The following is a 57,671-nucleotide window of genomic DNA, read 5'->3' as shown; positions in this document are numbered from 1 at the left end:
TTTGAGCTGCAGTCGCGCCAGCGAGTCCAGGTCGACGTCGCTCAGCGTGGCACTCGGATCGTCGGTCACTGCGGATCGGGGAAGCCCGGCCTTGACAACCAGGATCTCCATCAGCTCGTCAATTGTGAATGTCGACACGGCCATTCCCTTCGTATTCACGCGGCGAACCCGTCTCAGACTACGCAGGAATTCAGTGGCTCTTCTTCGGCTAAGAGAACTAAATCAACTCATTCTCGAGGATAGGGCCGACTCATCCCCGCGAATGACCGATGACCGTCCTGAGGAATCGATTGACGTCATTCCGGACACACGCTTCACTTATTCAATTGATTTCCCCGGTGTGAGGATGAGGAGATGAAAATGGATACGTCAGCAGCCCCGACAAAGGCGCCGGCCGACGTCGGGATCACCGCGGTCGCGGTGGCGATGGCCAGGGCGAGGGAATCGGGCCGCGTGGACGGCATGTTCCACGATCCGTACGCCCAGTCGTTCGTCGACGCGGCCAACGCGGTGCTCGGCGCGGACGAGTGGTCGTCGCTGGTCTCGTGGGTCGACCTGTTCTACTCCCGCGGAGTGGTGCGCACCCGGTTCATCGACGACTTCGTGTGCGACGCGGCGACCCGCGGCTGCACACAGGTGGTGCTGCTCGGGGCCGGTCTCGACGCGCGCGCCTATCGGCTGCCGGTGCCGGACGCGGACGTGTTCGAGGTGGATACGCCGTCGGTGTTCGCGTTCAAGGACCAGGTGCTCGGCAACGCCGGTGCGCGGCCGACCAGTCGCTCGCGCACCGCCGTCCACGCCGACCTGCGGGAGGACTTCGCCGCGCGCCTCGCCGGCACCTCGTTCGACCCGAGCAGGCCGACCGCGTGGGTCGCCGAGGGTGTGCTGCCCTATCTGACCGCCGACCAGGCGCGGCACGTGGTCACCGACGTCGCACGGCTTTCCGCGCCGGGCAGCAGGTTGGTGTTCGAGCACGCCGACAAGTCAGGCCCTGACCCGAGGGCCGCGGCCGCCGCGCTGACCACGCCCGGCGCGGACCGGATCAGCACCATGGTCCGTGGTGGCCTCGGACCCGAAGGCCGGGACTGGGTGGCCGGCCAGGGCTGGAGCATCCAGATCACCGAGCGCGACGAGTTGGGCCCGCGGTACGGACGCCCTGACGACCGCCTTGCCGGTGGCCAGTTCATCACCGCGACCCGCGACTGACCGGGACGAAGGACATGGAATCCAATCACGCGCACACCGAGCGTGCGGAGCCGACCGAGGCGCGCATTCAGACCGCCGCCGCGTTCTATCGGCGTCCGATGCTCGCCGTATACGACATCTTCGTCCTCGGCATGATGAGCCGATTCATGTGGCGCTGCCCGCGTGGCCGCATGCTGGCGCATTACAACAAGCAGGTCAGCGCGTCGCATCTGGACATCGGATCGGGCACCGGCTGGTTTCTCGACAACTGCCGGTTTCCGGCGGAGTCACCCTCGATCACCCTGCTCGACTTCAGCGAGGTGGCGCTGAACACCGCGGCGCACCGAGTCCGGCGGTATCGCCCCGAGACCCTGGTCGGTGACGCGTTCAAGCCCCTCCCCCTCGGCGATGCGCGGTTCGACTCGGTCGGCATGAACTTCCTTCTGCACTGCCTGCCCGGGTCGATGCGGCAGAAGTCGGCGGTGTTCGACCACGTGGTGCCGTTCCTGCGGCCCGGCGCGCGGGTGTTCGGCAGCACGGTGCTCGGCGAAGGACCGCACCACACGCAGCGCTCCGCGAAGCTGCTTGCCAAGCTCAACCGCAGTGAGGTGTTCAGCAACCTCGACGATCGCCTGGAGGATCTGGACGAGCAGCTGCGTGCCCGGTTCACCGACGTCGAGACGGTCCGGACCGGTGCGGTCTGCCTGTTCTCCGCACGCCTTCCGGGGGAACGATGAGCAGCGCGCCGCCCACGCTGGCCCAGCAACTGCACGACGGCGTCCTGCAGTCCATGGCCATCGCCCGCATCCGGCTCGACCGGGCGCTCGCCCAGGACGGCCCGCTCCCCCGCGAGCTGGGCACGGAGCTGAAGCTGTTACTGGACCAAGAGATCGCCGGCCTGCGCCGCCTGATCAGCGGTTCGGCCGCGCCCGCCCCGCCGCAACCGGACCTGCCCAGCGCGCTGGCGGCCACCGCCGAACACCTCGAGTCGCTCACGGGCATCTCCATCCTCGTCGAGAACCGCACCGCGCCGACGGGCCGGTGGGCGGAGAACGACCTGATCGCCTACCGGATCGTGCGCGAGGCACTGCACAACACCGTCAAGCACAGTGACGCCAAGCATGCCCGGGTGGGCGTGGCCACGCGGGAGGACCGGCTGGTCTGTGTGGTGTCCGACGACGGCCGCGGCTTCGAACCGAGCACCGACCGCCCGCACTTCGGGCTGGCCGACATGCACGCGCAGGCTCGGGACGCGGGCGGATACCTGGCCGTCCAGCCCTGTCGCACCGGCACGTCCGTCACTCTCATCCTGCCCAGAAACCCGGTACTGGAGGGAAGCGTCCCGCAATGATGCCGCCCGACTCCACGTACCGCCCGACCATCCTGATCTGCGACGACCATCCGGTCGTACGCTGCGGCATCCGCACACTGCTCGCCGACGACGACCGCTACCGGATCGTGGGCGAGGCAGGGGAGCTTGCCGAGACGGTCGCACAGGTGGAGCGGCACCGGCCCACCGTGCTGCTGCTCGACCTGAGCTTCCGGGGCACCCTCAGTCTCGGTGTCCTGCCCACCGTGCGGGCGTTGTCGCCGGCCACCCGGGTGCTGATCCTGACCATGCACAACGACCTTGAATCGGCGCGGACTTCGCTCGCCGCCGGCGCGCACGGGTTTCTGCCCAAGGAAGCCGCCGCCGAGGAACTCGTCGCCGCGATCGACGCGCTCGCCGAAGGCGGCCGGTATCTCCATCCGGCGCTCGGTGCGGCCCTGTTCGACCAGCACACCGATCCCGACGGCGCACTGAGCGGCCGGGAACGCGAGGTGCTCGGGCTGATCGCCGACGGCCTGACCCATCAACAGATCGCCGACGAGCTCGGCCTGTCGGTACGCACCATCGAGGCACAACGGGCGTCGATCAAGGTCAAGCTCGGAGTCAACAGGCGGTCGGAATTGATCAGCCACGCCCGTCAGCTGCGGCTGACGACCACAGGAAGCGACAGATGATGCAGACGGGCCAGCCAAGCCGTACCGCGTTGAGCTCGGCGCGCGCCCGCGCCGTGCACCAAGTGGCGGACTCACCACGCGTGTTCGCCGACCCCTTGGCGGCACGCATCATCGACGGTGTCGACAACGACCCGAGACCGGCCGACGCACCCGGCATGCCTGCCGAGGTCCGGCTGTTCATGGCACTGCGCCACCGGGTGGCCGAGGACGCTCTGCGCGCCGCCGTACACACCCGGCAGGTCGTCATCCTCGGCGCCGGCCTGGACACCTTCGCCTACCGGAACGGGAATCGGGCGCTTCGGGTCTTCGAGGTCGACCATCCGGCCACCCAGGCGTGGAAACGCCGACGCCTGGCCGAGACCGGCATCGAGATTCCGGACACGGTCGTGTTCTGCCCCGTCGACTTCGCCGAGCAGACCGCGGAGGCCGGCCTCGCCGCGGCCGGATTCGACCGGCACGCACCGGCGTTCTTCCTGCTGCTCGGCGTAGCCCCCTATCTGACCAGGGACGCACTGCTTGACACAGCACGCTTCGTGGCGCACCTGCCCGCGCCGGCCGACCTGGTCTTCGACTACAACCAGCCACCCGCCACCCTGCCGCCGCAACGCAGGCCGGCGCTCGCGGCACAGGCCGAGGCCATGGCCAAGATGGGCGAGCCATGGCGGTCGTTCTTCACCCCGGCCGAGCTCGCCGGCGAACTGACCGACGCCGGGTTCGACAGCGTCACCGACGTCGGCTGGCAGGAGTGCCTGACGCGCTACGAGCTCGACCCGTCACTGCGCGACCTGTTCGGCGGACGGATCGCACATGCCCGCACCACCGGACGAGAGACGAGGTAACCCCGGCCATGCACGCCTTGGTCATCGGTGGCGGAGTGGCCGGTCCGGCCACCGCCGTCGCACTGCGCTCGATCGGCGTCGAGGTCACCATCTGTGAAGCCCGCCCACGCGAGGACAAGGACGTCGGGCTGTGGGTGATGGTCGCCCCGAACGGCCTCGCCGCGCTGGACGCGCTGGGGCTCAAGCAGACCGCGCTGCGCGAGTCGCTCACGGGCGCGGTCGGGCCGACCGGCTTCGCGCCGATACGCCGCGCCGGTCTTTACCGGCTGCTGCGCGAAGCCGCCGTGGCTCGCGGCACGCGGATCGAGCACGACCGGAAGCTGGTCGACGCCGACACCAGCGCCGACGGGGTGGTCGCGCGGTTCGCCGACGGTTCGTCCCTCACCGGGGACCTGCTCATCGGCTGCGACGGCATCCACTCACGGACCAGGTCGATCATCGATCCGGCCGCGCCGGTCGCGCGCTACATCCCGCTGCTGAACCTCGGCGGCTTCGCGTCGGGGGTCGACGTTCCCGGGGAGCCGGCACAGCTTCAGTTCATCCGGAGCCCCAAAGGCTTCTTCGGTTACACCACCTCGGGCAAGGGCGAGGTGTGGTGGTTCGCCAATCTGCCCTGGGGCGCGGAGCCGAGCCGGGCCGAACTGGCGGCGATGGACCGCGACATACTCACTGAACGGCTCCTCGACACGTTCGCCGATTCCCCCGCGTTCGTCGCCGACGTGATCCGCGCGACGTACAGCTCGCTGTACGCGCAGCCCACCCACGACCTGCCCGGCGTGCCGACCTGGCGGCGGGACCGTCTTGTCATTCTCGGCGACGCGGCACACGCCACCACGCCGACGTCCGGCCAAGGATCGTCGATGGCGCTCGAAGACGCGGTGGTGCTGGCCAAGTGCCTGCGTGAGCTGCCCGGGCCGCAGGCCTGGGCCCGTTACGAACAACTGCGCAGGGAGCGGGTCGAGGGCGTCGTCGCGCTCGGCGCCCGCGCGTCGGCCGCCAAGCTGGACGGCGCACTGCCCGCTGATTCGCTCGACTGGGTTCTTGACTACCGGATCGACTGGGCATCCCCCGTCTGACCGGGCTCCGCTTCACGAACGCGTAGGGCCGCGGCGAACTCGCCGCGGCCCTACGCGTTCGCGGCCGACGCCACCAGCCGGGCCCGCAGCGCCACGATCGTCTCGGGCGTCACCCCGGCGGTCCCTGTCAGGTAGTTCTCCACCGATCCGTACCGCCCGCGCAGCGCGTCCAGGGTGGTCGACATCGCACGCCGAGGCGCGCCGAACATCTCCTGGTAGCGCTCCAGATCCAGGCCGAACTCGGCGAGCTTGGGCAGCAGCCGAGCCATCCGGCGTTCGCTGAAATAGATCCTGCTCAGCGCGTAGTCGTCCAGCACCGCCGCGTCGTCCACACCGAGCACGGACAGCAAGAGCGCGGCCGCCAAACCGGTGCGGTCCTTGCCCGCGGTGCAGTGGATCACCGCCGCTACACCGTCCGGCGTGGCGAGCGCGGTGAGGACCCGGCCCAAGGCAGTCGCGTCATGCTCGACCATGTCGAGGTAGACCCGGTGCAGAAAGTCGTCCGGGATGGCGTCGGTTCGGCCGCTGCGGAAGAGCTCGCCGAGCGGGGTCGCGCGCGCGGCCTCGCCACCGATGCCGAACACCTCGCGCCGTACCGCCGTGGGCAGCGTGGAGGGCGCCTTCGCGCGTTCGCCGTCGGTGCGCAGGTCGTACGCGACCTGAAGGCCGAGCCGGTCGATCACGGCGAGGTCGGCGGTGGTGAGCCGGTCGAGCGCGTCCGCGCGGAAGACCAGGCCCCACCGGGTACGGCCGCCGTCCTTCGTGCGATAGCCGCCCAGGTCCCGGAAGTTGCTCGCGCCCTCCAGCGGCACCACGCGCTCGGCGGCGAGTACGGCGGCGCCTCCGTCGACGGGAGCCACGGACACGTAGTGCCGGCCGGGTGCGAGCCCGGGCAACGACACCCGCGTCGCACGCTCGACGCGGGCGACCGGACGGTCGTGGTCGATCGAATCGGGTGTCGGGCCGACGGCCAGTGCCACCGGCCCCGCGCCGGCCAACTCCCAGGACACGTCGAGGACACCGGTGCCGTCGCGGACCACGTCGACCGCCAACACGACTGTTCCCATTGCGATTTCTCCCATCGTACGTACGGCTGCGGGGGACACATCTGGCTGCCCAGGTCATCGTCGGTGGGGGTGGAGCAGTACCTTGTCGAGTTCTTCTGTGGTGAGGGATCGTGCGGGCAGCAGCGATGCCGCGGGGCGGGTGCGCAGGCCGTCGAGGAGCAGGGTGAGCGGGCGGTGCCAGGCGCCGGGGGCGGTCGTGGTGAGTGCGGGGAGGGCCCGGCCGAGCACCGCCAAGGCCAAGAGCAGGTCCTCCGTGGTGACATCGGGGCGGATCGTGCCTTGCTTCTGGCCCTGGTCCAGCAGGGCGCCGACGATCTGACGATGCCGTACGTGGACCAGCTCCAGGCTTGTCACGCCGTCAGGGCAGGGTGCGTCGAGGCAGCCGGCGCCGCCCTCGGTGGGCAGCGCCATGACCACCGCGCAGAGGTAGTCCGTAAGGCCCGTCCACGCGTCCTGGGCGGCCATGGCCCGCTCACCGGCCGTGACGATCTCGGTGAGCGTGCCGGAGAAGACCTCGTCGACCAGCGCGTCGCGCTGGGGGAAGTGGCGGTAGAGCGTTGCGTTGGCCACGCCCGCCCGCCGGGAGATCCCGTCCAGCGGGGCCTGCAGCCCCTCCTCGGCGAACGCCTCGCGGGCCGCCTCCACCAGCAGCTTTCGGTTGCGCAGTGCATCACGTCGTTGGGTGGGCAGCGGACCCGGCCCGTCGGCAGCGCTCAACTTGACGTGCCTTTGCCGGTCTCGTCGCGGTTCACTTCGGTCAGTTCGAGGATTCCGCTCGCGACGCGGACGCCGGCCTGTTCGATGCCGACCGACGCGGTCACCACTCCCGGTCCCCCGGTCAGCGAGACCACGCATGCGGCGGGCACGTCGGTCTCCACGTACATACCGAAGTCCAGTTCGGCTCCGGTCAGCGCCGCCTCGCCCGTGCGCAGGCCGGCCTCCGCCGCGCTGCGCAACGCGGACTGCCGCATGGCTTCGATGAGCAGGGTCGCGGGAACGTGGTCGTAGGCCCGGTCGAAGAACGACGGATGGGACCGGTCCACCACCAGGGGATACCGGTGGCGCCGTAGGGCGGGCCCGATCACCACGTTGCTCTGATCGTGCCGCCCGACCAGCTCGGGCGCGATCGGCTGCGCCTCGGGCTCGCCGCCCGATGCGGCCGCGGCCCGCCGGGACCGCTGGTATTCCCGGAGCTCGTGGTAGGAGTCCCGGGGCAACAGGATGCTCCCGAACGAGAGCGTCATGGCCCGCACCGATCCGACGACGAACTCGCCCTCCATGTCGAGCTTGTCGTCGGCCTGCTCGGCGCGGACCTTGATGACGCCTCGCAGCGGCTTGGTTCCGTCGCCGCGGAACGCGTGCAGCTCCGGCACCGCGAGCGTCAGCTGTTGCACGGCTGTCGGTGTGCCTCGTGGGACGCCGAGATATTCGTGCCGGACCACGACGAATACCTGCCGGAACGCCTCGATCACGGCTGCCGGGTCGTGCCCGCCCGCCCGCTGGTCGGACCAGAGGGGGTGGTCGGGCGCCACCCGGATGGCGATCGCGAATTCGTCCCCGCCGACCCGCGCATGGTCGGTGACGAACACCTCACGGACCGACCGCCGGTTCACCATCGCGGGCGGCACCAACTGGTCGAAGCCGAGGGTGGCAACGGGATCGGTCATCACAGCCTCCCGGCCTTGCAGCGCTCGTCCAGGACCTTGGCGAGCGAGCGGATCGTCGGATTGTCGATGATGTCGGCCATGCTGACCTGTACGTCGGTCAGCGCCTGCAGCCGGCCACGCAGTTCCACGGCAGCCAGCGAGTTCAGCCCCAGTTCGACGATGTCGTCGTCGGGGCCGGCCGTGCCGTGTTCGCCGAGCGCCTCGCCGAGCACCTCACCGACGGCGCTGCGCACCGCGGTGATGATGTCGCCCGCGTGCTCGGTGGTGGCGGCGCCTGCCGTGGCATACGCCGTGGCCGGTGCCGCCCAGAAGCGTTGCCGGACAAAGGGATAGGTGGGCAGGTCGACCCGTCGCGCACCGGACCCGGCGAACACGGTCGCCCAGTCGACCGCGGCACCGGCCACGAACCGGTCGGCCGGTTCACGCAGCGCGGTCCGCCCGGTCACGGTTCCCGGTTCCGGGGCGTCGGCGAACGTTCGTAGACCCGCGAGCAGTTCGTCCCGGTCCGCGCCGAGCACGACGGCGCGGTGGGCGAACCGCGCCCGGGACAACAGGGTGAACCCGACGTCCGCCGGGTCGATGTCCGTTCCCTCCAGGTACGCGAGCAACCGCGTGGCCTGTGCGGCCAACGCGCCCGGTGTCTTCGCCGAGAGCACCCAGGGCACCGCCCCCATGGGTCGCCGGGGTGAACTGGGCGCAGGCGACGGTTGTTCGAGGATGACGTGTGCGTTGGTGCCGGAGATCCCGAAGGACGAGATCCCGGCCCGGCGCGGGCGTCCGGTGTCCGGCCAGTCCTGGGTGCCGGTGACCAGCCGTACCGCACCGGACGCCCAGGCGACGTGGGGGCTCGGCTCGTCGACGTGCAGGGTGGCGGGCACGATCCCGCCGCGCATGGCGGCGACCATTTTGATCATTCCCGCGACGCCCGCGGCCGCCTGGGTGTGCCCGATGTTCGACTTCAACGATCCAAGGAGCACCGGCCGGTCCGCGGGCCGCTCCTGCCCGTACGTGGCGAGCACCGCGTGCGCCTCGATCGGATCCCCCAGCACCGTGCCGGTGCCGTGGGCCTCGACCACATCGACGTCCGCGGCGGCCAGTCCGGCGTCGGCGAGCGCCGCTCGGATCACCCGCTGCTGCGAGGGGCCGTTGGGTGCCGTCAGCCCGTTGGAGGCGCCGTCCTGGTTCACCGCGCTGCCCCGCACCAGCGCCAGCACCTCATGCCCGTGGCGACGCGCGTCCGACAGACGTTCAAGGACCACGACCCCGACACCCTCGGCCCAGCCCGTGCCGTCCGCGGCGGCGGCGAAGGACTTGCACCGCCCGTCCGGTGACAAGCCACGCTGCCGGGCGAATTCAAGGAATCCGCGCGGTGTCGCCATCACGGTGGCACCCCCGGCAAGGACCAGGTCCGACTCCCCCGACCGCAACGACTGGCACGCCAGATGCAGCGCGACCAACGACGAGGAACACGCCGTGTCGATGGTCACGGCGGGACCCTGAAGGCCCAGCGTGTACGCCACCCGGCCGGAGATCAGGCTGCCCGCCGTGCCGGTGGACCGGTAGCCCTCCGTACCGGCTTCCGCGAGATCGCGCCCGTACTCGTCCTGCGCCATGTGGCCGACGAACACCCCGGTCGAGCTGCCGGCCAGCGCGTGCGGGTCGATGCCCGCGCTCTCCAGTGCCTCCCAGGTGACTTCGAGCACCAGCCGCTGCTGCGGATCCATCGCCAGGGCCTCGGCCGGACCGATCCCGAAGAATCCCGCGTCGAAATCCGTGGCGCCCTCCAGGAATCCGCCCTCGCGCACATAGGTCGTCCCTGGATGGTCCGGATCAGGGTCATAGAGGCCGGCGAGGTCCCAGCCCCGGTCGGAGGGGAAGGCCGAGACGGCGTCACGGCCCTCGGCGACCACGTCGCACAGGTCGGCCGCCGAGGAGATGCCGCCGGGCAGCCGGCAGCCGGTGCCCACGATCGCGACCGGATCGTCGCTGCCGCGGCCGTTCTGGCGCAGTCGCTCGATTTCCTTGAGCGCCTCACGCAGTGCCTCCACCAGCCTGGCTTCGGTGTCCTTGCTCATCGCGTGTCACGCCCTCCGAAGTCCTGCGGGTGGTCGTCGAGCGGCACCGGTGGTGGCATCCATACGTCGCCCAGCGCGGCCAGTGCCTGCCAGAGTGCGGTCGCCACAACCGCGTACCACGGCAAGGTCCGATCGGTCATCGCGGGCCGTCCTCGCCCAACGCGACCGCGATCAGTTCCTCGGTGTCCATCGCGTCGATCAGCTCCTTCCGGCTCGGCCGCTCATCGGGCGACGGCGGGACGAGGGTTCGATGTATGTGGTCGGTGAGCGCCGCGGGAGTCGGGTGGTCGAACACCGCCGTGGCCTGCAGCGGCGTATCGGTCAGCGGTGCGAGGGCGTTGCGCAGATCGATCGCGGTGAGCGAGTCGACGCCCAGATCGCGGAAGGTGCGGTTCGCGTCGAGCGGCTGCCCTTCGCTGTGGCCGAGCAACGCCGCGAGCTGTTGGCTCAACAGGTCAAGCACGCGTTGCCGCTGTTCGTCGTGGTCGAGGCCTGCCATTTCCTGGCGCAGGCGCAGCGCGTCGTCCTGACGGCTCTGCCGGGCAGGCGCGCGCAGCGTCACCGCGGTCACCTGCGCGCGCGGCGCGGTCACGGCGGCGTCGAACATCGCCAGGCCGTCGGACTCGGAGATCGCCGCGAGCCCTCGGTCGCGCAGCCGGGCCAGATCCGCGTCGCTCAGGTGCTCGGTCATGCCGCGCTGTCCCGCCCACAGCCCCCAGGCGATGGACACCGCGGGCAGCCCATGGGCCCGGCGATGCGCTGCGAGACCGTCCAGGAACGCGTTCGCCGCGGCGTAGTTGGCCTGTCCCGCCGACCCGAGCGTGCCGGCCACGGAGGAGAACAGCACGAACGCGGTCAGGTCCAACCCGCGCGTCGCCTCGTGCAGGTTCCACGCGGCGTCCGCCTTGGCCGCGAGCACCGAGGCCAACCGCTGCGGCGTCAGCGACTCCAGTACGCCGTCGTCGAGTACGCCGGCCGTGTGCACCACCGCGGTAAGACCGGGCGTCACCAGTTCGGCCACCGCCGCCGGGTCGGCGACATCACAGGCCACGATCTCGACGGCCGCGCCAAGCTCGGTCAGCTCCGCCCGCAGCGCGGACGCTTCCGGCGCGGCAGGACCGCGCCTGCCGGCCAGCACAAGCCGCCGTACCCCGTGTGTGACCACCAGGTGCCGGGCGAACAGCGCGCCGAGACCGCCGGTACCACCGGTGATCAGCACCGTGCTCTCGGCATCGAACGGAGGCACCTCACTCGAGGGCTCCCGCAGCGGGGCCAGGCGGGCCGCGTGCGCCACCCCCGACCGGATGACCAGTTGCGACTCCCCCGTCGCCAGGACGGCGGGCAGGTCCAGTTCGCCGTCGGTGTCCACCAGCACGAACCGGCCTGGCTGTTCGGCCTGTGCGGACCGCACCAGGCCCCACACGGCCGCGCCGGCCAGGTCCGAGACGTCCTCGCCCGGCAGCCCGACCGCGCCGCGGGTCACGATCACGAGCCGCTGTGCCGTCGGCGCGGTCAACGCGCCGAGCACGGTCCGCGTCGCCGCGCGCACCGAGGACATCACGTCACCACCGGCGGAGAACCCGTCGACCACCGAGACATCGGCGTTCGACGCGGAGCCGGCGGAGACGGTGGTGGGCCCGGAGGGCAGCGGAGCCCAGGCCAGTTCGTGTACGCGGCCGGCCGACGCGGACATCGGCCGCAGACGGACCGATTCGGCGGTCAGCACGGGTTGGCCGGCCAGGTCGTACGCCGCGACCGACATGCCATCGGGCCCCGCAGGGGACAGGCGGACCCGCAGCCCCTGCGCCCCGGCCCGGTGCAGCATGACGTTCTGCCAGGCGAACGGGACGTCCGGGGCGCTGCGTCCGGTGCCCACCAGCCATCCCTGCAAGGCCGCGTCAAGGAGGGCCGGGTGGAGGCCGTAACCGGTCGTGTCGACGTCGGCCGCGACCTCGGCGAGTACGTCGTCGCCGTCGCGCCAGAGCGCGCGCAGCCCGCGGAAGGCCGGGCCGTAGTCGAGTCCCTGGTCTGCCAGCCATGCGTACGCACCGTCCGTGGCGATCGGCACGGCTCCGGCAGGGGGCCAGACGGCCTGCGGCGGGGCATCTCCCTGGTCCGCTGTCGTCAGCGATCCCCTGGCGTGCACCACCCATGACGCCGTCGGCTCGTCGGTACGGGCGGACACCACCACCTCGCCGGTCGGCTGGGCGACCACCTGGACGGAAAGACGGCCCTGCTCGGGCAGCACCAGCGGAGCCTGGATGACCAACTCGCGCACCACGTTCGCCCCGATCTCGGCGCCGGCTCGCAGGGCCAGTTCGGCGAAGAAGGTGCCGGGTGCGATCAGCGAGCCGGCCACCGTGTGGTCGGCAAGCCAGCCGGGCGAGTTCCGGGAGACCGAGCCGGTAAGGATCACTGTGCCGTTGTCCGGCAGATCCATCCGGGCGGTCAGGACGGGGTGGTCCGCCGCGACGAACCCCAGTCCCGTCGTGGCGGCCGGCGACTGTGGCCGCAGCCAGTAGCGCCGCCGGTCGAACGCGTAAGTGGGCAGCTCCACGAAGGGGCCGGACGGCTCGCCGAACACCGCCCGGAAGTCCACGGGCAAGCCCCGCGTGAACAGCTCGCCGAGCGTGGACAGGAGCGTGTCCGTTTCGGGCCGGTTGCCCCGCAGCAGCGGCAGGGCGGTCACGTCGGTGGGCATGGTCTGCGCCACCAGATTGGTCAGCGCCCGCCCGGGCCCGATCTCGACGAAGGTGCTCGCGCCCAGCTGTGCCAGGGCGTTCACGCAGGGCAGGAACCGCACGGTCTGCCGGGCGTGCCGAAGCCAGTAGTCGGCCGAACGCAGGTCCTCGTCGGTGGCGGGCTCGCCGGTGACGTTGGACATGATCGGGATCGTCGGCGGGTGGTAGGTGACCTCCCGGGCCACCGCGGCGAACTCGCCGAGCAGACCGTCAAGGCCGGCGGAGTGGAAGGCGTGCCGGTTCCGCAGCCTGATCGACCGCTGCCCGCGGGCCCGGCATCTTTCCACGACCCGCTCGACCGCGTCCGGCGCCCCGGAGATGACGGTGGCGTCCGCGGCGTTCAGGGCCGCTATCGATACGCCGGGTTCCAGGGCGTCCTCGATCGCGTCGGCGCCTGCCAGGATCTGCACCATGGCGCCGGGTGCCAGGGCGCCCATGTCGCGGCCGCGCGCGGTGATCAGCTTGGCGGCGTCGGGCAGCGAAAGGACTCCGGCCACGTGCGCCGCCGCCAGTTCGCCGAAGGAATGGCCCAGCAGATAGTCCGGTCGCAGTCCGAAGGATTCGACGAGCCGGAACAGCGCGACCTCGATGGCGAACAGCGCGGGCTGGGTGAACTCGGTGCGGTCCACCAGGATCGCCGCGGCCGGCGAGCCCTTCTCGGCGAACAGCAGGTCGGCCAGCGGCAGTTCCAGGTGTGCGTCGAGTGCGGCGAGTACCCCGTCGAGTGCGGCGGCGAATGCCGGGAACTGGTCGTACAGCTGCCGGCCCATGGCGGCGTACTGACCGCCGTGGCCAGGAAAGAGGAACACGACAGGCCCGGTCGACGGCTCGGGCGGCTCGGCGTGGGCGGCCTCGGCGTGGGCGGCCTCGGCCAGCCGGTCGAGCAGCTCGGCGCGGTCCGCTCCGGTGATGACCGTCCGGTGCGGGAACCGTGACCGCGTCGCCACCAGTGCCGAGGCGATGGCCGCCGGGTCGAGGCTCTCGTTCGTACGCGCATGTGCCAGGAGCCGGGCGGCCTGGCCGCGCAGCGCGGGTTTGGTGCGCGCGGAAAGGACCCACGGAAGCACCGGCCGGTTCCGCCGCGTGGCAACCGGTTCCGGCTGCGCGGGGGCTTGCTCGAGGATGACGTGGGCGTTGGTTCCGGAGATGCCGAACGCCGATACCCCGGCGCGGCGCGGCTGTGCGGTGTCCGGCCAGTCGACCGTCTCGGTGGCCAGGGCGACGGTCCCGCCCGACCAGTCGACCGCGGACGTCGGCGGGTCGGCGTGCAGCGACGGTGCCACGATGCCCTTCTCGAGCCCGCCGATCATCTTGATCACGCCGGCCATGCCCGCCGCGGCCTGGGTGTGCCCGAGGTTGGACTTGACCGAGCCGAGCAGCAGCGGGCGGTCGGCGGTCCTGCCCTGGCCGTAGGTCGCCAGGATCGCCTCTGCCTCGATGGGATCGCCAAGCACCGTGCCGGTGCCGTGCGCTTCCAGCACGTCGACGTCCGCGGTGGACAGACCGGCGCCGGCGAGGGCGGCGCGGATCACGCGTTGCTGGGACGGGCCGTTCGGGGCGGTCAGGCCGTTCGACGCGCCGTCCTGGTTGACCGCGCTGCCGCGCAGCACCGCGAGCACCCGGTGCCCGCGCTCCCGGGCCCGCGAGAGGCGCTCGAGGACCAGCACACCCGCGCCCTCGCTCCAGCCGGTCCCGTCGGCCGTGGCGCCGAACGACTTGCACCGCCCGTCGGCGGCAAGACCGCCCTGCTTGGCGAACTCCACGAACACCCTCGGCGTGGCCATCACCGTGGCGGCACCGGCAAGGGCCAGGTCGCACTCGCCGGACCTGAGCGACTGCGCCGCCAGGTGCATCGCGACCAACGACGAGGAGCAGGCCGTGTCCACGCTGACCGCGGGCCCCTCCAGGCCGAGCGCGTACGCGACCCGACCGGAGGCGACACTGCCCTGGCTGCCGACCAGCCGGTAGCCCTCCACCCCGGCCGCGGCGTCGTCGACGCCCGCGCCGTACTCCTGGGCCATGATTCCGGCGAACACGCCGGTCCGGCTGCCGGCCAGCGACTCCGGGGCGATACCGGCGCGCTCCACCGCTTCCCAGCACACCTCGAGCAGCAATCGCTGCTGCGGGTCCATCGCGGCCGCCTCGTGCGGGTTGATGCCGAAGAACGCGGCGTCGAACGCACCCGCGTCGGCGAGGAATCCGCCCCGCCGCAGGGACGGACCGCTCATCTGCCATCCGCGGTCGGTCGGGCAGTCACCGATCACCTCCCGGCCGTTGACCACGGTTTCCCACAGGTCCGCGGGCGAGTCGATGCCACCGGGGAAGCGGCAGCCGATGCCGACCACGACGATCGGATCGGTGTCGTCCACCACGGCCGTCGGCTGCTCGTCGCCGCCTGCGGTGCGTCCGGCGGCCCGGTCGCGCAGGTAATCGGCAAGGGCGGATGGTGTGGGGTAGTCGAAGACGACGGCCGCGGGCAGTGACATTCCGGTGGCGGTCTTGAGCCGGTTGCGCAGTTCGACGGCGAGCAGCGAATCGAAGCCGAGGTCCCGGAAGTTGCGGTCCGGATCGATCTGATCGCCGCCACGCCCCAGCACGACCGCGGTCTCGGTCCGCGTCAGCGCGAGCAGGTCCGCCGGTACGGGCGTGGCGGCGGGCGGCGCCGACGGGCGGGCCGGCACCAAGTCCCGCAGCACCGCAGGCAGTTCGCCGACCTCGGCGGAGGCCCGGAGCGCCGCGCGGTCGACGGGCATCGCGACCACGTGCGGCCGGTGTTGCGCGATGGCGGCGTCGAACAGGCCAAGACCGGCGTCGACCGGCAGTTCGACCAGGCCGCGCCGCTTGAGCCGGCCGATGTCCGCGTCGCTCAGCTGCCCGGCCATCCCGGTGGTGTGGTCCCACAGGCCCCAGCCGATGGACAGCGTGGGCAGCCCGCGATCATGCCGGTGGGCCGCCAGCGCGTCGAGGAAGGCGTTGGCCGCCGCGTAGTTGGCCTGCCCCGCCCCGCCGCACACGCCGAGCACCGAGGAGAACAGGACGAGCCTGGCGCCGGTCCGCGCTGTCGCCTCGTGCAGATACCACGCGGCGTCGGCCTTGGGGGACAGCACGGTGTCCATCCGGTCCGGCGTCAGCGATTCGAGTACGCCGTCGTCGAGCACGCCGGCCGCGTGGATCACCGTGGTCACGTCCGGCGTCACCAGGGAGGCGAGCGCGACGCGGTCGGTGACATCGCACCGCACCGCCCGCGCCGTCGCCCCCGACTCGGCCAGTTCCGCGATCAGTTCCCCGGCACCGGGGGCGTCCGGGCCCTGCCGTGAGACGAGCACAAGGCTCCGCACACCGTGCCGCGTCACAAGATGGCGGGCCAGTGCCGAGCCGATTCCACCGGTACCGCCGGTGATCAGGGTCGTCCCGGTCGGGTCGAAACCGTCCGAGGCCGCGGCCGGAACCGGTGCCAGCCGGGCGGCGTGCAGCACGCCGGACCGGATCATCACCTGGGGTTCGCCGCTCGCCAGGACGGCGGCGATGTCGAAGCCCGCGTCGGCGTCCGCGTCGGTGTCCATCAGCACCAGCCTGCCGGGCGCTTCGACCTGTGCCGCGCGCACCAGGCCCCACACCGCGGCGGCGGCCGGATCGGGCCCGCCTTCGCCGGCCGGACCCACCGCGCCACGGGTGACGACCAGCAGGGTCGTGTCCGCCGACCGCTCGTCCGCGAGCCAGTCCTTGAGCATCCCGAGCATCCGGTGGGTGGCGGCGTGTGTCCGGGCGACCGTGTCCGGGCCGGTTTCGTCAGGTCCGGCTTCGTCAGGTCCGGCTCCGTCAGGTCCGGCTCCGTCAGGTCCGGCTCCGTCCGGTCCGGCTCCGTCCGGTCCGGCTCCGTCCGGTCCGGCTCCGTCCGGTCCGGCTCCGTCAGGTCCGGCTCCGTCCGGTCCGGCTCCGTCCGGTCCGGCGTCCGGGCCCGGTCCGCCGTCGAGCACCACGACGCCCGGCATCGGCGCCGCCCAATCCAGGTCGGCCAAGGCCACGACCGACACCGGGACGGCGCTCGGCCGGTCCAGCGGCGACCAGCGGAGTTCCAGCAGGCGGTGGGACCCGGACCGGCCGGCCCGGGAGACCGCGGCCCGCTGCTCGGGCGACAGTTGCCGCAGCACGATCGATGCGACGGTGCACACCGGCCGGCCGGACTCGTCGTACGCCGCGAGGGAGAACTCGTCAGGGCCGCTCGGCGTGATCACAACGCGCAGGGCGGTGGCGCCGCTCGCGAAGAGCCGGACACCGGTCCAGGAGAACGGCAACGCCAGGCCGCGCTCGGCGACGGTGGACAGTGCCGCGTGCAACGCCGCGTCGAGCAGCGCCGGGTGCAGGCCGAACCCGGCCGGGTCCGTGTCGCCGGGAAGCGCGACCTCGGCGAACACCTCGTCGCCCCGGCGCCACATCGCGCGCAGGCCACGGAACGCCGGTCCGTAGCCGTAGCCGCGCTCGGCCAGCCGCGCGTAGGCATCCTCCATCCCCACCGCCGTCGCCTCGGGGGGCGGCCAGGCGGCAAGTCGTGGCGCGGCCGTCTCCTCGGCGGCCAGCTCGCCGCGCGCGTGTGTCACCCACTCCCCGTCGGTGCGGGAATGGATCGTGACCTCGCCGTCGTCCGCGACCACCCGGACGTCCACGCCACCTTGATCCGGCAGGACGAGCGGGGCCTGGATCACCAGTTCCCGCAGGAACGCGCGGCCGGCCTCGGCGCCCGCGCGCAGGGCCAGTTCGACGAATGCCGTGGCCGGAAGCAGCGCCGCGCCCGCGGCCGTGTGATCGGCCAGCCAGCCGTGTGTGGCGAGCGAAAGCCGTCCGGTCAACAACACCGCGTCCGTGTCCGGCAGTTCGGCGACGGCGCCGAGCAGCGGATGGTCCACAGAGGTCAGGCCAAGGCCGGTCACGTCCGTGTGCGGCTTCGGTTCCAGCCAGTACCGCTTGTGGTCGAACGCGTACGTGGGCAGCGGCACCCGCCGGGCGCCGCCGAACACCGGGTCCCACGCCACGTCGCCCCCGCGCACGTACCGCTGCGCTGCGGAGGTCAGCAGCCGTGCCGCGTCGCCCTCGCCGCGGCGCAGTGAGCCGGTCACGGTGACCGTGCGGCCGTCCTGCTCGGCGGTCTGCTCGATGTGGATGCCCAGTGCCGTATGCGGGGCGCACTCCACGAAGTGGGTGAATCCGTCGGCCAGCAGGGCTTCGACGGACCGGTGGAAGGCCACTGGCTGCCGGCAGTTCTGCCACCAGTACGAGGCGTTGAGGTCCTCGCCCGCGATGGCCGCTCCCGTCACCGTCGAGTAGATCGGCACCGACGCGCCCGAGGGGCGGATGAACGCGGTCAGGTCGGCGAAGGGCTCTTCCAGCGGATCGACGAGCGGGGAGTGCGAGGCGCGAGGTGCCACGATCCGGGCCCGCAGCCCGGCCGCGCGCAGTTCGGCGATGAACGCGGCCAGCGTGTCCGCGGAACCGGCCACCGTCGTCCCGTTCGGACCGGTGACGCCCGCGATCGTGAGGCCGGGAAGCAGCCGCTGTGCCACGACGCTCTCCGGCGCGCTGACCGAGGCGATCTCGCCGGAGAGCCGCTCGGCCATCAGCCTCGACCGGCCCACGACGAGTCGGCACGCGTCGTCGAGCGAGAGCGCACCGGCGACGCAGGCGGCCGCGATCTCCCCCTGCGAGGTGCCCACGACGGCGTCGGGCCGCACTCCGAGCGAACGCCACTGTTCGGCAAGCGACACCAGCACCGCGAACAGTGCGGGATGCACGATGTCGACGCGCGCCAGCCAGGAGTCATCGGCGACTTCCCTGACCGTGTCCAGCAGCGACCAGTCCACCAGCGGGTCGATGATCCGCGCGCAGTCGGCCATCCTCGCGGCGAACACCGGGGCGGAGTCGAGGAGTTCGGCGGCCATCCCCAGCCACTCGACGCCTTGTCCGGGAAAGACGAACGCGGTCTTCCCGGGGCTCTCCTCGGCCTGGCCGTAGGTCACGTTCTCGGCGGGCAGGCCGGCGGCCACCGCCGAAAGACCGGCGGTCATGTCGGCGGTTGCCGTGCCGAGAACCACCGCACGGTGCGCGAACCGCGGCCGCGTGGTCGCAAGGGACAGGCCTATGTCGGCCGCGTCGTGCCCGGCGGCGTCGTGCCCGGCGGCGTCGTGCCCGGCGGCGTCGTGCCCGGCCGCATCGTGCCCGGCCGCATCGTGCCCGGCCGCATCGTGCCCGGCCGCATCGTGCCCGGCCGCATCGTGCCCGGCCGCATCGTGCCCGGCAGCGTCGTGCCCGGCAGCGTCGTGCCCGGCGGCGTGTGCGAGCAACCGCTGGGCCTGACCGCGCAGCGCGTCCGCGCTCTTCGCCGAGAGCACCCAGGGCACGGCGGGCCAGGGTGGTTCGCCCTGGCGTGGGTCGGGTGTCGGCGGTGCCTGTTCGAGGATGACGTGTGCGTTGGTTCCGGAGATCCCGAACGACGACACCCCGGCCCGGCGCGGCCGTCCGGTCTCCGGCCAGTCCCGGGTGCTCGTCGCCAGCTCCACCGCACCGGAGGACCAGTCGATGTGCGGGCTCGGCGCGTCGACGTGCAGGGTGGCGGGCACGGTGCCGTGGTGCATGGCACCGACCATCTTGATCAATCCCGCGACACCCGCGGCCGCTTGAGCATGCCCGATATTGGACTTCAGCGATCCAAGGAGCACCGGCCGGTCCGCCGGCCGCCGCTGCCCGTACGTGGCGAGCACCGCGTGTGCCTCGATCGGATCCCCCAGCACCGTGCCGGTGCCGTGCGCCTCGACGACGTCGACGTCCGCGGTGGAAAGACCGGCGTCGGCGAGCGCCGCGTGGATGACCCGCCGCTGCGAGGGGCCGTTGGGTGCCGTCAGTCCGTTGGACGCACCGTCCTGGTTCACGGCACTGCCCCGCACCAGCGCCAGCACCTCGTGTCCGTGGCGGCGTGCGTCCGACAGGCGTTCAAGGACCACGACCCCGACACCCTCGGCCCAGGCCGTGCCGTCCGCCGCCGCTGCGAAGGGCTTGCACCGCGCGTCCGCCGACAGGCCACGCTGCCGGGCCAGTTCGATGAGGGCGCGGGGCGTCGACATCACCGTCGCGCCCCCGGCCAGGACCAGGTCCGACTCCCCCGACCGCAACGACTGGCACGCCAGATGCAGCGCGACCAACGACGACGAACACGCCGTGTCGATGGTCAGGGCAGGACCCTGAAGACCCAGCGCGTACGCCACCCGACCGGAGGCGACAGCCGAGAGGCCTCCGGTGATGCGGTAGCCCTCGACGGATTCACTGGAGTCCCAGCCGTACATGCCCAAGAACGTGCCGGTCGCGCTGCCGGCCAGGGCCCGCGGATCGATGCCCGCGTTCTCCAGTGCCTCCCAGCTGACTTCGAGCAACATCCGCTGCTGCGGATCCATCGCGAGTGCCTCGCTGGGGCTGATGCCGAAGAACCCGGCGTCGAATCCCGCGATGTCGGTGAGAAAGCCGCCCTCGCGGACGTACGTCGTGCCCTCGTGGTCCGGATCGGGGTCGTAGAGCGTGTCCAGGTCCCACCCCCGGTCGGTGGGAAACGCGGAGATCACATCACGTCCGCCGACCGCGACCTCCCACAGGTCGGCCGCCGAGCCGATGCCGCCGGGAAACCGGCTGCCGATGCCCACGATCGCGACCGGATCGTCGTCGGGGGCGGTGCGTGTGGTCCGGGCCGCCGGCCGGTGGTCAGGGGCGGGCAGCTCGCGGGCCGAGTGGCTGTCGGCGGTGTGGTCGGCCAGGTGCGCGGCCAGCGCGGCAGGCGTCGGATAGTCGAAGACCACCGTCGCGTCGACCCGCTCGCCGGTCGCCACCGACAGCCGTTCGGCCAGTTCGATCGCGTCGAGCGAGCTGATGTCCAAGTCCTGGAAGGTGCGCTCGTACGGCACGGCATCGGCGTCGTGGTGACCCAGCAGCGCGGCGATCTCGGCTCGGACGATGTGGATCAGGTCGCCTCGGGACGCGGGTGGTGCGGCGCCGTCCTGCGACCCGGCGTCGGCGGCCGGGCGGTCGAACGCGTACGTGGGTAAATCCACCGGGCGCGCGCCGGTGCCGGTGAATACGGCGGGCCAGTCCACCTCGCCGCCGGCCACGAACTCATGTGCCTTCGCCGACAACGGCTGTTCGGCCGGCCCGACCACGACCGGCACGTCCCCTTCGATCACTTCCCGTAATCCGGCGACCAGTTCGGCCCGGTCGCGGCCGCACACGACCGCGCGGACCGGGAACTGTTCCCGCGTGGTCGCCAGCGAGAACCCGACGTCCACCGGCTCGGATTCGGCTCCCTGGTCGAGCAGCCGCCGGGCCTGCTCGCGCAGGGAGCTCCGGGTCTTCGCCGACAACACCCACGGCACCACGGGCAGTTGCGACGGCCGGGACGGATCCGCGGCCGGGTCCGGGGGTGCTTCGGCGAGTACCACGTGGCAGTTCGTGCCGCCGAGGCCGAACGAACTGACGCCGGCCACGGCCGGTCCGTCGGGCCAGGGCAGGGCCCGCGTGTTCACCTGAAGGTTCAGATCCGCCAGCGGGATGGCCGGGTTGGGGGTCGTGAAGTGCAGACTCGGGGGCACCTGCCGGTTCTTGAGGCTCAGCACCGTCTTGAGCAGGCCCGCGATCCCGGCCGCGGCATCCAGGTGGCCGATGTTCGTCTTGACGGACCCGACAAGCAGCGGTGTCGTCCGGGTCGCGGCGGTACCCAGCGCGGCGCCGAGGCCGGCCGCCTCGATCGGGTCGCCGACGGCGGTACCGGTTCCGTGCAGCTCGACGTACTGGACCGCACCGGGGTCGACCCCGGCCCGGTCGTAGGCCCGTGAGAGCAGGGCCTGTTGCGCCGTGGCGCTGGGCACCGTCAGCCCGCTGGTGTGCCCGTCGTTGTTGACCGCGCTGCCGAGGACGACCGCGGCGATCCGGTCGCCGTCGGCAAGCGCGTCGGCCAGCCGTTTCAGCACGACGAGGCCGCCGCCTTCACCGCGTACGAACCCATTGGCGCCGGCGTCGAACACGTGACACCGGTCATCCGGGGACAGCACGCCCATCTCGTCCAGGCCGCTCCGGGTGTCCGGAGCCACCATCAGGCTGGCCCCTCCCGCGATGGCGAGGTCGCACTCCCCGCTCCGCAGCGACTGCACGGCCAGGTGTACGGCGACCAGCGAGGAGGACTGCCCGGTGTCCACGGTGAGGCTCGGGCCGGTGAGGCCCAGGGCGTGGGACAACCGGTTGGCCACCATGGCGCGCTGTCGCCCGGCGAAGGTGTGGTGGTCGGGCGTGGACGCCGGCGCGATCTCCCCCGGCGCGGACACGAACACACCGGTGGGCGTGCCCGCCAGCCGAGCCGCGGGCAGCCGTGCGTGTTCCAGCGACTCCCAGCCCAGCTCAAGGATCAGGCGCTGGTGCGGGTCCATGGCGCCGGCTTCCCGCGGGAAGATCCCGAAGAAGCCGGCGTCGAATCCGGTGATGTCGTCGAGGAAGGCACCACGGCGCTCGGTCATCCGGTCCGGGGGCGGGTCGGTGACCGCGTCGGTACCCGATGACAGCAGGTGCCAGAGTCCGGCCGGCCCGTTCGCCCGGGGGAGCCGGGCAGCCATGCCGATGATCGCGAACCCGTCGGTCATGATGCATCTCCTCGACGAAATCCTGGATGACGTACGCGGGCGCCGGTCAGGAAGTTGCGGCCGCTTGAGCGAACGCGGAGGTGTCGGGCGGCGTCATCTGTCCCAGCTGAATCATCAGGACGTGCAGGTCGTTGCAGGCCCAGTGGTCGCTCACGCGGCCGTCACGGATCTTCGCGATGTGCATCTCGTTCCAGGTGACGGTGCGGCCGGTCGGCGCCACGCCGAACGCCGTACCCGTGTGCGTGCCGGTCAGCTGGACGTGCTGGATGACGTAGTCGCCGTCCTCGAAGTCGCGGATGATCTCGACCTTCAGGTCCGGGAAGCCTTGCCGCTCGACCCGGATGACCGACTTGACTCCCTCGCGACCGGTGTCCATTCCGGGCGGGGCGTTGTGGTTGACGAAGTCCTCCGTCATCAGTTCGTCGAGGACTTCGGTCTTGCCCTGAGAAAATGCCTCAGTCAGAATGCGACGGATCTTGATCTTGACGGACACGGTGTTCTCCTTGGAAGGGTTGTCCGGATATCTCGGCGAGAGCTACCTGGATGTTCACGAGAGTTCGTTCTGGTTCGAGCCAGCCCGCCGCCGGCCCCGGATCGAACCGGGCCCACACCGTTTCCGCGGAGAGCCGCTCGGCGTGTGCAAGACGGGCTGCGGCGAGCACCCGGTCGAAGTAGTCGGCCAGTGCACGCAGCGCCTCGATCCCGGTCGGCCTGCCATGGCCGGGAAGGACCACCTCGGGGCGCAGCGCGATCAGCTGATCCAGTGCCGTGCGCCAGCGGCCGATCCGCCCGTGCACGGCCAGCGGCGTCACACCCGCGAAGCACAGGTCGCCGGTGACCAGTACCTGTTCGGCAGGCAGCCACACCGCCAGATCGGCCGCCGAATGAGTGTCGGTGAACTCCAGCACGCGTGCTGTGTCGGGCAGCGCGCCTTCGATGCCGATGGCCGGCATCGGTTCGGCTGCCACGCTGTCCCAGTCCGCGAGGCGTGTGGCGAACCTCGGCATGACCTTGGCGAGCAGGGCGGGGAGTCCGGGCTCGCCGATCATCTTGCGCATCCCCGTCACGGTGCGCGGATGGGCGACGATCGGCACCCCCTCGAACAGGCGGTTCCCGCCGATGTGATCGGTGTGGATGTGCGTGTTGACGACCAGCTCGGCGGCGCGGCCCCGGCGGGTCAGCGCGGTCACGATGTCGGCTGCCATCTCCGGCAGCAGCATCGTGTCGATCACTGTGGTCGGTTCGCCGAGCAGCAGCACGCTGTTCGACAGGCCGGCGCTGCCGTCGCCGTTCACCACCGCGATCACGCCGTCGGCGACTTCGACTTCCTCGCGCACGGGTGTTCCGACCGGCATGGCGCTCATCCCTGAAGCGCGCGGATCTGCTGGACCAGGCCGGTGCGGTCGAGCATGGCGTGCCAGGACACGATGCGGCCGGCATCGACCCGGATGGTCTCCACGACGTTCCAGGTCAGCCGCTGCTCGGTGCCCTTGGGCACGCCGGACAGCGTGAGCTCGGCGGACAGCGCGGAGCCGTCCGCGGACTCGATGATCCCGTCGACCCTGCGCTCCAGCTCCAAGTACAGTCCGTGCTGCTGCGCGAACATCTCGGAAAGCCGCTGCGCGCCGATCTTGCCCTGGGAGGCGGTGCGGATCTCGAGTTCGGGGTCGCACAGGTCGGCCACCCCGGCGGTGTTGCCCGCGTCGACCAACTCGTAGACGGACTCCCAGAGTTCCTTCGCGGCCTTCATCGTGACTCCTCCCCATCGGCGGACACGATCCAGTCGACCTGGTACACGTGCACGTCCACATCGTCGGCGTACTTGTGCAGTTCGAGAATCAGCGCGCGGCCCTCCTCGCTGCGGATGTGCTTCTGGAAGGCCGAGAGCTCGCTCCACTGGGCGTAGTTCGTGACCCGGCTGCCGTCGACGCTGCAGTGCACGTTGGCCGAGATGAAGCCGGGCATGTGCCGGACCACTTCATCGGTCTCCTTGCGGATCGCGACGGACAACGCCTGCTGGTTCTCCGGCTTGCAGTGGAAGACGTTGATGTACGTCATCAGGCCATCGCCTGTGGAAATCGTGCTCATGGCCGTGCCGCCTTCGTCTCGGCGACTACGGTGAAACTGCGGAATTCAGGATCGGAGTAACACGCCCGCATCGGCTGAACAATCTCCTTGTGCTCCTCGGACTTCTCCCAGGCGAAGAAGTCAGCGATGGAAGTCCATTCGCTGGTGATCATCCACTTCTCCGGATCGTCGGACGCCTGGCAGATCTGGTCGCGAATGTGCCCCGCGGTCGCCGCGACGCTGAACCGGACCTTCTCGTAGGCGGCCAGGAATTCCTCCCGCTTTTCCTCGGCCACCTTCACCGTGAACAGGATGCGGGCCGTGCCCGCCGCGGCGTCGGTGCTTTCGGCCTCCGGTTCGCCGAGTACTTCCGTGTCCACGTGCGCCAACGACGGGTCCGGCGCGAGTGGACCGATGTGATACACGGTCAGCGACTCGGTCGTGCCCACATTGCGCAGCCGGTGCCGCTTGCCGATGGGCACGTAGATGCCGTCGCCGGCCCCCAGCGGCCAGTTGTCTCCCTCGGCTTCGAGCACGAGGTCGCCGTTGATGACGTACAGGAACTCCTCGGAGTACGGATGGAAGTGTTCCACCACGTGTTCGCCGGGCTGGAGGACAACCGTCCCCATATAGCCGGACCGGCTGCCCACCGAACCGGGATGGAGCACCATACGCAGCTGGCCGCCGCGCGCCCGATAGGGCTCTATCCCGGCCGAATTGATTCGGCTCACCTGTGAATTGCTCATGGGCCAATCATTTCTGACGGTCCCCCGGTTCGCATCAGAAATATTCCGTGAAGATTCGACGGGAAACCCGCGGTCGGCTGCGGGAGACCCGCAATGGTGGTGGTGAGACGTTCCGCGTCCTCAACGGGCACCGGAAATGATCTCCGTTGAGAAGACGTCAGTGCTCACGTGGGCCCGGAAACCGTTGATGCAGGCGTACACGGCCAACTGGGTCCGGTCGCGCAGATCGAGCGCGCGCAGCAACGAGGAGATGTGCGACTTCACCGTGGGCCTGCCCAGCTGCAGTTGGTCGGCGATCTCCACATTGGCGAGACCGTGGCCGATCAGGCCGAGGATCTGCCGCTGCCGCGGGGTGAGCTTCACCTCCTTGCCCGGCCCGCCCGCGACCTCCGAAGTGCCGCCGCAGCGCAGTGCGGTGACCAGATCACCGGCCACCTGCGGGTCCAGGGCCGCGCCGCCCCGGTCGACCGCCCGGATCGCGTCCACGAGCCCCTGCACCGGTGTGTCCTTGTGCAGGAAACCCTCCGCACCGCCACGGAGCACCTTCATCGCGGTGTGCAGGTCCAGGCCGGCGGACAGCGCCACCACCTTCACCGCCTGCTCCGCGGCCCGGTTCAGCACTTGCCTGCCCAGCATGTCCTCGATGTCGAAGCCGTCCAGGTCCATCAGCAACACGCGTGGGCGATAGTCCCGTAGTAACCGGGGATGGAAATGAGCGGTGTCCAGTTCGACCACCACATCGATCCCCGGCACTTCGCGCAGTACGGCCTTCACGCCCGCCCGATACACGCTGGAACTGCTACAGACTCCGACCGACACCAAGTCCTCGAGATCCTGCACACCATCCTGGGGGACCACCCGGTCGGTTCTCCCACGGTTCGGCAACGTAATCTGCATGTTCACGCTCCGTCTTGTGTTTCGCGGCAACGAACGCCGGCACTGTCACGTGGCGATGGCGGGTTCACAGCGGTGGGTTGCCGTGCTTGCGCATCGGCAGGTCGGCGTTCTTGGTGCGCAGCATCGCCAGGGACTTGATCAGGATTTCTCGGGTCTCCACGGGGTCGATGACGTCGTCGACCAGGCCGCGTTCGGCGCCGTAATAGGGGTGCATGAGTTCCTGCTTGTACTCCTTGATGAGCCGCGCACGGGTGCTGTCGGGATCGCTGGACTGGGCGATCTCCCGGCGGAAGATGACATTCGCGGCGCCTTCGGCGCCCATGACCGCGATCTCGTTGCTGGGCCAGGCATAGGCGAGGTCGGCGCCCACCGAGCGGGAGTCCATGACGATGTACGCACCGCCATAGGCCTTGCGCAGGACCACCGAGACCCGTGGCACGGTGGCGTTGCAGTACGCGTAAAGAAGCTTGGCCCCGTGGCGGATGATGCCGTTGTGCTCCTGGTCCACGCCGGGCAGAAAGCCGGGTACGTCGACCAGCGTGACGATCGGAATGCTGAAGGAGTCACACATCTGAACGAACCGGGCGGCCTTCTCGGCGGCGTGGATGTCGAGCGCACCGGCCAGGGACTGGGGCTGGTTGGCGACGAAGCCGGTGACGTGCCCGTCCAGGCGGGCCAGTACGCACACGATGTTGGGCGCCCAGGCCGCGTGCACCTCCAGGAACTCGCCGTCGTCGGCGAGTTCCTGGATGACGTCGCGCACGTCGTAGGCCCGGTTGGCGCCGGCGGGCACCAGGTCCTGGAGGGCCGGGGTACGCCGGTCCGCCGGGTCGGTGGCCGGATAGTGCGGGGGCAGTTCACGGTTGTTGGCGGGCAGCAGGGACAGCAGAAAGCGCACGTCCTCGAGGCAGCTCTCCTCGTCGTCGTGCACGAAGTGCGCCACCCCGGAGGTGGCGGCGTGCACGTCGGCACCTCCGAGGGCGTCGTGCGTGACCTGCTCGCCGGTGACGGCCTGGACCACATCCGGGCCGGTGACGAACATCTGCGAGGTGGACCGGACCATGAACACGAAGTCGGTCAGCGCCGGGGAGTAGGCCGCCCCGCCGGCGGACGGACCCAGCATCACCGAGATCTGGGGGATCACACCCGAGTTGCGTGCGTTGCGCCGGAAGATGCCGCCGTAGCCGGCGAGCGCCGTCACCCCTTCCTGGATGCGGGCGCCGGCGCCGTCGTTGAGGGAGACCAGGGCGGCCCCGGAGGCGGCGGCCAGGTCCATCAGCTTGTGTATCTTCTCGGCGTGCGCCTCGCCCAGCGCGCCGCCGAAGATGCGGAAGTCGTGCGCGTACACGAATATCTTGCGCCCGTAGACGGTGCCCCAGCCGGTGATCACGCCATCGGTGTAGGGGCGCTTGGCCTCCAGGCCGAACCCGGTGGCGCGGTGCCGGCGCAGCGGCTCGATCTCGTGGAACGTCCCCTCGTCCAGGAGCAGTTCGATCCGCTCCCGCGCGGTCAGCTTGCCCTTGGCGTGCTGCTTCTCCGTGCCCGCCGGATCGGGGCCCTGGCGGGCATCCTCCTTGCGGCGCAGGAGCTCGGCCGACCTGGAGTCAGTGGCGTTTTCCTCGGTCACCTGCATGCTTCTCTCCCGTTCGGTGGCGGCGGCGACTGTCCGGTGCAGGGTCAGGCGGGGCGGGGAGCCAGAGGTCGGGCCTCGGCGCGCCGCACGCCCCCGGCGGCGGCCTCCTGACGGCGCATCAGCACCTCTCCCGACCGCAGCGCGAGCTCGTCGGCGTCGCAGAGCAGTGCCTTCGCGAGCCGGCGCATCGATTCGCCCGCCGCCCCCAGGTCGAGCAGGGCAAGCCGGCCGGTATGCCGCGGCAGCAACGCGCGAACCGCCTCCCAGACGGCGGCCGGCGCGGGATCCGGCGCCTCGTCGCAGGTGACGGCCGTAACCGCCCCGCGGGTCACCACGGTCAGGCGGCAGCCCCGGAAACGCTCGTCGTCCAGCCAGCACCGCGCGAGCCTTGTCGCCCGTGCGAGGCCGGCCATGTCCGGTGCCACGGGCAGCACAACGGCCGCCGGCCTCCGGGCCCCGCTCTTGAGCACGCTGCCCAACGAGTCCAGACCGGAGTGGAGTTCGACGCCCCACGCGGCCCCGGTCAGTGCCATGCCCATACCGAAGAGATCAGGGCCCGCGATGGCCCAGCCGGCACCCGAGCTCCCGGCCCGGCGCTGCAAGGCGTCCTCGGCGAGCGCGGTCCATTCGGGTGCCGGACACGCGAGGGTCCACATCAGCCTGCGGGAGGAGCCGGCGACCACCCGGTCCAGTGGCTCCTGCTGCTCGGACGATGCTGTGCCGGATGGCTTCAACATGGTGGTGCGCTCCTCCCGTTCACCCTGCCGGGTGCCGCCGTGGCGTCGGTGGTGCTCGAGGTGCGGTCCGTACCGGGATCAGGTGTCATACGTGTAGAAGCCCTGGCCGGTCTTCCTGCCGTGCCGACCGGTCTCGACCATGCGCAGCAGCAGCGGGGGTGGCGCGTACAGGGGCTCCTTGAACTCCTGGTACAGCGAGGCGGCGATGCCGGCGACGGTGTCCAGGCCCACCAGGTCGACGAGCTTCAGCGGCCCCAGCGGGTGCGAGCAGCCAAGGACCATGCCCTGGTCGATCACATCGGCGGAGGCGAAGCCCGACTCGACCATCCGGACGGCCGACAACAGGTACGGAATCAGCAGGGCGTTGACCACGAAGCCGCTGCGGTCCGTGGACCGGATCGCCTCCTTGCCCAGGACGTCCTCGGCGAACCGCCTGGCTTGCTCGTGGACGGCCTCCGAGGTGTCCAGCGAACAGATCAGCTCGACCAGCGGCATGGCCGGGACCGGGTTGAAGAAGTGGATGCCGATCACCTGGCCGGGCCGTGCGGTGGCCTGTCCGATCCGGGAGATGGGCAGGGAGGAGGTGTTGCTGGCCAGGATCGCCGCCGGGTCCTTCACGACCCGGTCAAGCGCACTGAACAGCTCCAGCTTCTCCTGCTCGTGCTCCCGGATGCTCTCCACCACGAGTTGGCGGTCCCGCAGGTCGTCGAGGTCGGTGGTGAAGGTCAACCGCCCCTGCGCGGCCTCGCGCTGCTCCTCCGTCATCCGTTGCTTGCGTACGCTCCGGGCGAGCGAGGCCGTGATGCGGTCCCGTCCCGCGGCGGCCGATGCGGGCCGCGAGGCCACCACGGTCACCTGGCAGCCGGCCAGAGCGGCGGCCTCGGCGATGCCGGAACCCATCAGCCCGCAGCCGATCACACCGACGCGTTCGACGGGCTCACCGAAGTCCGCCGCGTCGCCCATCTCCTCCTTCGGTACGTACGAGTCTGTCGCCGGGAAGCCGACGGGGTGTCCAGTCATCTTCGCAACCGCCTTTCGACGGGCCGGGGTTCAGTGAGCCAGTGCGGTACGGAGACGGCCTCGGCCGGGACGCGCGGCGGCCTCGCCGGTGCGGGGCGCGGGCTTCCGGGGCGGTGACGCCGAATCCAGGGTTCGGGGGCGAGGTATCGGACGCCGTTCCGGGCGGCGTCGGTCAACAGCAGGCCAGGACACCGAAGTCGGTCCCGAAATCCACGTCAGTCGTTCCGACCACCGCGCCCGGGCACAGGCTCGAGCCGTGCGTCGAGGTTCCGCGGTGAGTCGGGCGCCGCCTTCGCCGCACCGGTGACGACGTCGCACAGGATCGCGAGGATCTCCGGGATGTGCTCGGTGAGGTAGAAATGCCCGCCCGAGAAGGTGTGCAGGGCGAATCCGCCGCTCGTGTGTCTCGACCAGGCAGCCGCGTCCTCCGCCGTGACCATGGGGTCCTGGTCTCCCGTGAGGACCGTGATCGGCACGGGCGACGGGGTGCCCGGGACAGGCCGGTAGGACTCGATCGCCCGGTAGTCGCCGCGCAGCGGCGGCATGATCATCTGCAGGAGTTCGGGGTCGTCCAGGAATGCCGGATCGACACCGCCGAGCCTGCGCAGCTCGTCCACGATGCCGGCCTCGGAGCGCCGGTGGACGGACTCGTCGCGATGCCGCGACGGCGCGCGCGCCCCGGAGACGACGAGGGCGGACGGCCGGCGCCCGGCCGTCGTCAGTCTGGCGGCGACCTCATGGCCGACTAGTCCTCCCATGCTGTGGCCGAAGAGGACCATCGGGCGGGTGGTGTACGGCATCAGGGCCTCTGTCACTCGGTCGGCGAGCTCGGTGAGGCTGGTGATGGACGCCTCGGTGCGGCGCTCCTGACGGCCCGGGTACTGGACGGCCAGCATCTCCGCCACGTCGGCCGGCATCCCTGCGAACTGATGGAAGAAGGCCGCCGATCCCCCGGCGTGCGCCAGGCAGACGAGCACGGCCGGCGCCTGAGGGGCGGGACGGATCGGGCGGATCCATCGGTCGTCGCGCGTCACTGTTCGGCATCCGCGGTCGTGCGGCGTTCGCCTGCGCCCCGCGCACCGGAGCTCGCCTTTGCCGGCACGGATTCACGCCGGAGGGATTCCCGTGCCCAGGCATTTGAGATATACACGTCGATCCACGGCAAGGCGCCGGGATTGATGACCGCACCCGCCGCGTCATGACTTCCATGAATCTGCCTAATGAGCTTTCCCTCCGAGTCGTGCCGCAGCTCGCCCATCTCGCCCTCAGCAGGAGTCGTCATCGAACCGCGATTCCAGTCCACCGCTTTCATGGTCAGCAAATTACAACACCGGAACTCCTCGTGTGCAATTCTCGCACCCGGCACCGCCCACCCGCGCGGAAAATAGGGGCCCCTCCAGGAAATAGGGGCCCCTCTAAAGAATAGGGGCCCCTATTTCCTGGAGGGGAGCCGCCGGCGGCGAGTGCCGCGCGTGCCGCCACCGCCCGCAGGCCCGCCAGGAGCCGCCTACCTCATCCCACTCGGGTGGCGATCAAGCCCCAGGCCAGGAAACCCGGTCCGCAAGCCGGGGCTGGCCAATTTTCCCGCGTCGGGATACGGCCAGCCGACACCTTCCGGCCCGCACGCCCGACCTTTCGTCACCCGGTGCGGGCGGCGTGCCACCGCAGTCGCCACCGGCCCTACAGGGCGTCCGAAGTCGCGGAATGCCTCATTCAACATGCGCCCCATGCAGCAACGACCGATCCGACCTGCGCTTTTCGGCAGGAGCCGGTGGCTGGAAGGTTTTTGCGCAGCCGTAACACACGAGAATGGCGTGATTGGCTATGGTGGCAGGGCCGGAGGTACGAGATATCCATGAAACCAGCGCCACACGAGGAAAACCCTCGCATAACGGGCATTATTGATGGAAGTGAAACCTTGCTCACAGAAGCGACGCAACCCTCATAGAGAGACCACGGCGTCGCGCCCTTCTCTCGCAGCACGAGTTCGCAGCCGTCCGCCGCGCATTCGTGCCGATCGCCACCGTCCGGCACTCCGATAAACGGGAAAATGCGCGTTTTCAAGGGGGATGAAGAGCGCGATGACGGCAACGACGACGCTGTGGAAAGAGGCGGGAACCGGGGAGTTACTTGCGGCGTCCGGGCTGCATGAGCGGCACGACGCCCTTGCCTCCCTTTTCTCGCTGTACGGTGATTCCCTCGAAGGAGAAACGCGGCTCGCGGTGGTGAGCGGGCCTGTGGGCAGCGGAAAGGCCACGCTGCTTCGCATGTTCGCCGAGCGGGTGACCGGCTCGGGCGCCCTCTATCTCTCGGCCGACGCGTCCCGTTCGGAACGGAGTATTCCGTTCGGCGTGCTGGCCCAGTTCTTGAGAAACCCGGAAATACCGTCCCAGATCGCGCACCAAGCAGCGGCCCTGCTCAACGAGGTCTCGCTGGCAACCGGCGGCACCGCCGCCGCCGAGACCGGCGCCCGGACAGGCCCCGAGGTGCCGCCCCTGCTCTTCCACCGCATGTGCATGCTCCTGCTCGACCTCGCACAGCGCACGCTCCGCCCCCTCGTGATCGGCGTCAACGACGCGCAGGACGCGGACCTGGCGACGCTGCGGTGCCTGTCGTTCCTCACCCGCCGGCTGCAGCGGGGAGGTTTGCTGACCGTGCTCAACCACGCCATCCAGTCCGAGCCGCTCACCATCCTCTTCGAAGCCGAGATGCCCGCAGAACCGATTCTGTGCCGCATCTCGCTGCCGCTGCTCACTCCGCGAGGCGTGGAGGCCATGCTGGCCGAGCACTTCGGGCGGATGACGGCGCGACGGCTGGCCACCGACGCGTTCGCTGTCAGCGGCGGCAATCCACTCCTGGTCAACGGCCTCATCGAGGACAACCGCACCCCCGGCGGTAACGGGCCGGCGGCACTGGCCGTCGGCGCCTCGTTCGACCAGGCCCTGCTCAGCTGCCTCTACCGGTGCGGCCAGTCCACCCTCGAAGTCGCCCGGGGAATCGCGATACTGGGCGACTCGGCGACCTCGGCCCTGCTCAGCCCTCTGGTCGGCATGGACACACACTCCGCGCAGCGGACCATCTGGGCGCTCGACGAGACCGGGGTGCTGGCCGGCGGGCGCTTCCGCCATGCGGCGGCCAAGGCCGCGGTCCTCGCCAGCCTGACCGCCGAGGACCGGACCAACCGGCACACCAGGGCGGCCGACGTGCTGTATCGCACCGGTGCCTCGAACACCGAGGTCGCCAAGCACCTGCTGGCCGCCGAGCGCACCCCGCCCTGCGGCGTGCCCCTGCTGCGTTCAGCAGCCGAACAGGCCCTGGCGGACGGCGACGTCGACCTCGCGCTGAGGTGCCTGCGGCTCGCGTACCTGGGGGCCACCGCCCCCGACGAGCATGCCGCGACCGTGGCCATGATCGTACGTGTCGGGTGGCGGTCCGACCCGCACCTGACCACCCGCCACCTGCCCGATCTGGCCGAGGCGGCCCGCCATGGGCACCTGATGGGCTCCCAGGTGTTGGCGCTCATCCAGTCCATGCTCTGGTTCGGGCAGACCGAGCAGGTCCGTGGACTGCTGACGGAGGTCGTCGGCAACCCGGACATGCGCACCCCGAGCGCCGCCGCATACCTGGAAGCCTCCCGGCTGTGGCTGCACTCCGCCTTCCCCGGCACGGCCGGGCAGATGGCCGCGGGCGGCCCGGACGGCACGGACAGGAGCGGCATCGGCGAGGAGGCGCCGAGCGCCGTCCCGGTGAGCGTCAGCCCCTCGCTGGACGTGGCCAAAATACTGAGCGAGCTGACGACCCAGGGGCCGTCCCCGGCGCTGGTCGACCGGGCGGAACGGCTGCTGCGGGCGCACCGCCTGGGCGAGCGCTCGGTGTCCTGCCTCGTCACCGCGCTGCTTGTGCTGATCGTCTGCGACCGGCTGAGCACCGCGGAGCAGTGGTGCGAGTCGCTGTGCAAACAGGACGAAGCGGCGAACGCGCCCACCTGGCAGGCCCAGTTCGCCGCGCTGCGCGCCGAGATCTACCTGCGTCGCGGCAACATGCGGATGGCCGAGCACTACGCGCACATCGCCCTGACCCTCCTGCCGCCGCGCAGCTGGGGGGTCGCGGTCGGCGTCCCACTGAGCGTCCTGATCCAGGCGACCGCGGCGCTCGGCCAGTGCGACGAGGCTCGCCGGTACCTGGAGATACCGGTGCCCGACGCGATGTTCGAAACCCCTGTGGGTCTGCGCTACCTGCAGGCCCGCAGTCGCTATCACCTCGCGGACGGGCAGTTCCACTCTGCGCTGGAGGGCTTCCTGACGATCGGCGAACTGGCCGGTCGCTGGGGAATGGACCTGCCCTCGCTCCTGCCCTGGCGCACCGACGCGGCGCAGGCGTGTCTGGCGCTCGGGCTCGAGCAGCGGGCCTGGGAGCTTGCGACGGAACAACTGGCCCGCTGCGACGCCACCTCTGCGTCCCCCCGCGCCAGGGCCGACACGCTTCGGGTGCTTGCCGCCTCCAGCGGTCCTGCCGAGCGGTCCGAGCTGCTGCGGCAGGCGTTCGAGGTGCTCCAGGAGTGCGACGACCGCCGGCAGCTGGCGCACCCGCAGTTCGACCTCGGCTGGTTGCGGCAGGTGTCTGCGGAGCCTTCCGCGGCCGAGGCGGCGGAAGACTCCGGGGCCGTGCAGAGCGCGGTCCTTGAGCAGGTGCCGCTGGGGGCCGATATGGCGCACAGCGAGCTGGAGGCGGTGGACGGGGCCGAGGAGGCCGAGGGGGCCGTGCTCAGCACGGCCGAGCTGCGGGTGGCCTCGCTGGCCGCCCACGGCTTCAGCAACCGAGAGATCGCCGGCAAGCTCTACGTCACGATCAGCACGGTGGAACAGCATCTGACCCGGACCTACCGGAAGCTCCGGGTCCGGCGGTCCGAACTGCCTCTGGCCCTGCGTCGCGTCACCCACCGGACGTCCGAGCGGAGCGCGGTGCGGTCCGGCCCCGTGCTGGGCGGGCACCGGGTCGCGGAATACGGAAACGAACACCCGGCGTAACCGACCGACAACGCCTCACCGCCATAAGGGGTGCTCACCTTTCTGGGGTTGACTTTAGGGGGATGCTCCAACCTAACGTCAAACAGGTTCGCCCAGCTATTCCGCGGGGATTGCCGGAAATCCGAGAGACGAGGATTTAGACGTGAGCGACCTGCCCGTATTCGACCCCAGTCAGATACCTGAACTGCTGCCCTTCGACCCGATGGACCCGGTCGTTCACCACAACCCGTATCCGACGTACGAGAAGATCCGCGAAGAACACGGCTCGACATATACGTCGCCTTTGGGACTGATCAGCGTCCTCAGTCACAAGGCCGCTTCCCAGGTGCTGACCAGCCCCAAGTTCGGGTGGGGTGACAACCCCATGATGCATGACCAGATGGTCAAGGCACCGAATGATCCCGACGGTCCGCTCAGGCCGGTTCTGCAGTTCATGGACCCGCCCGACCACACACGGCTGCGGCGGCTGATCTCGAGGGCATTCACGGCCCGCACGGTGGAACGGCTACGGCCCAAAGTCGCGGAGTACATGGTCAAACTGATCGACGAGGCGACGGCGGCTCGTGACGCCAATGGCGTCGTCGATCTCCACAAGACGGTGATCAGCCCGCTCGCGCCCATGATGCTCAGCGAGCTGCTGAACGTGCCGGAGAAGTACCACCCGCGGTTCCTGAGCTTCTTCCGCGCCAGCGCCACCGGCATCGACCCCTCCTTCCTGCTCACCCCCGAGCAGATCAAGGCCCGCGACGACGCGCGTGCGGACTTCATGCAGGTCGGCATGGAACTGGCGGCCGAACGCCGGCTCGACCCGGGCGACGACCTGGTCAGCCAGCTGGTCGTGGCCGAGCAGGACGGCGACGCGCTCGACGAGGGCGAGGTGGCGATCTCGATCATGATGCTGCTGTCCGCGGGGACCGGCGCCACCACGGGCATGCTCGCCAACTGCGCCTTCACGCTCCTGCGCCACCCTGAGCAGATCGCGTGGCTGCGCGAGCACCCCGACCAGATCGCGCCCGCGGTCGAGGAGTTGACACGCTTCGACACCCCGCTGCAGAGCACCTTCCGCACGGCGTTGGAGCCCACCGAGGTGGCCGGCGTTCCGGTCGGCGCCGGCCAGCCGGTGATCGTGCTGTTCGGCGCGGCCAACCGGGACCCGGAGGCGTACGAGGATCCCGACCGCCTCGACCTGTCGCGACGCACCTCGGTCAACCACCTCGGGTTCGGTCACGGCATCCACTACTGCCTGGCAGCGCCGGTCGCCAAGCTCACCACACAGGTCGCGCTGCAGGCCCTCATGGGTCTCGACATCGAATTGGCCGATGATGACCCGGCCCGCCCGGCGGGCATGGTCATGCGCACCATCGATGAGCTGCCGGTCCGGCTCGGAGCCCGCCTCTGATGAGGAAAGCGGGCGACTCCGGTCGTGCCCCGGCCGCCACTCGGCGGCCGGGGCACCGCCGTTGGTCCGGCCCGTGAAGGTGGCCTGCGTCCCGACAACCACTAACAGGGGTTGACAGTAGGGGCGGGCCCCTTGGAACCATTCTCCGAAAAGGACACGACCTATTGGCGTGCCCGCGCCCATAAATGGAGGCCATCGCAGTGAGCGGAGAATCAGACACCGCGACAGAGAACGCGGGCCAGGAGGGGGCCGCACCCGACACACTGGAAGAGCGCATCCGCGAGTGGAGCCTTTACCAGCCCTGGTTACAGAAAGACCCCACGCCCTACTGGCAGGAAATGCGCGACCACACCCCACTGGCGCGCTCGGAGGAACTGGGCGGATATTGGGTGCTCACCCGCCACGCCGACATGGTGGCGGTGGCCAAGCAGCCCGAGATCTTCTCCAACACCTATTTCTCCATTCCGCCGCACGACGCACTGCCGCAGAAGGCCATTCCGATCCAGCTCAACGGCGATGAACACCGCGCGTGGCGCAGGGCACTGTCGGATCTGTTCAGCCCGGCGGCGATCCGGCACTTCTCCGACGAAATGACCAAGGCCACTGCCGAGGCGATCGAGCCGGTGGTCGCGCGCGGCAGCTGCGAGTTCATCTCCGAGGTGGCCGTGCGGCTGCCTGCCGAGTCGTTCCTCATCAGCTTCGGAATCGAACGTGGCCACCTGGACCGCGTGCTTGATTACGTGCGCTGGCTGCGCGCCAATTGGTCGAAGGCCGGGAACCAGGACGAGATCGTCGCCGGCTCCCGCCCGCTGTGGGAATTCCTCGGCGAGATGCTCGACCTGCGCATAGCCGAGGGGTACGAGGGCCGCCGGGATGTCTTCAGCCGACTGCTCGTGGCGAACCTCGACGGGCGTGAGATCACCCGGGACGAGATGATCAACGCGGCCTTCACCAACTTGTTCGCGGCGTTCGACACCACGACCGCCGCCCTGAGCCTGACCTTCCACCACTTGGCCCGCAACCCCGAACTCCAGCGGCAGGTCGCCGCGTCGCCGAAGGCCGCCGCGGCCGCGACGGAGGAGGGCCTGCGGCTGTTCGGCGTGGCCACCACGGCCACGGTGGTCGAGGAGGACACGGAGCTGCACGGCCGGACACTGCGCAAGGGCGACATGGTGCAGATCCCCTGGGGCCTGTCCGGGATCGACCCGGACGCGTTCGAGCGCCCGGAGGAATTCGACCTCGCGCGGACCGACAAGAATCGGCACCTCGCGTTCGGAACCGGCCCGCACCGGTGCATCGGCGCGCACCTGGCCCGCCGTACCATCCAGACAGCGCTGGAGGTGTGGCACAGCAAGGTCGGCCGCTATGAGATCACGCCGGGCAGCGAGCCCGTGCACCACTTCGGGAACGTCCGCGGGATCAGTCGCCTGGAACTCAGCCTCGAGTCCGCCTAGTTGACTGGTGTGTCCAACGGTGCGTCAGATGTGCCTCGACCCCATGGTGGGATGCTCGTCTGTACGCGCCGGTCGCGGACCGGAGATGCGAGGGCCCGACTGGCCGGGCCGGCCGTGGCGATGGCCCGGCGGCCGGTGGTGTCGGTGTGCGGACCGACCCTGGCTGGTCGGGCCGGTGCGTGCAGGTCGGCGGTGATGTCGGCCAGTCCGCGTCGGGCGGCCTGGCAGGCCGCGCGCCAGGCCGGATCGCGTTGCCGGGCGCGGCCGCGGCACGTTCCGGTCCGTCGGCCGAAATCTGCACGGTGCGGTCGGTGTTGGCGGTGTTGGCGGTGGTGCACTGTGCGCGGAGCGGGCAGCCTGCACACACCTGCCCGGAGCCGTCCGCCCATGCAGGAAGCAGGGTCATCTGCCCGGGCGGGCAGATGACCCTGCTTCCTTGCTGAAGCGGCCGCGGCGTGCGGGCGGGCTGGAGTTTGACCAGGCAGTCCGAGCGGGCCGAGCGGGCCGAGCGGGCCGAGCGGGCCGAGCGGGCCGAGCGGGCCGAGCGCCAACGGCTGCGGCGGCGCTGGGTAGTCGCTCGCACGATCGGCAGACCCGGTAGACCCCGCGGGCCGAGGACAGGGCCTGCACGGCGGCGGGGAGGCGTTCGCGCGGCACGCGCCGCTTCAGGGGTGCCAGCCCCCTGGCCCTCCTCGCCCAGCAGGTTCGCCGCCGGCACCCGGGCGCATCGCGCTCCACGGCGAAGGGACTCAGCCCGCCGCCCCTGTCCTCGGGGCTGCCGGTGCGGGCCGCCACGACGAGGATGTCGGCGATGCCACCGTGGATGCCGTTGCTGATGAACGTCTCCTGCCCGCTCAGCAGCCCCCTGCCGTCACGGGTGGCGGTGCCCGGAAGGCGCCTCATCCACGCCCACGCCCACGCCCACGCCCACGATCCCCTGCTCACCCGCCGCCCGCAGGGCCACGATTCGTCAGGTGGCCAGCTCGGCGACCCGTTCCACCAGGCGCAGCCGACCGGCCCCGTCCAGGGCCGTCCTGCCCACCGGGCTCAGGCACAGAGTCTCCACGCCGGCCTCCGCGAACGCCGCGATGCGCTCGGCGATCTGCTCCGGCGGGCCGACCAGGCACACGGCCTCGACCATCTCCGTGGGCACGCACGCGACCGCCTCGGCCCGGTGGCCCTCCAGGTACAGGTCCTGGATCAGCTTGGCCTCGGCCTCGTAGCCGTAACGCCGGGCCAGGTCGTTGTAGAAGTTGCGGCCACGCGCGCCCATGCCGCCGATGTAGAACGCCAGCCGGGCGCGGGCGGCCTCCAGCGCGTCGGGCACGTCGTCGGTGAAGGCAACAGGGACGTCGACACAGACCTGCAGCGGCCCGAGTTCCGGGTCGCGCTTGGCGCGCCCGGCGGCGAGCGCCGGGCCGAAGACCTCCTCCGCCTTCTCCGGGTGGAAGAAGATCGGCTCCCACACCTCGGCGATCTCGGCGGCGAGCGCGACGTTCTTCGGCCCGGTGGCGGCGATCATGATCGGCACGCGCTCGCGCGGCGGCCGGTTGAGCAGCTTCAGCGGCTTGCCGAGCCCGGTGCCGCGCTCCTCGGGCAGGGGGATCTGGTAGTGCCTGCCGTCGTGGACGAGGAGCTCACGGCGCCAGACCCTGCGGCAGATCTCGACGACCTCGCGCATGCGGCCCAACGGGGCGTCGTAGGGCACGCCGTGGAATCCTTCGATGACCTGCGGGCCGGAGACGCCGAGCCCCAGGGTGAACCGGCCGCCGGAGACGGCGTCGAGTCCGGCCGCGGTCATGGCGGTGAGGGTGGGGGTGCGGGAGTAGATCTGCATGATGCCCGAGGCCAGCTCGAGACGTTCGGTGCGGGCCGCGATGTAGCCGAGGCGGCTGACGGCGTCGAAGCTGTAGAGCTCGGGTACGAACACGATCGACAGGCCCGCGCGTTCGAGGTCGGGCAGTTCCTCGACGGTCTCGGCGAAGCCGTCGGCGTGTTCGAGCCGCATACCGATGCGCACTGCGGGTTCTCCCTGCGTCAGCGGGGCGCCATGCGGATGGCGCCGTCGAGGCGGATGACCTCGCCGTTCAGCATGCGGTTCGTCACGATGTGCGCGGCGAGCGCCGCGTACTCGTCCGGATCGCCGAGCCTGGCGGGGTGCTGGGTCTGGGCCTGGAGCGACTCCACGGCGGCGGGAGGCAGCCCGGCGACCATCGGCGTGTCGAACATGCCGGGCGCGATGCAGACGACGCGGATCTTCCGGGCGGCCAGGTCGCGGGCGACGGGCAGGGTCATGCTGGCGACACCGCCCTTGGAGGCGGCGTAGGCGGCCTGGCCGACCTGGCCGTCGAAGGCCGCGACCGACGCGGTGGTGATGATGACACCGCGCTCGCCGCCGGTCTCCTCGGTCTCGGCCATACGGGCCGCCGCGAGCCGGATGACGTTGAAGGTGCCGATCAGATTGACGCGGATGACGCGCTCGAACTCGTCGAGCGGGAACGGGCCCTTGCGGCCGGTGGTCTTGATGCTGTTGACGACGCCCGCGCAGTTGACGACGATCCGTAGCCGGCCCAGTTCGGCCGCCGCGTCCAGGGCGGCTTCGACCTCGTCCTCGCGGGTGACGTCGGTGGGCACGAAACGCGCCCGTTCACCCAGCTCGCCGGCGACGGCCAAGCCCTTTGAGTCAGGCAGGTCGGCGATGACCACGCGGCTGTCCGCCGCGATGAATCTGCGGGCCGTCGCCAGGCCGAGGCCCGAGGCACCGCCGGTGATCAGTACAACGCTGTTCGCTGTCTCCACGTGTCCGCCTCGTCGGTCTCGTCGGTCTCGTCGGTGTGAACGGAGAGGAGAGGTCTGAATTGCCGGACGCGGAAAGGCAGATCGGCGGTGGAACAGATGTTAGGGACAGCCCCACCCCTAGGAACAACCCCTGAAACCCCCGAACGGAACCGGCACTTCGTCTCGACGGCCGGGGGAAGTCCGTCGAGACGAAGTGCCGGGGTTCCAGGAACTACTCCGCGTGCTCAGGCGTCCGGCGGGAAGTGCGAGAGCAGGTCGAAGTAGATGTGGTCCGGTGTGGTGGAGTAGTACGGCGTCAGCAGCTCGTTCCACTGCGCGAAGAACTCCGAGCTCCGGAAGCCCTCGGTGGCGGCGGAATGCGAGGCCCAGGCGACGATCAGCAGGTAGCTGGTGCGGCTGCCGGTCTGGCGCAGCAGGTCCACGAAGAGGCAGCCGTCAGCCTTGACGATGACCTCCTGAGCCGCCTTGAAGGCCTCCTCGAACTTCTCGCTCTGGCCGTCTGCCACGGTGAGCAGCGCGTGTTCGACATTCACTGGGATTCCCCTTGTTCTTGTTGTTCTTGTTGTTCTTGATTCAGTGCTGACCGGAGTGGTGTTGGGGCGTGGTGTCGCGCCTAGACGCTCTCGCCGCTCGGGACGGTGGCCGTCGCGTCTGGAACCTCGCTGCCCTCCACGGCGGGATCAGCGGGCTCACCGCCGCCGCTGGGGCCCTTGCGGAGCTTGACCGCGGACAGGATGACCATCGCGGCGACCAGGGCGCCGATGGTGATGCCGACCGCGCCCATGCCGCTGACGAAGGCCGACCTGGCGCTCTCCACGAGGGCAACGCCCGCGTCGCCGGTCAGCTGGGGGGCGACGGTGATGGCGCCGGCGAGCGAGTCGTTGGCCGCCGTGGCCGCGTCCCCCACCACGCTGGAGGGAACCGCGCCCTCGATGTCGTTGCCGTACACCACCGAGCCGATGCTGCCGAGGCCGGCGACGCCGAGGGCAACACCCAGCTGGGTGCTGGTCTCGGAGGTCGAGGCGGCGGACCCGGCCTTCTCCGGCGGCGCGGAGCCGACGACGATGTCCGTGGTCAGCGCCGACATCGGGCCGATGCCGAAGTAGACGAGAGAGAAGCAGGTGATGACGTAGCCGACGCCCGAGGAGTCGTCCACCTGGGAGAGCATCACGCCGCCGATGACGGTGAACAGCAGGCCGCCGATGATGACGTTGCCGGCGCCCAGCTTCTGCGCCAGGCCCACCGAGGCCATGCCGCTGACGATCACGGATACGGCGGCGGGCAGCAGCCAGAGGCCGGCCCGCATCGGGGACATCCCCTCCACGAGCTGGAGGAACTGGCTGATGGAGAGGGTGATGCCGCCCATCACGGCGGAGCCGATGAGCATGACGGTGAGAGCGGAGGAGAAGGTGCTGTTCTTGAAGGGCGACAGGTCGAGCAGCGGGGAGGGGAGCCGGTTCTGCCGCATCACGAACAGGACGCCGAAGACGACGCCGACCACGAGTGCGCCCAGCGTGAGGAACTCCGGGCCGTCCGCGGCCAGTTCCTTGATGCCGTAGAAGATCGGCATCGTGGTCGCCAGGGACAGCAGGACGCTGCCGAGGTCCACCCGGCCCGCCTCGTCGGAGCGGAACTCGGGCAGCAGGAACGGCCCGGTGAGGAGCAGCACGACCATCACCGGCACGCCGAGCAGGAACACCGAGCCCCACCAGAAGCTGTCGAGCAGCGCGCCACCGGCCAGCGGGCCGACCGCGATGCCGAGCATGAAGGTGCTCATCCAGGCCGCGATGGCCACCGCCCGCTGCGCGGGGTCCTGGAACATGTTCCGGATCAGTCCGAGCGTGGACGGCATCAGGGTGGCGCCGGCGATGCCGAGCAGTGCGCGGGTGGCGATCAGCATCTCCGCGCTGGAGGAGTAGGCGGCGAGGACCGAGGCCACGGCGAAGAGCGAGGCGCCGATCAGCAGCAGCAGACGTCGGCCGATGCGGTCACCGAGCGTTCCCATCGTGACCAGGAAGCCCGCGATCATCAGGGCGTAGATGTCGACGATCCAGAGCTGCTGGGTGCCGCTGGGGTCCAAGTCGGCGCTGATGTGGGGGAGCGCCAGGAAGAGGACACTTGTATCCAGGGACGTCAGCAGGGTCGGCAGGGCCAGCACGGCCAGTCCCAACCATTCCCGCCTTCCAGCCCTCGAGGGGGACCCGGTCGCGGTAGTTTCCATGAGAAAATCCTTCTGTTCCTGTGATCATGCCCGCGTGCAGCGGGGGGGGTGCGGACACCTGGACAGACATGGGGTGTGCCTCCCGGGGGAAGGCGGGCACGTGGGGAGGACGCGGCGCCGTCGTCAAGATGGGAGGTGTAGTTCCCTGGCGCGTGCGACAACTCCCTGGTTACGGGAGCTGTTTGACGGCAGATCACTTCTCTTGCTCATCGGGTACATGTTCTGCGAATCCGAGGAATGACGGAAGAAGGAACTTTCGTGTCACAGAGTTACTCTGATGTATCAGTGCAGGTCATCCACTCGGAGCCCTGCTCATTCCGCGACATCTTTGTCAGCGTCACCGGCAAGTGGAGCGTGCAGATCATCCTGCTCGCGGTCGCTCGCGGCCCGATCCGCTTCACCGAGTTGGAGCGAAGCATTCCCGGCATCAGCCGCCGCATGCTGACGGTGACGCTCCGTCAGCTGGAGCGTAACGGCCTCATCGTCCGCTCCGTCCATCCCACCGTGCCGCCGAAGGTGGAGTACACCGCCAGCGACATGGCCCGGGAGCTCGAGAGCGCCTTCGAGCAGCTCGGTGCATGGGTCGAGCGCCACCAGGACTTCATCGCCGCCGCGCAGGAGGCGTACGACAGTGAACGCGTCGGAGTCGCCGCGTCCTGAGAGTCCTAAGGGGGTCTGGGTAAGGGGGTCCTGAGCAACTATCAGGGGTTGGCATTAGGGGTTTGTCCGACTTAGCGTGCCGCGAACATGCTGAGTTGGAAGGAAGACCGGTGAACGCAGCCCCGACTTTTCTCACGCTTCTCGAATCCGGGCGGCTCCGATGGGATGTGCTGCGGCCATTTCCCGAACAGGCGGAGTCGGACCGGAGAACCGGTGACGAACTCGCGGCAGAGCTCGCGGCGTTCGTCGGTGACCGGGTGGATCCGGAGGAGATCGACCGGACGGCGGAGTTACCCGACGGTCTCCTCGCCGACCTGCGCGACCACGGCTACTTCCGGCTGGTCAACGACGCCGGTCTCGGCGGCCGTGGTCTGTCGGCGTACAACACCTTCCGCGCGGTGGAGCGCGTCGCGGCGGACTCCGTCGCCGTCGGTCAAGTGCTCGCCATCCAGAACGCCGTCGGCGCCCCCGCGCTGCTGGCCGCGCTCCCCGAGGGCCCGCTGCGCGAGATGGTCGCGAGCCGCGTCGCCGCCGGCACCATCTCGGCGTTCGCCGGCACCGAGTTGCAGGGCGCCAACAACACCTGGCCGGGCCTGACCGCCACGCCCACCGAGGACGGATCGGCGTACCTCCTCAACGGCGAGAAGGTGTTCATCGGGAACGGCGACGTGGCCGATCTGGTCGCGATCCTGGCGACGGTGGTGGAGGGGGGCAGCCGCCGCATGGCGGTGTGCTTCCTCGACGCGGACACTCCCGGCTTCTCCGTCGCCGCGCGGCTGCGGTTCATGGGCAGCAAGGGCCTGCCGAACGCCGGGCTGCGCTGTGCGGACGTGCGCGTGCCCCGGGAACATGTGCTGCTCGGCGACCCCGACGTGCCCGGCTTCCCGCCGCCGATCGGCGCGATCGCGCTGCAGAGCGCCCTGTTCTTCAACGCCGCCCCCGCCATGGCGATCGCCCGCCAATGTCTGGCGGCATCGGCGGAGTTCGTGGCGCGCCGCAGCGTCAACGGCCGGGCGCTGGGTGACTACGACCTGATCCAGCGGCTGGTGTCCCGGACAGCGGCGGACGTGTACGCGATGGACACCGTGGTGCGCTGGTGCCTGCTGGACGCCGGCCTTGCGGACCGGTGGTTCGAGCGGGTCGTGACCAAGAACCTCGCCACCGTGACCGCGTGGCGGATCGCCGACCGTACCGTGTCGCTGCTGGGCGGCGAGGGGTTCGAGACAGCGGCCAGCAAGCGCGAGCGGGGCGCGGCGCCGCTGCCCGTGGAGCGTCTGCTGCGGGATGCCCGGGGGCCGCGGATCTCGGGCAACATCGACTTCCTGCTCGACATGCAGGCGGCCCAGCGGCTGTTGGCGCACCTGGCCGCCCGCCCCGGGAGTGCCGCCGATGAGCCCGCCGACACCTCCGACGCCACCGGCGCCGACCTTTCCCCCGCCAACCGCCGCCACTTGGACGCGGCGGCCCAGGGCATACGCCGTCTGCACCGCGCCCTCACCACCCTCGCCGCCCGCCACTCCCCTGCCGAGGAGCTGTTCGCCCGGCAGGAGCCGCTGCGGGTGCTCGGCCGGATCTCCGCCGAGCTGTTCGCCCTGTGCGCCGTACTGGCCCGCACGGAGGGCTTCACCGACAGGGAGGCCGGCTCCCGCCAGGAGCTGGCGGACGTCTTCTGCACCGGGGCCCGCCACCGCGTCGCCGGGCTGTGGCGCCGCCTGGCTGCCACGGAGACCCAGGAACCCGACCACGCCAAGCTCAGCCGCACCCTGCTCGGCGGCTCCGACCTGGCCTCGCTCACCCGTCCCTGAACCCCACAGCCCCAGCCACGACTCCAAGGGAGATCCCCTCCGATGTCCGACAGTGCCATCGACCAGCTGCCGCCCGTGCTCAAAGGGTTCGACCTGACCGACCACGCCAGGTTCGCCACCATCGACGAGGGCTTCCCGTACGAGCTCTTCTCCCGGCTGCGCCGTGAGGCTCCCGTGCTCTTCCATCCCCCCGGCCAGACCGCCGACCAGGAGGGCTTCTGGGTGGTCAGCCGCCACGCCGACATCGCCGCTGTGGCCTGCGACCCGGACACCTTCTCCGCTCGGGGCGGCGGCGGCCGTTCCGGCGGCGGCTCCGCGCTGGACGACATCCCCGACGGCGACCGGTCCGGGGCGATGGTCGCGATGCAGGACAACCCGCGCCACCACCTGCTGAAGGAGCTGCTGGCGCCGGCCGTGGCCAACAGGGTCGCCGCCGTCCTGGAGGCGGACCTGCGGGCCAACGCGGCCCGTCTTGTGGACCAGGCCGTGGCGCGCGGCGCCTGCGACTTCGCCGACGACATCACCGAGCCCTACTCCTACCGCAGCATGGCCGTGCTGCTCGGCGTGCCCGACGAGGACCAGGCGAAGCTCGCCGACTGGGCCCACCGTTCCGTCGGCTTCATCGACCGCCGCACGGGCGTGCCGACCGAGAGCTCCAAGGAGGACATCCTCGCCACCCAGCAGTACGTGCGCGAGCTGATCCAGCGAAAGCAGTCCGCCCCCGAGGAGGACCTGACCTCGATCCTTGCGGTCGGCGAGCTGCCCGAGGAGGCGATAGCCAAGGGCGAGCCTCCGCTGAGCGACCACGAGCGGTTCGCCAACGTCCTGCTGCTGCTCCTCACCGGCGCCGAGCAGCCGCGGAACACCATCTCCCGGGGCGTGCTGACGCTGGCTCACCACCCCGAGCAGTGGCAGGCGCTGCGCGAGGACCGCAGCCTGGTCCCGGGCGCCATCGAGGAGCTGCTGCGCTTCGCCCCGCCCAACCAGTACAACCGGCGCACCGCCACCGTCGACGCGCGCATCGGCGACACCGAGATCCGCGCCGGCGAAAAGGTCTCGCTGTGGTGGCCGTCGGCCAACCGCGACGAGGAAGTCTTCGACGACCCCGCGCGCTTCGACATCCGCAGGACCAGCAACCCGCACATGTCGTTCGGCCACGGCAACCACTACTGCCTGGGCAGCGATGTGGCCCGGCTCCAGATCCGGCTGCTCCTTGAGGAACTGCTGGAGTCGGTGGCGGAGATCCGCCTGGCGGGAAAGGTCACCTACCAGCCCTGGAACAAGCACACCATTGTTCTCGACATGCCCGTGGAGCTGATACCCGCGGGCGCCTGACCCCTTTTCTGAATTGGACCCCTCAGAACCCCTTATTCGCCCCCCCTAGGGGCGGATGAGGGGTTCTCTTCGTAGGGGCGAATGAGGGCCCTTTCGTAGGGGCGAATGAGGGGTTCCCTTCCGGAGATTCACGTTCTTAGAGTTCTGTCAGCACTCGAAGGAATCCGAGAAAACACACAAAGACCCGGAAGACAGACCCGGAAGACCGAGACCCGGAAACGAAAAGGAAACAGCATGGATTCGCTGGCCGAGGCCGTGGTCGCGGGCGCGTCCCCCGAGCGGCTCGAGCAGGAGCCGCTGCCCACCCACTACACCGCTGCCCACACCCGGGTCGAGGACGTGGATCTGTTCGGCGGCACCCAGGACCGCGACGTCCGCAAGTCGCTGCACGTCGGCGCCGTGCCCCTGCCGAGCCTGGCGCCCGACGAGGTGCTGGTGGCGGTGATGGCCAGCTCCATCAACTTCAACACCGTCTGGTCGGCCACCTTCCAGCCGGTCTCGACCTTCGACTTCCTCAAGCGGTACGCGCGTCAGGGCGGCCACGCCGCCCGCCACGACCTGCCGTACCACGTCCTCGGCTCCGACGCGGCCGGCGTCATCGTCCGCGTCGGCGAGGGCGTACGCCGCTGGGCCGTCGGCGACCACGTGGTCGCCTCCTGCACCCACGTGGACGACCAGGAGCCCGCCACCCACTCCGACGGCATGCTCGGCGCCGAGCAGCGCATCTGGGGCTACGAGACCAACTTCGGAGGCCTGGCCCACTACACCGTGGTCCGCGCCAGCCAGCTGCTGCCCAAGGCGCCCCACCTCACCTGGGAGGAGGCGGCCAGCATGCCGCTGTGCGCCGGCACCTCCTACCGGATGCTGGTCGGCGAGCGCGGCGCCCGCATGAAGCAGGGCGACATCGTCCTCATCTGGGGCGCCACGGGCGGCCTCGGGGCGTACGCCGTGCAGCTGGTGAAGAACGGCGGCGGCATCCCCGTCGGCGTCGTCTCCTCCGAATCCAAGGCGGAGTTGCTGCGGCGCCTCGGCTGCGACGTGGTGATCAACCGCGCCGACATCGGCATGGGCGGCGACGGCGCCCCCGGACCCGAGCAGACGATCGAGCTCGGCAAACGCCTGGGCCGAGCCATCCGCCGCGAGCTGGGCGAGGACCCGCACATCGTCTTCGACTTCATCGGCCAGGCCACGTTCGGCACCTCCGTCTTCGTCGTACGCCGCGGCGGCACCGTCGTCACCTGCGGCTCGAGCACCGGCTACCAGCACTCCTACGACAACCGCTACCTGTGGATGAACCTCAAGCGGATCATCGGCAGCCACTCCGCCAACCTCCAGGAGGCGTCGGAGTGCAACCGCCTGGCGAGCATGGGCCGGCTGCAGCCGGTGCTTTCGGCCGTCCACCCGCTGGACGACGTCGCCGAGGCCACCCGGCAGGTGCAGCTCAACCGGCACACCGGCAAGGTCGGCGTGCTCTGCCTGGCGCCGGAGCCGGGCCTGGGCGTCACCGACGCTGCCCACCGCGCCCGCATCGGCGAGGACCGCATCAACCCGATGCGCCAACCCGCGGCAGTCACCGCGTAATACCGCCCGCCGCCCTACCGCCCTCCTCATGAAAGGCGTACTCGACGGTGCCCGAATTCTCCGCCGGAATACTCGCCACCGGCTCCTACCTGCCCAAGGAAGAAGTGGGCAACGACGAGCTGGCCGAGCGGGCCGGCACCACACCCGAGTGGATCGAGCGCAAGACACAGATCCTCACCCGGCGTTATGCCGCCCCCGACGAGGCCGTGTCCGACCTCGCCGCCAAGGCCGCCGAGAACGCGCTCGACCAGGCCGGAATCGCCGCCGACGAGATCGACTACATCATCGTCTCCACCTCCACCGGCGACTCCCCCTCCCCACCCACCGCCAACCTCGTCCAGGACCGCCTCGGCGCCTACAACGCCGCCTGCTTCGACCTCAACGTCGTCTGCGCCGGCTTCGTCTACGGCCTGGCCCTGGCCCGCAGCCTCGTCACCCTCTACCCCGGCGCGAAGGTGCTGGTGCTGGCCTCCGAGGTCTACTCCCGCATCCTCGACTTCTCCGACCGCCGCACCTCCGTCCTCTTCGCCGACGGTGCCGCCGCCGCCATCGTCGGCCAGGTCGCCCGCCCCTACGGCTTCATCGACGTAGAGCTCGCCAGCCGCGGCGAGGGACACCACCTCATCGGCGTCGCGGCGGGCGGCAGCCGCAAGCCGTCCTCCCACGCGACCGTCGAGGCGGGCGAGCACTTCTTCCGCATGGAGGGCCGCGCCGTCAGCGACTTCGTGATGGAGCAGGTGCCGATCAACCTGGAGCGCCTGTCCGACCGCACCGGCGTGTCCCTCGACACCGTCGACCACTTCATCCCGCACCAGGGCAACGGCGTACTCCTGGGGAAGCTCGCGGAGAAGCTGGGTCTGGAGCGCGCCCGTACCCACGTCACCGTCGACCGGTACGGCAACGTCGGCAGCGCCTCCATCCCCGTCACCCTCGACGACGCCAACCGCTCCGGCCACCTCAAGGACGGCGACCTGGTGCTGATCTCCGGGTTCGGCGGCGGCCTGTCCCTCGGCTCCTGCCTGCTGCGCTGGGCGGTGGCGCCGTGAGTGACGCCCTGTCAGAGGCGGTGCTCGCGGGCGCGCCGGGGGACACCCTCGAACGCCTGCCGCTGCCCTCGCACTACACCGCGGCCCACACCCGCGTCGAGGACGTCGGCACCTTCGCCGGCATGTCGGCGACCGACGACAAGGACGTCCGCAAGACCCTCCACGTCGGGCCCGTGCCGATGCCGAGCCTGGCGCCCGACGAGGTGCTGATCGCGGTGCTGGCCAGCTCCATCAACTACAACGCCGTCTGGTCGGCCACCTTCCACCCGCTGCCCACCTTCGACTTCCTCAAGCGCTACGCCCGCCAGGGCGGTTACGCCGCCCGCCACGACCTGCCGTACCACCAGCTCGGCTCCGACGCGGCCGGCGTCATCGTCCGCGCCGGCGAGGGCGTACGCCGCTGGGCCGTCGGCGACCACGTCGTCGTCTCCGCGGTGCAGGTGGACGACCAGGAGCCCGCCACCCACTCCGACGGCATGCTCGGCGCCGGGCAGTGGGCCTGGGGCTACGAGACCAACTTCGGCGGCCTGGCGCACTACTGCGTGGTGCGCGCCAGTCAGCTGCTTCCCAAGGCCGCCCACCTCACCTGGGAAGAGGCCGCCTGCCTCGCCCAGTGCGCCGGCACCTCCTACCGGATGCTCGTCGGCGAGCGCGGCGCCCGCATGAAGCAGGGCGACATCGTCCTCATCTGGGGGGCCACCGGCGGCCTCGGCGTCTTCGCCACCCAACTGGTGAAGAACGGCGGCGGCATCCCCGTCGGCGTCGTCTCCTCCGACGCCAAGGCCCGCATCGCCCGCCGACTTGGCTGCGAGGTGGTGATCAACCGTTCGGAGATCGGCATGGCGGGCAACGAGGCCCCCAGCCCCGAGCGCACCATCGAGCTCGGCAAACGCCTGGGCCGCATCATCCGCCGCGAGCTGGGCGAAGACCCGCACATCGTCTTCGACAACAACGGCCAGGCCACGTTCGGCATTTCGGTCTTCGTCGTACGCCGCGGCGGCACCGTCGTCACCTGCGGCTCGAGCACCGGCTACCAGCACTCCTACGACAACCGCTACCTGTGGATGAACCTCAAGCGGATCATCGGCAGCCACGCGGCCAACCTCCAGGAGCAGGCGGAGTGCAACCGCCTGGCGGACATCGGCGCGATCCTGCCGGTCACCTCCGCCGTCCATCCGCTGGACGACCTGGCCGAGGCCACGCGGCAGGTGCAGCTCAACAGCCACTGGGGCAAGGTCGGCGTCCTGTGCCTGGCGCCCGAAGCCGGCCTCGGTGTCACCGACCCCGAACGCCGCGCCCGCATCGGCGAAGAGAACTTCTCCTTCAACTGACCCGAAAGGTGTGCCAGACGGTGGCCGAACACGCCCCACTCGCTGACAGCCCGGTCGGCATCCTCGCGACCGGCTTGTACGTACCCAAGGACGAGGCCGGCAACGACGAGGTCGCCGCACGCGCCGCCACCACCCCCGAGTGGATCGAGCGCAAGACGCAGATCCTCACCCGGCGCTGGGCCGCGCCCGACGAGGCGGCCTCCGATCTCGCCGCCAGGGCGGCCGAGGACGCCCTCGACCGGGCCGGGATCGGTGCCGACCGCATCGACTACATCATCGTCTCCACCGGCACCGGCGACTCGCCGCAGCCGCCCACCTCCTGCCTGGTGCAGAACGCCATCGACGCGCCCAACGCCGCCTGCTTCGACATCTCCGTCGCCTGCAGCGGCTTCGTCTACGGCCTTGAGCTGGCCCGCGGCCTGCTGCGGTCCCGCCCCGGCAGCCTCGCCCTGGTCATCTCCTCCGAGGTCTACTCCCGCTTCGCCGACTTCACCGACCGCCGCACCTCGGTGCTCCTTGGCGACGGCGCGGCCGCCGCCGTGGTCGGCGAGGTGCCCGACGGCTACGGCATGCTCGCGTTCGACCTCTCCAGCCGGGGTGACGCCGCCCACCTGCTGCGGATCGACGCCGGCGGCAGCCGCCTGCCCGCCTCGCACAAAACGGTCGACGACGGCGACCACTTCGTCCGCATGGACGGCCGGGCCGTGCGGGACTTCGTGATGGAGAACGTGCCGCCGGTGGTGGCGCGCCTGGCCGGGAGGGCCGACGTCGCTCTCGCGGACGTCGACCACTTCGTGCCGCACCAGCCCAACGGCGTGCTGCTGCACCAGCTTTCCCTCGCCACCGGCCTGCCCCGGGCGCGCACGCACCGCACGGTCGAGCGGTACGCCAACGTCGGCAGCGCCTCGGTGCCGCTGACGCTCGCCGACGCCGACCAGGCAGGACATCTGAAGGACGGCGACCTGGTGATGCTCATGGGCTTCGGCGGCGGCATGGCCGTCGGCGGCTGCCTGGTGCGCTGGACCACCGCCGCGACCAGCAAGGACAGGAGTGATGCCGCGTGAACGCGAACGCCCCGCTGGCCATGGAGGCCATCGACATCGAGCGGGTCGGCGTCATCGGCTGCGGCCTGATGGGCTCGGGCGTCGCCGAGGTGTGCGCCCTGGCCGACCGCGACGTCACCGTCGTCGTCTCCCGCCCCGCCTCCGCCGACGCCGGCCGCGGCCGCATCCGCCACTCCCTCGAACGCGCCCTCGGCAAGGGCCGTATCACCGAGGAGCAGCGCGCCGCCGCCCTGGAGCGCATCTCCTTCACCACCGAGCTGACCGACCTGGCCGACCACACGCTCGTCATCGAGAGCGTCCGCGAACACGAGCCCACCAAGCGGGACCTCTTCACCGCGCTGGACTCCATCGTCACCGACCCGGACGCCATCCTGGCGACCAACACCTCGTCCATCCCCATCACCCGCCTGGGCCGCGCCACCAGCAGGCCGAGCCACGTCATCGGCACGCACTTCTTCAGCCCGGTGCCCGCCATGCCGCTGGTCGAGCTGATCGGCTCGCTCGCCACCGACGAGAAGGTCTACGAGCGGACGCGGGCGTTCGTCGAGGTCGTCCTCGGCAAGCAGGTGATCCGCTCCTCCGACCGCAGCGGCTTCGTCATCAACGCGCTGATCATCCCGTACCTGCTCTCCGCGATCCGCATGGTGGAATCCGGCTTCGCCACGCCGGAAACCATCGACAGGGGCATGGTGTTGGGCTGCTCCCACCCGCACGGCCCGCTGCGTCTGACGGACCTGGTGGGCCTGGACACGGTCGCCGACGTCGCCGCCGCGCTCTACGCGGAGTTCAAGGAGCCCCTGTACGCCCCGCCCCCGCTGCTGCTGCGCATGGTCGAGGGCGGGTTCCACGGCAAGAAGGCCGGCCGCGGCTTCTACGAATACGTGTGACGAGAGAAGAGGACGTCAGGTGCACGCGAACCCCGCGATGACGGAGCACGCCATCACCCCCAACGCCATCGCGATCGTCGGGATGTCCTGCCGGTTTCCCGGGGCGGCGAATCCGGCGGAGTTCTGGCGGCTGCTGAGCGGCGGCGGCGAGGCGGTGACGGGACCGCCCGCCGGGCGCCCCGAACTCGCCGCTGCCGGCGAGGAGATCAGAGGCGGTTTCCTGCCCGGCATCGACGCCTTCGACCCGGGGTTCTTCGGCATCTCCCCCCGCGAGGCGAGGTCGATGGACCCGCAGCAGCGGCTCACGCTGGAGCTGGCGTGGGAGGCGCTGGAGGACGCCGGGATCGTCCCTGAGCGGCGGCGTTCCACCGCGACCGGTGTCTTCGTCGGCGCCGTCTGGGACGACTACGCCAAGCTGGCCCACGCGTACGGCGCCCCCGCGCTCACCCACACCACCATGACCGGGGTCAGCCGCGGCATCATCGCCAACCGCGTCTCGTACACCCTGGGCCTGACCGGCCCCAGCATGGTGGTCGACACCGCCCAGTCCTCCTCCCTGGTCGCCGTGCACCTGGCCTGCCAGAGCCTGTTGAGCGGCGAGTCCGAGCTGGCCCTCGCGGGCGGCGTCAGCCTCACCCTCACGCCCGAGGGCTTCGCCGTCGCCGAGCGGTTCGGGGCGCTGTCGCCCGAGGGCCGCACCTACACCTTCGACGCCCGCGCGGACGGGTTCGTACGCGGTGAGGGCGGCGGCATGGTGGTCCTGAAGCCCCTCGCCCGCGCCCTGGCCGACGGCGACCGCGTGGACGGCGTCATCCTCGGCGGCGCCGTCAACAACGACGGCGGCGGCGACAACCTCACCGCCCCGCACGGCGCCGCCCAGCGCGAGGTGCTGCGCCGCGCCTACGAGCGGGCCGGGGCCGACCCGGGCGCCGTCGACTTCGTCGAACTGCACGGCACCGGCACGCCCGTCGGCGACCCCGTCGAGGCCGGAGCCCTCGGCGCGGTCCTCGGCGCCGCGCGGCCCGCCGGCGCCGAGCCGCTGCTCGTCGGCTCCGTGAAGACCAACATCGGCCACCTGGAGGGCGCGGCGGGCATCGCCGGACTCATCAAGGCAACGCTGTGCCTGCGAGAGCGTGCCCTCGCTCCGAGCCTCAACTACCGCTCCCCCAACCCCGCCATCGCGCTGGACGAGCTGCGGCTGCGCGTCAACGACGCGCTCACCCCGCTGGCGGGCGAACCGCTGGGGGGCGTCAGCTCGTTCGGCATGGGCGGCACCAACTGCCACCTCGTGCTCGGCGCCGCTCCCGAGCCGGCGCGCGAGCCCGCGCCGCGCACCACGCCGACGCCCACGCCCACGCCCGTCCTGCTGTCCGCCCAGAGCGAGGCCGCGCTGCGCGACCAGGCCGAGCGGCTCCTGACCCACCTGCAGGGCAACCCCGGCCTGCCGCTGCCGGAGGTGGCGCGCGCCCTGGCCACCACCCGCACCCACTTCCGGCACCGCGCCGCGTTCCTCACCGAGGGCGGGGACCAGGTCGCCGCCCTCGGCACGCTGGCCGCCCTGGCCGGGGGCCACCCCGCCCCCCGCGTCACGTTCGGCACGGCCACCCCGCCGCACGACGCGGGCAGGCTGGCGTTCCTCTTCTCGGGCCAGGGCAGCCAGCGCGCGGGCATGGGCCAGGAGTTGTACGGGGCGTTCCCGGCGTTCGCCGCCGCCCTCGACGCCGTCTGCGAGCGGTTGGACCCCGAGCTCGATCCCGGACTCGGCCACTCGCTGCGCGAGGTGATGTTCGCCGCGCAGGACTCGCGGCTCGCCGGGCTGATCGACCGGACCCGCTACACCCAGGCCGCGCTCTTCGCCTTCGAGGTCGCGCTGTTCCGGCTCCTCGAGGAGTGGGGCCTGGCACCCGATCTGCTCATCGGCCACTCCATCGGCGAGATCGCCGCCGCCCACGTCGCCGGGGTCCTCTCGCTGGACGATGCCTGCACCCTGGTCGCGGCGCGCGGCCGCCTGATGCAGGAACTGCCCGACGGCGGCGCCATGGTGGCCGTTCAGGCGTCCGAGGCCGAGCTGCTGTCCAGCCTGTCCGCGCTGTCCTCCCTGGGCGAGGGCGCCACGCTCGCGGCCGTCAACGGGCCCAGCTCCTGCGTCGTCTCCGGCGACGAGGCGGCGGTGCTTGCGGTGGAGGAGGAATGGCGCGGCCGGGGCCGCAAGACGCGCCGGCTGACGGTCAGTCACGCGTTTCACTCCCCGCACATGGACGGCATGCTGACGGAGTTCCGCCGCGTCGCGGAGGGCCTGACCTACCTGCCGCCGCGCACCCCTCTGGTGTCGAACCTCACCGGCGGCCTGCTGGGCGCGGACGAGGTCGACGCCGACTACTGGGTGCGGCACGTGCGGGAGAGCGTCCGCTTCCTGGACGGCGTACGCAGCCTGGAGGAACAGGGCGCGAGCCGCTACCTGGAGATCGGCCCGGACGCGGCGCTGACCCCCATGGCCCGCGACAGCCTGACCGGGCGGAGCGACACCAAGCCGGTGCTGGCAGCCACCCAGCGCCGCAGCCGCCCCGAGGTCTCGGCGCTCCTCGCCGCCCTGACCCGCCTGCACGCGGACGGCACCCCCTTCGACTGGTCGGGCCCCCTGGGCCGCGCCACCGGCCGCACCTCACTGCCGACATACGCCTTCCAGCGCAAGCGCTACTGGCTGCAAGGGCAAGGCACTTGGCCCGACACCATGTCCGGGTCGGGGGCCGAGACCACGCGCGGGTCGGAGGCCGAGACCATGTCCGGGCCGGAGGCCGAGGTCACACGCGGGCCGGAGGCCGAGGTCACACGCGGGCCGGAGGCCGAGGTCACACGCGGGCCAGAGGCCGAGGTCACACGCGGGCCAGAGGCCGAGGTCACACGCGGGCCAGAGGCCGAGGTCACACGCGGGCCAGAGGCCGAGGTCACACGCGGGCCGGAGGCCGAGGGCACACGCGGGCCGGAGGCCGAGGTCACGCGCGGGCCGGAGGTGGGAGCGGCACATGCGCCGCAGACGCAGCCCTCGCCCGGGTCGGGTGTCGTGCCCGGTCCGGAGGCGGAGCCGCAGCGCGTGCCGGAGGCGGCTGGGCAGCCGGGCTCCAGGGCCGCGCGCACGCCGGAGGCGGCGGCCGCGCTCGCGTCACCTGACGGGACGGTGCTCGCGCCGTCGCCCGAGGCGGCACGCGGGCCGCGGGCCGAGGACGTACCGGATGCCGAGGCCGTGCCGGAGGCGCCGGACGTGGACCTCGCCGGAATCGTGCTCGGCGAGGTGGCGGCCGTGCTGGAGGCCGACTCGGTTCAGGAGATCGACTCCCGGCGTTCGTTCAAGGACCTCGGGTTCGACTCGATGACCGGGGTCGAGCTGCGCGAGCGGCTGAGCGAGGCGTTGGGCAGGCCGCTGCCGACGACCCTCGTCTTCGACCACCCCTCCCCCGAGGCGGTCATCGACTTCCTGGGCGGCGGGGGCACCGCCCCGACCCCGGCCGGCGCCCCCGCCCGGCCGGCGGCCGACGCGGACGAGCCGATCGCCATCGTCGCCATGGGGTGCCGCTACCCGGGCGGAGTGCGCTCCCCCGAGGACCTGTGGCGGGTCGTCGCCGAAGGCCGCGATGTCATCGGCCCGTTCCCGACCGACCGTGGCTGGGACCTCGAGGGGCTGTACGACCCGGAGGGCCGGCAGCCCGGCAAGCACTACGTCCGTGAGGGCGGTTTCCTCCACGACGCCCCCGCCTTCGACGCCGACTTCTTCGGGATCTCGCCCCGCGAGGCCCTCGCGATGGACCCGCAGCAGCGGCTCCTCCTCGAGACCACCTGGGAGGCCATCGAGCGCGCCGGCATCGACCCGACCGCCCTGCGCTCCACCCCCACCGGCGTCTATGTCGGCACCACCTTCCAGGACTACGGGCCGCGCCTGCACGAGGGAACGCAGGCCACCGAGGGCTACCTGATGACCGGCTCCACCCCCAGCGTCGCCTCGGGCCGCATCGCGTACTCCCTGGGTCTCGAAGGCCCGGCGCTGACGGTGGACACCGCCTGTTCGGCCTCGCTGGTGGCGCTGCACCTGGCCTGCCAGGCGCTGCGGCAGGGCGAGTGCACCCTGGCCGTGGCCGGCGGCGTGACCGCCATGTCCACCCCCGGGATCTTTGTCGAGCTCACCCGCCAGCGCGCCCTGTCGGCCGACGGCCGCTGCCGCTCCTTCGCCGCCGACGCCAACGGCACCGGCTGGTCGGAGGGCGTGGGGATGCTGGTCCTCGAGCGTCTTTCGGACGCCCGGCGGAACGGGCACGAAGTGCTGGCGGTGGTGCGCGGCTCGGCGGTCAATCAGGACGGTGCGAGCAACGGCCTGACCGCCCCCAACGGCCCGGCGCAGCAGCGCGTCATCCGCGCCGCCCTGGCCAACGCCCGCCTGGAAGCGCGAGATGTCGACGCCGTAGAGGCCCACGGCACCGGCACACCGCTCGGCGACCCGATCGAGGCCAACGCCCTGCTCGCCACCTACGGCCAGGACCGCCCCGCCGAACGGCCGCTGCGGCTGGGCTCCATCAAGTCCAACATCGGCCACACCCAGGCCGCCGCCGGAGTCGCCGGCGTCATCAAAATGGTGATGGCCATGCGCCACGGCACCCTGCCCAAGACACTGCACGCGGACGAGCCGACACCGCAGGTCGACTGGTCGGCCGGGGCTGTCAGCCTGCTGACGGAGGCGCAGCCGTGGGAGCGGAACGGCCACCCGCGCCGCGTCGGTGTCTCCTCGTTCGGCATCAGCGGGACCAACGCCCACGCCGTCATCGAGGAGTTCACGGAGACCGGGGAGGCCGAGCCGGTCCTGTCGGAGTCGCCGGTCGAGGAGGCGGGCGCGCACCTGTTCCTGCTGTCAGCGCGTACGCCGGAGGCACTGCGCGCTCGAGCCGCCGGGCTCGCGGCTCACCTGCTGGAACGCCCCGACCTGAAGCTTGTCGAGGTGGCGCGGGCGTTGGCGGTGACCAGAACGGCGTTCGACGAACGCGCCGGCATCGTCGCCGAAACCCGCGACCAACTCCTGACCGCACTCACCGCACTGACACAAGGACGCGAACACCCCGCCCTCACCACCGGCACCCTCGACCCAGACCGCGGCAAAACCGTCTTCATCCTCCCCGGCCAAGGCTCCCAATGGCCCGGCATGGCACAAGAACTGGCCGCCACACTCCCCGCCTTCCACACCCACCTCCACGAGACCGCCGCCGCCGTCGAAGCACACGTCAACTGGAAGATCACCGACGTCCTGGACAACCCCACCGCACTGGAGAACATCTCCATCCTCCAACCCACCCTCTTCACCATCCACACCGCCCTCGCCAAAACCTGGATCACCCACGGCCTGAACCCCGACGCCCTCATCGGCCACTCCCAAGGCGAAATAGCCGCCGCCCACCTCGCCGGAGCCCTCACCCTCCACGACGCCGCACGCATCATCGTCCGCCGCTCCCACCTCTTCCACCAACACCTCACCGGCACCGGCGCCATCGCCGCCACCGACCTCTCCCCCACCGACCTCACCCCCTACCCTGTCTGTTATACACATCTCCGAGCCCACCAGACGCTCATGAAACTACAATGTATTTTTTTTAGCCATATTTCCCCTTC

General features: G+C 70.9%; 40 protein-coding genes (1 of these 40 running past the window's edge). 18 read left to right on the top strand and 22 right to left on the bottom strand.

Features of this window, described 5'->3' with window-relative positions:
- Positions 1–138: the 5' portion of an acyl carrier protein gene (locus tag E2651_RS05905; protein WP_167828710.1), read on the bottom strand. It extends 111 nt beyond the left edge of the window; only the first 138 of its 249 coding nucleotides appear in the window; the start codon lies at positions 136–138; its stop codon lies beyond the left edge, outside the window.
- Positions 139–360: 222 nt separating this feature from the next.
- Here E2651_RS05905 and E2651_RS05900 point away from each other — a divergent pair, with 222 nt between their 5' ends.
- From E2651_RS05900 to E2651_RS05875, 6 genes are read left to right on the top strand one after another with little or no spacing between them, the layout of a single operon-like run.
- Positions 361–1,206 carry an SAM-dependent methyltransferase gene (locus E2651_RS05900; protein ID WP_135329918.1) on the top strand — a complete coding sequence of 282 codons (846 nt, stop codon included), beginning with the start codon at positions 361–363 and terminating at the stop codon, positions 1,204–1,206.
- A 14-nt stretch (positions 1,207–1,220) separates the two neighbouring features.
- Positions 1,221–1,922, top strand: coding sequence for a class I SAM-dependent methyltransferase (locus E2651_RS05895; protein WP_135329917.1), 702 nt, complete (start codon positions 1,221–1,223; stop codon positions 1,920–1,922).
- Entirely contained in the window at positions 1,919–2,536 is a 618-nt protein-coding gene (locus tag E2651_RS05890; RefSeq protein ID WP_135329916.1) for an ATP-binding protein, read from the top strand. Before E2651_RS05895 ends, E2651_RS05890 begins: the two co-directional genes overlap by 4 nt.
- The gene (locus tag E2651_RS05885) at positions 2,533–3,189 is read left to right on the top strand and encodes a response regulator transcription factor (protein WP_135329915.1); all 657 of its coding nucleotides are present in this window, start codon (positions 2,533–2,535) and stop codon (positions 3,187–3,189) included. The genes E2651_RS05890 and E2651_RS05885 overlap by 4 nt, the downstream gene beginning before the upstream one ends.
- Positions 3,186–4,028, top strand: coding sequence for a class I SAM-dependent methyltransferase (locus E2651_RS05880; RefSeq protein ID WP_135329914.1), 843 nt, complete (start codon positions 3,186–3,188; stop codon positions 4,026–4,028). The genes E2651_RS05885 and E2651_RS05880 overlap by 4 nt, the downstream gene beginning before the upstream one ends.
- Before the next feature lie 8 nt (positions 4,029–4,036).
- Positions 4,037–5,104 carry an FAD-dependent monooxygenase gene (locus tag E2651_RS05875; RefSeq protein WP_135329913.1) on the top strand — a complete coding sequence of 356 codons (1,068 nt, stop codon included), beginning with the start codon at positions 4,037–4,039 and terminating at the stop codon, positions 5,102–5,104.
- A 50-nt stretch (positions 5,105–5,154) separates the two neighbouring features.
- Here the strand turns inward: E2651_RS05875 and E2651_RS05870 are convergent, their stop codons facing one another.
- The 17 genes from E2651_RS05870 to E2651_RS05795 form a co-directional block, all read right to left on the bottom strand.
- The gene (locus E2651_RS05870) at positions 5,155–6,171 is read right to left on the bottom strand and encodes a tyrosine-protein phosphatase (protein WP_209446080.1); all 1,017 of its coding nucleotides are present in this window, start codon (positions 6,169–6,171) and stop codon (positions 5,155–5,157) included.
- A 54-nt stretch (positions 6,172–6,225) separates the two neighbouring features.
- Positions 6,226–6,888 (bottom strand): TetR/AcrR family transcriptional regulator, encoded by a 663-nt coding sequence (locus E2651_RS05865; protein WP_167828703.1) that lies wholly within the window; start codon positions 6,886–6,888, stop codon positions 6,226–6,228.
- Positions 6,885–7,838, bottom strand: coding sequence for an AfsA-related hotdog domain-containing protein (locus tag E2651_RS05860; protein WP_135329910.1), 954 nt, complete (start codon positions 7,836–7,838; stop codon positions 6,885–6,887). Before E2651_RS05860 ends, E2651_RS05865 begins: the two co-directional genes overlap by 4 nt.
- A complete protein-coding gene (locus tag E2651_RS05855; RefSeq protein ID WP_135329909.1) occupies positions 7,838–9,913 on the bottom strand; it encodes a beta-ketoacyl synthase N-terminal-like domain-containing protein in 2,076 nt (691 codons plus the stop codon). The genes E2651_RS05860 and E2651_RS05855 overlap by 1 nt, the downstream gene beginning before the upstream one ends.
- A complete protein-coding gene (locus tag E2651_RS43775) occupies positions 9,910–10,053 on the bottom strand; it encodes a hypothetical protein (RefSeq protein WP_167828709.1) in 144 nt (47 codons plus the stop codon). Before E2651_RS43775 ends, E2651_RS05855 begins: the two co-directional genes overlap by 4 nt.
- The gene (locus tag E2651_RS45115; protein WP_135329908.1) at positions 10,050–22,316 is read right to left on the bottom strand and encodes a type I polyketide synthase; all 12,267 of its coding nucleotides are present in this window, start codon (positions 22,314–22,316) and stop codon (positions 10,050–10,052) included. The genes E2651_RS43775 and E2651_RS45115 overlap by 4 nt, the downstream gene beginning before the upstream one ends.
- Positions 22,317–22,362: 46 nt before the next feature.
- Complete coding sequence (locus E2651_RS05845; protein WP_135329907.1) at positions 22,363–22,809, bottom strand: ester cyclase; 447 nt, start codon at positions 22,807–22,809, stop codon at positions 22,363–22,365.
- Positions 22,772–23,671: an MBL fold metallo-hydrolase gene (locus tag E2651_RS05840; RefSeq protein WP_167828708.1), complete on the bottom strand. Its 900-nt coding sequence runs from the start codon at positions 23,669–23,671 to the stop codon at positions 22,772–22,774. Before E2651_RS05840 ends, E2651_RS05845 begins: the two co-directional genes overlap by 38 nt.
- Positions 23,672–23,676: 5 nt before the next feature.
- Entirely contained in the window at positions 23,677–24,066 is a 390-nt protein-coding gene (locus tag E2651_RS05835) for a nuclear transport factor 2 family protein (protein ID WP_135329905.1), read from the bottom strand.
- The gene (locus E2651_RS05830) at positions 24,063–24,404 is read right to left on the bottom strand and encodes an antibiotic biosynthesis monooxygenase (protein WP_135329904.1); all 342 of its coding nucleotides are present in this window, start codon (positions 24,402–24,404) and stop codon (positions 24,063–24,065) included. The genes E2651_RS05835 and E2651_RS05830 overlap by 4 nt, the downstream gene beginning before the upstream one ends.
- Positions 24,401–25,129, bottom strand: coding sequence for a cupin domain-containing protein (locus E2651_RS05825; RefSeq protein ID WP_135329903.1), 729 nt, complete (start codon positions 25,127–25,129; stop codon positions 24,401–24,403). The genes E2651_RS05830 and E2651_RS05825 overlap by 4 nt, the downstream gene beginning before the upstream one ends.
- 120 nt (positions 25,130–25,249) lie before the next feature.
- Positions 25,250–25,903, bottom strand: coding sequence for a response regulator transcription factor (locus tag E2651_RS05820; RefSeq protein WP_167828707.1), 654 nt, complete (start codon positions 25,901–25,903; stop codon positions 25,250–25,252).
- Positions 25,904–26,090: 187 nt separating this feature from the next.
- Positions 26,091–27,659: an acyl-CoA carboxylase subunit beta gene (locus E2651_RS05815; RefSeq protein WP_135329901.1), complete on the bottom strand. Its 1,569-nt coding sequence runs from the start codon at positions 27,657–27,659 to the stop codon at positions 26,091–26,093.
- Positions 27,660–27,703: 44 nt separating this feature from the next.
- Positions 27,704–28,396: a hypothetical protein gene (locus E2651_RS05810; protein WP_135329900.1), complete on the bottom strand. Its 693-nt coding sequence runs from the start codon at positions 28,394–28,396 to the stop codon at positions 27,704–27,706.
- A 78-nt stretch (positions 28,397–28,474) separates the two neighbouring features.
- Positions 28,475–29,359: a 3-hydroxybutyryl-CoA dehydrogenase gene (locus tag E2651_RS05805; RefSeq protein ID WP_135329928.1), complete on the bottom strand. Its 885-nt coding sequence runs from the start codon at positions 29,357–29,359 to the stop codon at positions 28,475–28,477.
- Between the two features lie 272 nt (positions 29,360–29,631).
- A complete protein-coding gene (locus tag E2651_RS05800) occupies positions 29,632–30,450 on the bottom strand; it encodes an alpha/beta fold hydrolase (protein WP_135329899.1) in 819 nt (272 codons plus the stop codon).
- Positions 30,447–30,728: a hypothetical protein gene (locus E2651_RS05795; protein ID WP_135329898.1), complete on the bottom strand. Its 282-nt coding sequence runs from the start codon at positions 30,726–30,728 to the stop codon at positions 30,447–30,449. Before E2651_RS05795 ends, E2651_RS05800 begins: the two co-directional genes overlap by 4 nt.
- Positions 30,729–31,497: 769 nt before the next feature.
- Between E2651_RS05795 and E2651_RS05790 the strand changes: the two genes are divergently transcribed.
- The 3 genes from E2651_RS05790 (at position 31,498) to E2651_RS05780 (ending at position 37,296) form a co-directional block, all read left to right on the top strand.
- Positions 31,498–34,443, top strand: a complete 2,946-nt coding sequence (locus E2651_RS05790; protein WP_167828706.1) for a helix-turn-helix transcriptional regulator — start codon at positions 31,498–31,500, stop codon at positions 34,441–34,443.
- A 142-nt stretch (positions 34,444–34,585) separates the two neighbouring features.
- A complete protein-coding gene (locus E2651_RS05785; RefSeq protein ID WP_135329896.1) occupies positions 34,586–35,842 on the top strand; it encodes a cytochrome P450 in 1,257 nt (418 codons plus the stop codon).
- 200 nt (positions 35,843–36,042) lie between these two features.
- Positions 36,043–37,296 carry a cytochrome P450 gene (locus tag E2651_RS05780; protein WP_167828705.1) on the top strand — a complete coding sequence of 418 codons (1,254 nt, stop codon included), beginning with the start codon at positions 36,043–36,045 and terminating at the stop codon, positions 37,294–37,296.
- Positions 37,297–38,266: 970 nt separating this feature from the next.
- Here E2651_RS05780 and E2651_RS05775 read toward each other — a convergent pair.
- From E2651_RS05775 to E2651_RS05760, 4 genes are all read right to left on the bottom strand, one after another.
- A complete protein-coding gene (locus E2651_RS05775) occupies positions 38,267–39,316 on the bottom strand; it encodes an LLM class F420-dependent oxidoreductase (protein WP_135329894.1) in 1,050 nt (349 codons plus the stop codon).
- 17 nt (positions 39,317–39,333) lie between these two features.
- On the bottom strand, positions 39,334–40,095 hold the full coding sequence (locus E2651_RS05770) for an SDR family NAD(P)-dependent oxidoreductase (protein ID WP_135329893.1): 762 nt from the start codon (positions 40,093–40,095) through the stop codon (positions 39,334–39,336).
- Between the two features lie 224 nt (positions 40,096–40,319).
- Positions 40,320–40,628 (bottom strand): antibiotic biosynthesis monooxygenase family protein, encoded by a 309-nt coding sequence (locus E2651_RS05765; RefSeq protein ID WP_167828704.1) that lies wholly within the window; start codon positions 40,626–40,628, stop codon positions 40,320–40,322.
- A gap of 80 nt (positions 40,629–40,708) precedes the next feature.
- Positions 40,709–42,265, bottom strand: coding sequence for an MFS transporter (locus E2651_RS05760; RefSeq protein WP_245238593.1), 1,557 nt, complete (start codon positions 42,263–42,265; stop codon positions 40,709–40,711).
- Positions 42,266–42,574: 309 nt separating this feature from the next.
- Here E2651_RS05760 and E2651_RS05755 point away from each other — a divergent pair, with 309 nt between their 5' ends.
- The 9 genes from E2651_RS05755 to E2651_RS45110 all read left to right on the top strand — a co-directional run.
- Positions 42,575–42,976 (top strand): helix-turn-helix domain-containing protein, encoded by a 402-nt coding sequence (locus E2651_RS05755; RefSeq protein ID WP_209446078.1) that lies wholly within the window; start codon positions 42,575–42,577, stop codon positions 42,974–42,976.
- Between the two features lie 110 nt (positions 42,977–43,086).
- Positions 43,087–44,781 (top strand): acyl-CoA dehydrogenase family protein, encoded by a 1,695-nt coding sequence (locus E2651_RS05750; protein WP_135329889.1) that lies wholly within the window; start codon positions 43,087–43,089, stop codon positions 44,779–44,781.
- A 42-nt stretch (positions 44,782–44,823) separates the two neighbouring features.
- Positions 44,824–46,116: a cytochrome P450 gene (locus tag E2651_RS05745; protein ID WP_135329888.1), complete on the top strand. Its 1,293-nt coding sequence runs from the start codon at positions 44,824–44,826 to the stop codon at positions 46,114–46,116.
- A gap of 234 nt (positions 46,117–46,350) precedes the next feature.
- Positions 46,351–47,697, top strand: coding sequence for a crotonyl-CoA carboxylase/reductase (gene ccrA, locus E2651_RS05740; protein WP_135329887.1), 1,347 nt, complete (start codon positions 46,351–46,353; stop codon positions 47,695–47,697).
- Between the two features lie 47 nt (positions 47,698–47,744).
- Entirely contained in the window at positions 47,745–48,743 is a 999-nt protein-coding gene (locus E2651_RS05735) for a ketoacyl-ACP synthase III (RefSeq protein ID WP_135329886.1), read from the top strand.
- Positions 48,740–50,074: a crotonyl-CoA carboxylase/reductase gene (gene ccrA, locus E2651_RS05730; RefSeq protein WP_245238592.1), complete on the top strand. Its 1,335-nt coding sequence runs from the start codon at positions 48,740–48,742 to the stop codon at positions 50,072–50,074. The genes E2651_RS05735 and ccrA (E2651_RS05730) overlap by 4 nt, the downstream gene beginning before the upstream one ends.
- A 20-nt stretch (positions 50,075–50,094) precedes the next feature.
- Complete coding sequence (locus tag E2651_RS05725) at positions 50,095–51,138, top strand: ketoacyl-ACP synthase III (protein WP_135329885.1); 1,044 nt, start codon at positions 50,095–50,097, stop codon at positions 51,136–51,138.
- A 20-nt stretch (positions 51,139–51,158) separates the two neighbouring features.
- Entirely contained in the window at positions 51,159–52,025 is an 867-nt protein-coding gene (locus E2651_RS05720) for a 3-hydroxybutyryl-CoA dehydrogenase (protein WP_135329926.1), read from the top strand.
- Positions 52,026–52,062: 37 nt separating this feature from the next.
- A partial coding sequence (locus E2651_RS45110; protein WP_245238595.1) for a type I polyketide synthase occupies positions 52,063–57,671 on the top strand: 5,609 nt, incomplete at its 3' end.

The sequence above is a fragment of the Streptomyces sp. MZ04 genome, from assembly GCF_004684775.1.
Taxonomy (GTDB): domain Bacteria; phylum Actinomycetota; class Actinomycetes; order Streptomycetales; family Streptomycetaceae; genus Streptomyces.
Note: the sequence above shows the minus strand (reverse complement) of the source record. Positions and strands in the feature narration are given on the sequence as shown.

What these genes read in the sequence shown, in the direction of transcription:
- E2651_RS05720 (WP_135329926.1), top strand. Translation starts at nt 51,159, where the DNA reads ATGGAGGCCATCGACATCGAGCGGGTCGGCGTCATCGGCTGCGGCCTG.
- E2651_RS05815 (WP_135329901.1), bottom strand. Translation starts at nt 27,659, where the DNA reads ATGCAGGTGACCGAGGAAAACGCCACTGACTCCAGGTCGGCCGAGCTC.
- E2651_RS05855 (WP_135329909.1), bottom strand. Translation starts at nt 9,913, where the DNA reads ATGAGCAAGGACACCGAAGCCAGGCTGGTGGAGGCACTGCGTGAGGCG.
- E2651_RS05840 (WP_167828708.1), bottom strand. Translation starts at nt 23,671, where the DNA reads ATGCCGGTCGGAACACCCGTGCGCGAGGAAGTCGAAGTCGCCGACGGC.
- ccrA (WP_135329887.1), top strand. Translation starts at nt 46,351, where the DNA reads ATGGATTCGCTGGCCGAGGCCGTGGTCGCGGGCGCGTCCCCCGAGCGG.
- E2651_RS05885 (WP_135329915.1), top strand. Translation starts at nt 2,533, where the DNA reads ATGATGCCGCCCGACTCCACGTACCGCCCGACCATCCTGATCTGCGAC.
- E2651_RS05825 (WP_135329903.1), bottom strand. Translation starts at nt 25,129, where the DNA reads ATGAGCAATTCACAGGTGAGCCGAATCAATTCGGCCGGGATAGAGCCC.
- E2651_RS05880 (WP_135329914.1), top strand. Translation starts at nt 3,186, where the DNA reads ATGATGCAGACGGGCCAGCCAAGCCGTACCGCGTTGAGCTCGGCGCGC.
- E2651_RS05895 (WP_135329917.1), top strand. Translation starts at nt 1,221, where the DNA reads ATGGAATCCAATCACGCGCACACCGAGCGTGCGGAGCCGACCGAGGCG.
- E2651_RS05835 (WP_135329905.1), bottom strand. Translation starts at nt 24,066, where the DNA reads ATGAAGGCCGCGAAGGAACTCTGGGAGTCCGTCTACGAGTTGGTCGAC.
- E2651_RS05870 (WP_209446080.1), bottom strand. Translation starts at nt 6,171, where the DNA reads ATGGGAACAGTCGTGTTGGCGGTCGACGTGGTCCGCGACGGCACCGGT.
- E2651_RS05745 (WP_135329888.1), top strand. Translation starts at nt 44,824, where the DNA reads ATGTCCGACAGTGCCATCGACCAGCTGCCGCCCGTGCTCAAAGGGTTC.
- E2651_RS05830 (WP_135329904.1), bottom strand. Translation starts at nt 24,404, where the DNA reads ATGAGCACGATTTCCACAGGCGATGGCCTGATGACGTACATCAACGTC.
- E2651_RS05900 (WP_135329918.1), top strand. Translation starts at nt 361, where the DNA reads ATGGATACGTCAGCAGCCCCGACAAAGGCGCCGGCCGACGTCGGGATC.
- E2651_RS05875 (WP_135329913.1), top strand. Translation starts at nt 4,037, where the DNA reads ATGCACGCCTTGGTCATCGGTGGCGGAGTGGCCGGTCCGGCCACCGCC.
- E2651_RS05795 (WP_135329898.1), bottom strand. Translation starts at nt 30,728, where the DNA reads ATGAAAGCGGTGGACTGGAATCGCGGTTCGATGACGACTCCTGCTGAG.
- E2651_RS05810 (WP_135329900.1), bottom strand. Translation starts at nt 28,396, where the DNA reads ATGTTGAAGCCATCCGGCACAGCATCGTCCGAGCAGCAGGAGCCACTG.
- E2651_RS43775 (WP_167828709.1), bottom strand. Translation starts at nt 10,053, where the DNA reads ATGACCGATCGGACCTTGCCGTGGTACGCGGTTGTGGCGACCGCACTC.
- E2651_RS05860 (WP_135329910.1), bottom strand. Translation starts at nt 7,838, where the DNA reads ATGACCGATCCCGTTGCCACCCTCGGCTTCGACCAGTTGGTGCCGCCC.
- E2651_RS45115 (WP_135329908.1), bottom strand. Translation starts at nt 22,316, where the DNA reads ATGACCGACGGGTTCGCGATCATCGGCATGGCTGCCCGGCTCCCCCGG.
- E2651_RS05890 (WP_135329916.1), top strand. Translation starts at nt 1,919, where the DNA reads ATGAGCAGCGCGCCGCCCACGCTGGCCCAGCAACTGCACGACGGCGTC.
- E2651_RS05790 (WP_167828706.1), top strand. Translation starts at nt 31,498, where the DNA reads ATGACGGCAACGACGACGCTGTGGAAAGAGGCGGGAACCGGGGAGTTA.
- E2651_RS05805 (WP_135329928.1), bottom strand. Translation starts at nt 29,359, where the DNA reads ATGGGCGACGCGGCGGACTTCGGTGAGCCCGTCGAACGCGTCGGTGTG.